This window comes from Virgisporangium aurantiacum (assembly GCF_016863635.1).
Classification (GTDB): domain Bacteria; phylum Actinomycetota; class Actinomycetes; order Mycobacteriales; family Micromonosporaceae; genus Virgisporangium; species Virgisporangium aurantiacum.
Genome location: NZ_BOPG01000046.1, coordinates 1 through 57,134 on the forward strand (window position 1 = coordinate 1; position 57,134 = coordinate 57,134).

Here is a 57,134-nt window from a genome sequence, read left to right on the forward strand (position 1 = left end):
CCGTACACAACTGCAAGATCGACGCACGCCAGGGGTGGGCCAGGGGTGGGCCGGGGGTGGTTCAGCGGGTGCCGAGGATCGCCATCTCGGCGACCTCCGCGCCGCGGGGGATCGCCACGCGGACGTAGCGGGCCAGAGCGGTGAAGAGGGTCTGCGAGGGGATTGGTCCACTGTGGACCTTGGTCCAGTGGTGACCGTCCATTGAGGACTCGACGACCACCCGGCCATGGGGTGCGCGGCCGGCCCAGTCGATCTGGATGCCGGTCAGTTCGCGGACGGCGCCCAGGTCGACCTTCCAGTGCGGGTCGCGGTCGAAGCGGGACGGCTCCCACGTCGTCCACGCCCTGCCGTCGTTGGCGGCCGACGCCGGGTGCCGGTGCGTCGCGGAGGACGCCCACGCGCATCGCGCCCGGGCGTGGTCGGCCGGCTTCTCCTCGGCGGTGTAGCGGCTGTAGTTGTAGAGGCGCTTGGCCTGCGGCAGCGGCCGGCCGGTCACCTTGGCGTTCAGGTCGCACGGGCCGGTCGAGTAGACGTACGCGCGGTCGCCCATCACGTAGTCGACCACCTCGCCGCGGTCGTCGCCGCACAGGTCGCCGCGCACCATCCGGCCGTCGACGGGGAACGTCGCGACGCGCGCGCCGGTGCCGTCGAAGATGCCGGCGATCTCGCCGCAGCCCCGGTTCCAGACGAGCATGTGGTCGGCGTGGCGGCCGTCCCAGTTGTGCAGGGGCTCCATGACCGTGCCCCAGCAACCCAACGTCGTCCGGTGTTCCTGCCACAACGTGGTGCCGTCGGAACCCACCAGATACAACGCGTCCTTGCCGGTGGTCGCCGTGCGGTCGACGCGGTCGAGGCCGGCCAGTTCCAGGCCGGGCAGGTCGGGCCGGAAGTCGCCGAGCGCGACCTGTTGCGCCTCCACGGCGTCGGGGTTGCTGTACAGCAGCGCGCCGTCGGACCGGTACACGTTCGTGCTGCCGCCACCGAGGCCGGCACCGCCGAACGCGATGTCCTCGACGCCGTCACCGTCGACGTCGGCCACCCCGATGGAGTCGGCGTGGTCGGCCATGTCGGCGGTCCAGATCACCTGCCCGTCGGGCGTGAGGACGTCGTAGCCGGCGATCAGTTCCTGCCGGCCGTCGCCGGTGAAGTCGTGCGGATACGGGCGGTGGCCGGTGTTTCCGGCGTGCGTCCACAGTAGACGGCCCTCGTTGTCGAGCGCCCAGACGTTGTTGTAGCGGTCCTTCAGCACGATGTCCTGCGGCGTCGGCGTGCCGCGGAAGTTCGCGATGACGATCGTGTCGTGCGCCTCCGGGTGCGGCAGCGGGAACGCCTTCTGCAGCGCGCCGGTGGCGCCGTCGAAGATGCGGAACTCGTCGGACATCACGGCGAGCACGTCGTTGTCGCCGTCGGCGTCGATGTCGTAGATCTCGGCCGGGATGTCGGTGCCGTTGTTGGTGACGCGCGGGTCGGGCGTGCCGATCTGCCACAACTGCGCGCCGCTCAGGTCGTACGCGGTCAGCGCCTGCACCTGGCGTCCGATGTACCGGTCGTCGGCGGAGTACGTCGGCTGCATCGTCACCAGATCGAGGCGGCCGTCGCCGGACACGTCGCCGAGCAGGAACCGCGCGCCGGTGCCCCCGGAACTGACGTCGACGCTCGTCACCAGTTGCGGTTCCACGCTCGGGGCGGGCGGCGCGGCGCCCGCGGTGGTCGGGGCCGCGAGCGCGCTCACGCTCGCGACCAACCCGATACATGACGCCGTGAGCGTCCGCCGGGTACGGAAAGTGGGCATGCCTGTCTCCTCTGCGGGTGTGCAGCGGATGACGGACTTTGTTGGGCGGCCAGCCAAACTTTGCCATCAGCGGCCACTGCCGCGCAACCGCAACCCGGGCTCCTTGACAGGGCCTCCGGGGCGGGTCTAGCTTCCCTCCAAGCGGATGACTTGAAATGTTTCAATTCCCATGTGATCTTTAGGAAAGCGCTTACCTCAGGGTGAGCGCCCGTCGAACACCCGCCCCACCGCCGATCGCACGTTCGTGGGAGGAATGCCATGCGGCACGCCGCACGCTGGGCGTCCAGATTTGCAGCTGTCATTGCGTTGACGCTCGTCGCGAGCACCGCGGTCGCCTGCGGTGACGACGACGAGGGGAGCGGCGGCGGCAACGTCACGCTCCGCTTCACCTGGTGGGGCAACGCCGACCGGGCCGATCTCACCGAGAAGGCCATCGACCTGTTCGAGGCCAAACACACCAACATCAAGGTGGAGACCTCCTTCGCGGAGTTCAACGCCTACTTCCAGAAGATGGCCACCGAGATCGCCGGCGGTAGCGCGCCCGACGTGCTGCAGATGGACTACCGCTACGTGCGCGAGTACGCCGACCGCAACGTGCTGCGCGAGTTCGGCACCAAGGGCGCGAAGGTCGACACGTCGAAGATGGCGAAGAGCCTGCTGAACGGCGGCACCGTCAACGGCAAGCTGTACTCCATCCCGATGGGCCAGAACACGCAGGAGTTCATGTACGACCCGGCCGCCTGGCAGACCGCCGGCGCCACCGCACCCAAGGACGGCTGGACGTGGGCCGACCTGGAGGCGGCGGCCACGAAGGTGAGCCAGTCCACTGGAAACAAGGTGCGCGGGATCTCCGACTTCGGGCCGATCGAGGACTGGTTCGAGGTGTGGCTGCGGCAGCAGGGCAAGACCCTGTACACCAACGAGGGGAAGATCGGCTACACCGCGGCCGACGTCCAGAAGTACTGGGAGATGGCCGACAGGTTGCGTCGCAGCGGCGCCGCCACGCAGGCCGACGTCACCTCGAAGCTCGACGGTTCGCAGGCGAACGACCCGGTGACGCAGAAGACCGCGTCGTCCGGCTTCGGCTACGACTCCGGTCTCACGCCGAAGACGTGGGAGATCATGGGACGCGAGATGAAGATCTCGCCGTTCCCCAGCGACAGCGACAACCTCGGCCAGTACGCCAAGCCGTCGATGCTGATCTCGATCTCGGCCAAGTCGGAGCACCCGAAGGAGGCCGCGCAGCTCATCGACTTCCTGCTCAACGACGCGGAGGCCGGCAAGGTGCTCGGAACGTCCCGCGGCATGCCGGTCAACAGCGACATCCGGGCGAGCGTCGGTGGCGGGCTCACCGGTCCGCCGAAGGTCGCCTTCGAGTTCGAGACGGCCGTGCTGCCCAAGCTGAAGGACGCCCCGCCGCCCCCGCCGAAGGGTGCCGGTGCGGTGAAGACGGCCTTCCAGCGCACGTACGACGACGTGATGTTCCAGCGGTCGGCGATACCGGCCGCCGCGGAGAAGTTCATGAACGAGGCCAAGCAGGCGCTGTCCTCGTGATGTCAGAGTGACGATCACGGAAACCCGACCGGCCGGGTCGAAAGGCCCGGCCGGGCCGCAACGGACGAAGAAGCACCACCGCTACGGCGAGCGGCCGGGGATCGCCTACCTGTTCCTCTCGCCGTGGGTGGCCGGCGCGCTGCTGCTCACCCTCGGGCCGATGCTCGCGTCGCTGTACCTCTCCTTCACCGACTACGACCTGTTCACCTCGCCCGAGTGGGTGGGACTGGACAACTACAAGCGGATGTTCACCGAGGATCCGCGGTTCTGGTCGTCGGTGTGGGTCACCACGAAGTACGTGCTCATCTCGGTCCCCTTGAAACTGACCGCGGCCCTGGCGGTCGCGTTGCTGCTGAACCGCGGCGGACGCATGCAGGGCTTCTACCGCTCCGCGTTCTACGCGCCGTCGCTGCTCGGCGCGAGCGTCGCCGTCGCGCTGGTGTGGCGCGTCGTGTTCGACAACGGCGGCCCGATCGACCGCGCGCTCAACACGGTCGGCCTGACCACCGGTGGCTGGACGTCGAACCCGACGTACGCGCTCTACTCGATCGTGCTGCTGGCGGTGTGGCAGTTCGGCGCGCCGATGGTCATCTTCCTGGCCGGCCTCAAGCAGATCCCGCCGGAGCTGTACGACGCGGCCGCGATCGACGGCGCCGGGTGGTGGCAGTCGTTCCGGTCGATCACCATTCCGATGCTGTCGCCGGTGATCCTGTTCAACCTGGTGCTGGAGACGATCCACGCGTTCCAGGCGTTCACGCCGGCGTTCATCGTGAGCGGCGGCCGCGGCGGGCCGAGCGACTCGACGTTGTTCTACACGCTGTACCTGTACCAGCGCGGCTTCACCGACTTCCGGATGGGCTACGCGTCGGCGATGGCGTGGATGCTGCTGATCGTGATCGCCGCGGTGACGGCGCTGCTGTTCCGCACGTCGCGGTCGTGGGTGTTCTACGCGGGGGGCGACAAGTGAGGCGGGTCGGTTGGCACATCGTGTGCCTCACGCTGCTGGCGGTGCTGCTGTACCCGATCGTGTGGCTCGTGTCGATGTCGTTCAAGCCGACCGAGGAGATCCTGTCGAGCCTCTCGCTGCTGCCGAAGCGGTTCGTGTTCGGCAACTACACCGACGCGCTGGCCGGCTCCGGCGGCGTCTCGGCGTGGCAGTTCTTCGCCAACTCGGTGATCGTCTCGGTGCTGGCGGTCGTCGGCAACCTGGTGGCGTGCACGCTGGCCGCGTACGCCTTCGCGCGGCTGCAGTTCCGGCTGCGTAAGGTGCTGTTCGCGGTGATGCTGGCGACGATCATGCTGCCCGCGCACGTGGTGCTCATCCCGCAGTACACGATCTTCAACGAGCTCGGGATGGTCGACACGTTCTGGCCGTTGGCGTTGCCGAAGTTCCTCGCCACCGACGCGTTCTTCATCTTCCTGATCGTGCAGTTCATGCGCGGCCTGCCCGACGAACTGGCCGACGCCGCCCGCATCGACGGCTGCGGCCCGATCCGCACGTTCGGGTACGTGGTGCTGCCGCTGTCGCGCCCCGCGCTCGTCACCACCGGGATCTTCACGTTCATCTGGACCTGGAACGATTTCCTGTCCCAGCTGATCTACCTGAGCACGCCGGCGAAGTACACGCTGCCGCTGGCGCTGCGGCTCTACATCGACCAGACCAGCGAGACGTCGTACGGCGCGATGTTCGCGATGTCGGTGCTCACGCTGCTGCCGATCGGGCTGTTCTTCCTCGTGTTCCAACGGATGCTGGTGCAGGGCGTAACCACGTCGGGCATGGGCGGCGCCTGAGGCATAGTGGGCGGGTGAAATACCTGTTCTTCTGGGGTCACCAGCCGTCGCGCGACGGGAGCATCACCGCCAGCTGCCTGAGCCAGTGGTGGCCGGCGCCGTTCACCGTCGACGGCCGCGTCTTCCCGACGGCCGAGCACTACATGATGTGGTCGAAGGCGATGCTGTTCGGCGACGATTCCGTGGCTTCGCGCGTGCTTGAGGCCGGCCACCCGAACCAGGCGAAGACGCTGGGCCGCCAGGTGAGCGGCTTCGACGAGGACCGGTGGGTGGCCGCCCGCTACGACATCGTGGTGGCCGGCAGCGTGGCGAAGTTCGGCCAGCACGACGACCTTCGGGCGTACCTGCTGGGCACCGGCGATCGCGTGCTGGTCGAGGCGAGCCCGCTCGACCGCGTCTGGGGCATCGGCCTCACCGCCGACGACGAGCGGGCCCGGTCGCCCGAGCGCTGGGAGGGCCTCAACCTGTTGGGCTACGCCCTGATGGACGCCCGCACGAAACTCCGCGAGGACGCCGAATGATCATCATCGCCGGACACATCACCGTCGACCCCACCGACCGCGGCCGCTACCTGGAAGCGGTCGCGGATGTCGCGCCCCAGGCCCGCGCGTTCGCCGGCTGCCTCGACTTCGTGCAGGCGGCCGACCCGATCGAGCCCGGCCGCATCAACATCTACGAACGCTGGACCGACGACGAGGCCCTCCACCGCTTCCGTGAATCGGGCGGCGCCGGCCCGGACGCCCCGCCAATCCGCGCAGCGGACGTCAAGAAGTACCGCATCGCCGCGGTGGAGTCCCCCTGACCGAGTCGATCTTGCAGTTGTGCTCGCTGTTTTGGGGGGTTTCATCCCGCTTTCAAGCGGACACAACTGCAAGATCGCCTGCGCCGCGCGCCGCGCCGCGTCGCGTCGCCGGGTAGTTCTGGCGGCGGATCTTGGACTCCCAAGGGTGCTATAACACCCACGAGAGTCCAAGATCTACAACTGGTCACGCTGTGATGCGACAAAGCGCACAAATCGACCCGATAGTGGCCGCATCGCGGCGGCAATAGGCCCTGACCCCGTCGATCTTGCAGTTGTGGTGCCGGAATCACCCGATATCGACCCGGTTTGCGAGGCACCACAACTGCAAGATCGACTTTGCGGGGCGGAGCGTGAGGGATGTGCGCTGGGGGTATATACGCGGGGTATACCCTCGGGGTAGGGTGCTGGCATGAGCGTTCCTCTCACTCTGCTTGGCCTGCTTGAACGGGAGCCCAGCCATGGGTACGACCTCAAGCGCGACTACGACATGTTCTTCGGGCGGGGCAGGCCGCTGCCGTTCGGGCAGGTCTACGCGACGCTCGGGCGGCTGGCCCGCGACGGCAAGGTGGTCATCGGCGAGGTCGAGCCCGGGGTGGGTCCCGACCGTAAGCGTTACGTGATCACGGAGGTCGGCGCCACCGAGGTCGGCACGTGGCTGGCCGAGCCGGTCGAGCCGGAGCCGCACCTGCAGACGGTGCTGTTCTCCAAGGTCGTCCTGGCTCTGATGCTCGGCCGCCCGGCCGAGGAGTACCTCGACGCCCAGCGGAACGCCCACATCGTGCGCATGCGCGACCTCACCGAGCTCAAGCGCACCGGTGAACTCGTCGACGCCCTGCTCGCCGACCACGGCCTGTTCCACCTGGAAGCCGACCTGCGCTGGATCGACATGACCGTCGCCCGGCTCGACGCCCTGCGCGAGGCGGTGGTGCGCCGATGATCGAGGCGATGATCGAGGCCAAGGGCGTCAAGCTCAGCTTCGGGCAGACCCCGGCCCTGCGCGGCGCCGATCTCGCGGTCGAACAGGGGGAGATCGTCGCGGTCATGGGGCCCAGCGGGTCGGGCAAGTCGACGCTGCTGCACTGCCTGGCCGGCATCCTCGTGCCCGACGAGGGGGAGATCCACTTCGGCGGGCAGCGGATCGACACGCTCGGCGAGACCGAGCGCAGCGCGCTGCGTCGCGACCGCTGCGGGTTCGTGTTCCAGTTCGGCCAGCTCGTGCCGGAGCTCACCGCCGAGGAGAACGTGGCGCTGCCGTTGCTGCTCGCCGGCGTCCGCCGGGCGAAGGCCGTCGCGGCGACCGCGCCGTGGTTCGCCAAGCTCGGTCTGGACGGCCTCGAGCGCCGCCGGTCGGGCGAACTGTCCGGTGGGCAGGCGCAGCGGGTGGCGCTCGCCCGGGGCCTGGTGGCCGAGCCGTCGGTGCTGTTCGCCGACGAGCCCACCGGCGCGCTCGACTCGCTCACCGGCGAACAGGTGATGGACCTGCTGGTCGCGTCCGCGCGGGAGCAGGGCACCACGGTCGTGCTGGTCACCCACGAGGCCCGGGTGGCGGCGTACGCCGACCGGCACGTGATGGTCCGCGATGGCAAGGTCGCGTCCCTGGCAGCGGCCTCATGATCCGGTTCGGCCTGCGGCTCGCCGTCGCCAGCGGGCGGGAGGCCGTCGCGCGGCTGGTCGTCATCGCCGCGGCGGTGGCGGTCGGCGTGGGCATGCTGCTCGCCGTGGTGGCCGGAACGAACGCCGTCGACGCGCAGAACGCCCGCTACGCGTGGCTGAACACCAGCCTGGAGCCGACCACCGTCGACGGGAACGGTCCGCTGTGGTGGTTGATCCGCATGGACCGCTACGACGGAAGAGCGATCGTGCAGATCGACGTCGCCACCATCGACGGCGCCGCCGCGCCGCTGCCGCCCGGAATGTCGCGGCTGCCCGGTCCGGGGGAGTACTACGTGTCCCCGGCGCTGGCCGACCTGATCGCGAAGACCCCGGCCGACCAGCTCGGCGACCGCTACGTTGGCCGGCCGGCGGGCACGCTCGGCGACGCGGCGCTGCCCGGCCCCGAGGCGCTGATCGCGGTGGTCGGGCACGCGCCCGACGAGCTGGCCGGCCAGCCCGGCGCCCGGCGGGTCGGCTCGATCATGGCCGTCGACCCGAAGGACTGCGAGAGGTGCTACGTCGGCAACGGCGAGGACGCGATCAAGATGCTGCTGGCGATCGTCGGCGCGGCGATCCTGTTCCCGCTGCTGATCCTCGTCGCCGGCGCCACCCGGCTCACCGCGGCCCGGCGCGAACAGCGGTTCGCCGCGATGCGGCTGGTCGGGGCCACGCCCCGGCAGGTGTCGGTGATCTCGGCGGTGGAGTCGACCACGTCGGCCGTGATCGGCACCGTCGCCGGCTTCGGGCTGTACCTGGCGATCCGGCCGGCCATGCTGTCGATCGCGTTCACGCTCGAACCGTTCCACTCCGCCGACCTGGCACTGACCCCGCTCGACGTGCTCGTGGTCGCGCTCGGCGTCCCCGTGCTCGCCGCGCTGTCGGCGCGGGTCGCGATGCGCCGGGTCCGCATCTCGCCGCTGGGGGTGGTGCGCCGGGTCACGCCGCGTCCGCCGACGGCGTGGCGGCTGATTCCGCTGCTGCTGGGCGTCCTCGAGCTCGTGTATTTCGTCGGACGCCGACCGCCAACGTCCGACCAGCAGATCATGGCCTACATCTCCGGAATTCTGCTGATGATGATCGGTCTGGTGATCGCCGGGCCGTGGCTGACCATGACCGGGTCGCGGCTGCTCGCGCTGCGGTCGGGTCGGCCGGCGACGCTGATCGCCGGCCGGCGTCTCGCCGACGACCCGCGGGCCGGGTTCCGCGCGGTCAGCGGGCTCATGCTGGCGCTGTTCGTCACCAGCGTGGCCACCGGCGTGATCACCACGATCGTCGCCGAGCGCGGACCGGGCGCCGGCGGCGCGGCCTTCTCGAACGCGGTGGCGGTGACGTTCCACGAGGGGCCGATCCAGGCCGACCGGGCACGGCTCGACGGGCTCTCCGCCGACCTGCGCGCCATCCCGGGCACCCGCAGTGTCACGGTGGTGCGGGAGAACGCCGACTTCCCGTCGCCGGCCGCGGAACTGCCCGGCTTCGTGTCGTGCGCCGTCCTCGCCGCCGATCCGGCGTTGGGCCACTGCGCGCCGGGCGCGCAGGTCGCGCAGGTCGCCGACGGTCTGGTCGACTGGCGCGACAACGAGGACAACGCCCTGCCCTGGCCGACCGCCGACATCGCGCCGGCCGACCTGGACGCGCTGCCGGTGGCGTCGATCGTGGTGAACACCGACGGCTCGACGGCCGCGCTGGAACGGGCCCGCACCGAGTTGAGCGCCGCGTTCCCGTTCGTCCGGTTCGCCGGCACCGCGGGCGAGTGGGAGAGCGACTTCACCAACACGCTGGTGCAGTGGCAGCGGCTGGCCAACGTCGTGATCCTCACCAGCCTGGCCATCGCCGGGTGCAGCCTCGCGGTGAGCGTCGCGGGCGGGATCAGCGAACGGAAGCGCCCGTTCAGCCTGCTCCGGCTCACCGGCGTGCCGCTGTCGGTGCTGCGGCGGGTCCTCATCCTGGAAAGCGCCGTGCCGCTGCTGGTGGTGGCGGTCCTGGCGATCGGCGGCGGTTTCCTGGCGGCGCAACTGTTCCTGCGGTCGCAGTTCAGGTACGACCTGGTGACGCCGCATCCGGCCTACTACCTGATCGTGGGCGCCGGCCTGATCGCGTCGCTGGCGATCATCGCGTCGACCCTGCCGCTGCTGGGCCGCATCACCGGCCCGCAGACCGCCCGCAACGGCTGACCGTCCTATGCCTCCGGGTGGGGGTGGGAACCCTGCCGGAGCACGACGACCGTGGATGGTCGCGGCCATACCGTGAGTCGCATGAAGAAGTGGGTGACAGCAATCGCCGTGCTGGTGGGCCTTTCCGCGGTCGGCTCGCTCGTCTACTGGCAGTGGGACCCGATCTGGGCGTTCGTTTTCTCGCCGGTCGGTGGCTTCGTCACGAAGATCCTGTTCACGACGAAGGCGGTGAAGGTGGTCGTGGGCGCGGGGGTCGCGGTGGCGGCGGGCGTGGTCGCGGTGCGGAGGAAACTGTGTCGGGGGACGCCGGAGCCGGAACTCGCACCACCGGTGTACGGCCCACCGGAAGAGAGCCTCACGCCAGCGGGAACGGCGACTGCCACCACCACGGAGTCGGCGAAAGCTCCAGCGTCTCAACCCATTTGACCCACCAGAAGCCGCGCCGCCCCGGCGCCACCAACCGCGCCGGATACCCGTGGCCGGGCGACAACGGCCGCCCGCCGACGGCGATCGCGAGCAGCAACGAGTCGACGTCGTCGACCGGGAACCGCACCTGGTACCCGGTCGACGATCGCACGAGGAGACTGCGGGCGTCGCCGACCGGCCCGATCAGGTCCCGCACCGGCACGCCCGACCAGTCCTGCTCGGCGTACCAGCCCGACGTGCAGTCCAGCAGTGCCCGCCGGGTCACCGACCGTCCACTGAGGTCGGACAGGGAATACGACGCATCCCCCACGGTGAGGCGCCAGGCGTCGATGGTGGGCACGGTGTCGTTGAGCCAGATCGTGTTGGGCATCGCGGAAGGCTCGAACGAGCCGCGTTCGTACGAGCCGGTGAACCGCCGCCGGGCGCCGGGCGCGCCGGCCAGTTCGACCACGCCGGCGGTCGCCGCGTAGACGCCGGCGGCGCCGCCGAGCAGAAGACCCGTCCGCAGCGCGGTCCGCCGGGACAGGTCGGTTCTTCTGGGACGCACGAAGCGCGCGACGAGATGCCACAGCAGCACGGGCACGAGGGCCAGCGCCAGCGCGATGTGCAGCCACAGCCCGTCGATCCCCGACACCGTACGCAGAAAACCCGTGCTGTACCCGAATCCCAGCACCAGCACGGCGACCGCAAAGGCCGCGAGCACCAGCGACAGCCACCGGGTGCGGCGCGCCTGCCGCAGGCCGGCCCGGATCACCCGCAGCTTCGCCGGAACGAGCAGCACCAGGAGGATTCCGGCGCCGCCATGCCCGATCACCACCCACCGGCCCGCGGCCGTGCCGCTGGCGACCGCGCCCGCACCGGTGGCGAACACGATCAGCAACGCGGCGAGCAGCGTCAGGTTGGTCACCCGGGCCGACGGTAATCGTTTCATGCCGGTACCAAGGTACGCCGCGACGACGACGTCCAGACCGTGGCGGACAACCAGATCAGCGACGCCGCGGCCAGCAGGTGCACGGCGCTCGTCAGCGGGGTGTCGTCGAGCGGCGCCAGCAGTGCCAGCAGCGGCAGCGTCACCGTGTAGCCCCACGCCGGAACGGCCGGGAACACGCGGTCGCGGATCATCGTGGCGCCGAACAGCACCGTGCCGGCCACGAACACCAGCCCGCAGATCCGCACCACCGCACCGGTCGGACCGTCGAGCACGTCCTCGACCACGGCGTCGGAGAGGAAGAACAGCACCAGGTTCAGCGCGAACGCGACGCCCGCGAACAGCCCCAGGCCGATCGCGTTCAGCCCGTACGCCACCGCGCGGAACGTGCCGGATCCGTTGCCCCGCAACAGAAAGAACGCGGTGAGCGCGGGCGGACCGAACGCGACGCCGAGCCCGATCACCAGGCTGGTCGCGGTGGTCTCACCGGTGAACGCCTCCACCGCGCCGGGCACGCCGATCGACAGGCCGAGCACCACCCCGCAGGCGGCGCCGAAACGTAGCAGCATCATGCGGTGACCGTAGGAGCCGGCGGCGGCACCGGAACAGTGACGAATGGCCAACCCGTTGGCCATTCGTCACAGGAAGCCGTGCTCGCGCGCGTACAGCGCGGCCTGCGTCCGGTCGCGCAGCCCGAGCCGGGTGAGGAGCCGCGAGATGTGGTTCTTCACGGTGCCCTCGCTGAGGTGCAGCTGCGTCGCGATCTCGCGGTTGGTGGCACCCCGGGCAATGAACCGGAGCACGTCGAGCTCGCGCGACGTCAGTGGCTGCCCGATGGTCGGTGGTTCCTTTTGTGACGGAGTGAGCGCCGCCGCCACGCGGGCGGCCGCCGCCGGGTCCAGTTGGGCCACGCCCGCGTGCGCCATCCGCACCGCGCCCGCGAGTTCCCGCGCCGGCAGGTCCTTCAACAGGTAACCGGTGGCGCCGGCGCGCATTGCCGGCACGACGTACTCCTCGTCGTCGAACGTCGTCAGCATCACCACGCGGCAGCCGGGTGCCTGCCGCCGGATCGTCTCCAGGGCGGTGATCCCGTCGACGTCGGGCATCCGGACGTCCATCAGCACCACGTCCGGTCGCAGCGTCACGGCCTGTTCCACCGCCTCGCGGCCGTTGGCCGCGGTGCCGACCACGGTGACGCCGGGCTGCAGCCCGAGCAGCGACGCGATGCCGTCGCGGATCAGCCGCTGGTCGTCGACCACGAGCACCCGCACGTCGTCGTCGGACGCGGTCACGCCGGCACGCTCACCGTCAGCCGGGTACCGGCGCCGGGACGGCTGTCGACGTCGACGTTGCCGCCGACCTCCGCGATGCGTTCGCGCATCCCGGTCAACCCGAACCCGGACCGGTCGGGCACGAACCCGCAGCCGTCGTCGGCGACCACCAACGTCACCGCGGACGGTTCGAACGCGAGCCGCACGGTGATCCGTTCGGCGCCGGCGTGCCGGCGGGCGTTGGTGACGCCCTCCTGCGCGGCCCGGTAGACCGCGGTCAGCACGGGCAGCGGGTGCCCGTCCTCGTCTCCCGATACGTCGATCGACACCGGGCCGCCCCCGAGTCCCGCGACGGCGGTGGACAACCGGAACGCTTCGGGATGCAGCGCGCGCACGGACTGCCGCACGTCGTCCAGCGCCTGCCGCACCGCCCGGTGCGCCTCGACGAGCGCCCGGTCGGCGGCGGCCGGGTCGCTGCTCCGGAACGCCGACGCCTGCTCGATGAGGATCGCCGACTCGGTGAGATGGTGGCCGAGCCCGTCGTGGATGTCGCGGGCGAGGCGGTTGCGTTCGGCGACCGTGGACAGCTCCGCCACCTCGGCGGCGTACGCGCGCAACCGGTCGTTGCCCGCCTCCAGCCGCACCCGGAGCCGCCGCTCCTCGACCGCCATCGCCGCCATCGTGATCGCGAGCAGCAGCCCCAGCCCGACCATCAACAGGTCGGTCACCCGCTCCAGGTCGGTCCACCATCGCGGGGTCGAAACCGCGTTCGCGACGACCAGCGCCGCCAGGCAGGCGACCGCGCTCGCGATGCTGGCAACGCGCCCGAACGAGAAGTACGCGATCACCGGGACGAGCACGAACAGCGCCTTCGCGACCCCGGACCCGTCGGCGGCGACCACGAGCAGGTACAACGCCACCCGCACGGCGAACAACAGCACCCGGGACCCGCGACCCCGACGCTCGACCAGGTCGACGGCCACGAGCAGCGCGAGCCCGGCGATCAGCGCCACCGGCCGGGTGTCGCCCAGCCCGGCCGCCCCGGCGTACAACCCGGCCGTGAGCACCGCGGCATACAGAACCGGCGGCACCCACGGCACGTACACGGGTCCAGAGTACGGCGGCGCTTTCAGCTGACGGCCCGCCTGAGGACCGCGGCGAGCGCGGCCTTGGCGTCGGCGGTCAGCTCGGTCACGGCGTACGCGACCGGCCACGCGGTGCCGTCGTCGAGGTTGGCCTCGTCGCTGAAGCCCAGCGTGGCGTACCGGGTCTTGAACTTCGACGCGGGCTGGAAGTGACAGACGATCTTGCCGGCGCGGGCGTAGGCGGGCATGCCGTACCACAGCCGGGGCGTGAGGCCCGGGGCGGTTGCCCTGATCAACGCGTGCACCCGCTCGGCCAGCCGCCGGTCGGCGTCCGCCATCTCGGCGATCTTCGCGAGCACCTCGGCCTCGGGGTCGACGGCTGCCTTGGTGCCCCGGCGGGCACCCTTGATCTCCTTGGCGCGCTCCTTCAGGGCGGCGCGCTCGTCCTCGGTCATGTGGGTCTCGGCGTCGGTGGTGTTCTTCGCGGACATGTCGGTATTCCTCTCGGTCGGGTCGGGGTTCACGGGTTGCCGGCCTGCTGGCGGGTCGGCACGTCGAGGCGGTTGACGGCGTTGGTGACGGCGATGCTGAGCAGCAGCACGGCCAGTTCCTTCTGGTCGAAGTGCTTGGCGGCCACGTCCCACACCGCGTCGGGCACGGGGTCCGGCCGGTCGGCGAGCCGGGTCGCGGCCTCGGTGAGCGCCAGCGCGGCGCGTTCCTCGTCGCTGAACCAGGGCGTCTCCCGCCAGGCCGCGACCGCGTCCACCTGGTTGGTGGTGGCGCCGTGGTGGCGGGCCCGCGCGGCGCCGTCGGCCACGCCCGGGCCGCATCCGTTGATCTGGCTGGCGCGCAGGTGGCTGAGCGCGAGCAGCCTGCCGTCCAGCCCGGCGCCGGCGACGGCCGCGGTGAGGGCCGTGAGGGCCGACCCGGCCGCGGGGATCACCATGGCCGGGTCGGGTACGCGCTCGGTCGGCATCGTTCCCCTCCTTCGTCGTGCGGTTCCGTCGTTTCCGTCGGGAGCAATCCGACCATCGCGGCGCCGCGCAGCGCGTGCCCCGTGGGACACCGTGGGACACGAGCAGGCCCGTGAACAGGGAAAACGTCCTCTAGATCCACCCGCCGGGGCCGGGACAGTACGGTGTTTCGGGTGACCACCCCCCAGGAGCGTCTCGTTGCTCAACTCGCCTCGATCAAGGAGTTGAGCGGGCTCAGCCTGCGTGCCCTCGCGGGCGAGGCCGGCCTGAGCAGCTCCTCGCTGTCGCGGTACCTCACGGGCCGGCTCGTGCCGCCGTGGGAGGCCGTCGTTGCGCTCTGCCGGGCCGTCCGCCGTGACCCCCGGCCGCTGCGCGCGATCTGGGTCGAGGCGTCCCGGGCAGGTCCCGCGCCCGCGCCGCGCCGGAACGACCTGCCGGCCGATCTGTTCGACTTCACCGGCCGCGAGGCGGCGGCCGCCCGGGTGGAGGAGCTGCTCCGCGCGGGCGGCGTGGTCGCGATCGACGGCATGGCGGGTGTGGGCAAGACCAGCCTGGCCGTCCACGTGGCCCACCGGCTCGCCGCGGCGTATCCGGACGGCGGCCTCTACCTCGACCTGCACGGCTTCACCCCGGGCCAGGAACCGCTGGAGCCGCACGCCGCGCTGCGCAACCTGCTGGACGCGCTGGACGTCGCGCAGTCGCCGGCCGGCACCGCCGAACGCGCGTCGCTCTGGCGCTCTGAGCTGTCCCGCCGCCGGGTGCTGGTGGTGCTCGACAACGCCGTCGACGAAGAGCAGGTACGCCCGCTGCTGCCGGGCGCCGGCAGGTCCGCGGCGCTGATCACCAGCCGCCATCGGCTGGTCGAGCTCGACGGGGTGCCGCCGGTCTCGCTCGAACCGCTGACCGACGACGACGCGGCGCACCTGTTCGGCCGCGCGGCCGGGTTCCGGTTCGACGCGCCCGGGTCGGGTGAGGGCGACGCGCCCGGTTCCGGCGAGGGCGACGCGGTCGGCCGGGTGCTGCGGCAGTGCGGCGGCCTGCCACTGGCGCTGCGGATGGCGGGAGCACGGCTGCGCCACCGTCCGGGGTGGACGGTGGCGGTGCTGGCCGAGCGGTTGCGCGACGGCGCCAACCGCTTCGACGCCGTGTTCGGCATGTCGCTGCGGCAGCTCGACGCGGCCCAGCGCCGCATGTTCCGCCTGCTCGGTGTCCTGCCGGGCGCCGACGTCGACACCGCGGCGGCGGCCGCGCTCGCCGACGTGCCGCCCGCGGAGTGCGAGGCGGCGCTGGAGGAACTGCTCGACGCCCACCTGATCGAGGAGACCTCGCCCGGCCGGTACCGCATGCACGACCTGATCCGGCAGTACGCGGCCGACCTCGCCGCCGCGGAGGAGCCGCGCGCCGGGGACGCCCTGCGCCGGGTTCTCGGCCACTACCGGGAGCAGGCGGTCGCCCGGGAACGTGCCGCGGACGCCGCCTGGTTCGACGTCGAGCACGGGAATCTCGTGGCCGCCGTCGACGCCGCGGCGCGGCTGGGCCTGGACGACGTGGTGGCCGACCTGCCGCAGGCCATGCGCGTGTGGTTCTTCCGGCACCGCGGCACCGACGACCAGGGCCGCCTGCTCGAGTCGGCCGCGGCGGCCGCGGGGCGGCTCGGCCGCGACCAGCAGCGGGCCGCGCTGCTCGCCGACCTCGGCTTCGCCCGCGCCGCGGCCGGACGCCTCACCGAGGCGCTCGCGGCGTACGAGGCCGCCGAGCGGGCCGGGCCGTTGGCCGACGACCTCGCCGCGGGGCTGGCGCTGCGCACCGGCTTCGTGCGCCGCGATCTCGGCGACTTCGCGGCGGCCCGGGTGTGCTTCCGGCGGGCCCGGGACCTGTTCGAGCGGCTCGGCCAGCGCGGCGGCCAGTCCCAGGCGCTGGCCTTCGACGGCTGGTCGGCGCTGCGGCTCGGGGAACGCGACGAGGCCGTCGAACTCGCCCGGGCATCCGTCGCGATGGCCACCGGGCCGGCCCGCATCACCGGGCTGGTCACCCTCGGCGTCGCCCTGGCACCGGACGATCCCGCCGAGTCGCTGCACGTACTGCACGAGGCGCTGCGGCTGGCGCAGGACAACGCCCTGCAGCACCAGCAGGCGTGGTGCCACAACTATCTCGGCGTGGCGTTGCGGATCACCGGCTCGTACGACGAGGCGATCGAGCACCACCGGCGGGCCATGGAGCTGCTGGAACCGCTCGCCGAGACGCAACTGGAGCTGGAGGTCCTGCAGACGTACGCCGAGACGTGCCGCGCGGCGGGCCACCCCGACCGGGCGCTGGCGCTGTCGCGGGAACGATCAGAACTGAGCGTGGGTCATCGTGTACCAGGTCGGGACGAACGTCGTCAGGACCAGTAGGCCGAGGACGGCGAGCGACGTGAGCACACGTGCGGTGGTGAGCGGCGCGGGCGCGATGCGCCGGAGCTTCCACCGTCCGACCGCGATGAACGCGGCGACCGCTCCCAGCACGAGGTTGGCCGGCACCAGCGCGTACTCGCCGCGCGTGAGGTGGAAACCGGCCGCCAGGATCATGGTCACCGTCAGGCCGGCGGCGGCGAGCGGCGTCAGTTTCGGCTTCACCCGGGTGATGGCGGGCAGGATCAGACCGATGCCGCCGAGCACCTCGCAAACCCCGATGAAGACGATCAGGGGCTGTGATACCGCGCCGTACCACGCGACGGCCCGGGGCGCTTCCGCATACAGCGTGCCGTCGTACAACAACACCTTGCCGAAACCGCTACCGGCGAAGAAGAAGCCCCACAGGACCTGCAGGGCCCACAGCCCGCCGTTGAGCGTCAGCCACCGTGTGCGTCCGGTGGACCGGGTCACTCCGACATGTGCGCTCATGATCTGACTCCCTCGATCTGCGTGTCTCTGACGGGAGTCATCCGACCATCGCGGCACCCGGCGACGCACCGCGCGTGGGACACCGTGGGACAGCCACGACGCGGTTGAGCTGCGCAAACAGGGCGGGAACCGGCCACCGTGGGCCGGGACGGGCTCAGGATCTGTTGAAGGGGTAGTGCACCGTCGGGTCGGGGACGGGTATGTCCTCGGGACGGCTGCCGGCGCCCTCGATCATCGGCCACGGCTCGACGCGCAGGGTGTGGCTGTGTCCGGCGCCGTCCATCAGGATGACCCGGCCGTCGGTGTAGAGGCGGAACGTCACGTCGCGGTGGCCGAACTTCACCGGCAACTTTTCCAGGACGTCCTGGACCTTGCCCTCCCGGTCGAACCGCTCGATGTTCACCGCCGGACCGGTCGCCGAGTGCACCCGCAGCTCGCCCTGCCGGTGCTGCGGCACGCCCTGCCGCTGGCCGGCGCTGATCACGTAGCTCGGCTCGTTCATCGTGGCCAGTTGGTACGTCTCGAACAGCGGCGTGTACGCCTCGTACAGCGGGAACCGGCCACCGTCCCACGACAGGGTGAAGTCGAAGCCGGGGCGGTAGAGGTTGATCGGGTCGGCGTCGCCGGTGTCGGCCAGGCCGGCGACCACGGTCTCGTCGGGGGAGACGCCGACGGAGTCGTGCAGCGTCGCGTGGGGGAGCAGTTCGGCCAGCCGCCGCCGCACCGCGGGAATCCGGCTCATGCCGCCGGCGAGCAGCACGTGGTCGACGTCGGCGGCCAGGTCGTCCAGCGGCGTGTGCAGGATCGTGCGCACGGAACTGTTCCGCACGTGGGTGAGGCGGGCCAGGCGCAGCGCGTCCCATAGCTTTTGTTCGGCCTGTTCGAGCTGCGGCCGGAACACCTCCTCGAGCCGCTCGCGCCCGTACGCGACCGGTGGCACCTGCGTGCCGAAGATGACCCGGCGGAACACCACCCGGGCCTGCTCCTCGGTCGACAGCAGCATCTTCGCCTGGCGGGCCTGCTCCAGGATGTTGTCGCGGGCGGCCTCGGGCCGCTTGAGCGCCAGCAGGTCGATGCCGTTCTTGCCGATCTCGGCGGTGAGGTCCTCGGCGATCGCCTCGTCGAGCGCGTCGCCGGCCACCGGCAGGCCGGTCGAGGTCAGCACGCTGACCACCGGCGGGTCGCCCGGCGCGATGTCGAGCACCGCGATGTCGAGCGTGCCGCCGCCCATGTCGAAGACGAGCAGCCGGCCGCCGACCCGCCGCGCGTCGATGGCGCCGCTGCCGATCCAGGCCAGGCCCGCCGCCACCGGCTCCTCGACCAGCGAGGCGGCGCCGACGTCGATGCCGGCCCGCCGCACCAGGTCGAGCAGCAGGTGCCGCTGCTCGCGCCGCCACATCGCCGGGCAGCCGATCCGCAGGTCACGCTGGCGGTCGAGGGGCACGCCGCGCGCCGCGGACCGCTCGCCGACCGCGCGCAGCAGGGCCACGATCACCTCGTCGCGGTCGAGCTGCTCGCCGTTGCCGAGCGTCACCGTCGGCTGGTCGAACGTGATCGCCCGCTTGATCGACCGGATCACCTGCGTCGACGACAGGTCGGCGGCGTCCTCGCCGACCAGCAGGTGACCGTCCTGGCGGCCGGCGAGCGAGGGCAGCCAGCGTTGAGCGGCGCCGATCGGCAGCAGCTCCAGCGGTTCGGACCCGTTGCGGCGGGCCACGAGCGAGGTGGTGGTCCCGAAGTCGACCCCGACCGCCGGCGGACGGTGTCTGGCCATGCGGTGCCTCCTAGTCCGCGACCACCAGGGCCTTGCGCAGCACGAGTTCGGCCGACGCATACCCGGGTCGTACGACCGTGACGGCGGCGCCGTCGGCCGGCCGCCTGCCCTGCACCTCGTGCCGGGCGGGGTCGAATTTGGCCTCCTCGCCGGGGCGGCCGAGCTGGTCGAGGGCGCTCGCGCGGACCCGGGCCCGCAGCCGCTCGACGATCAGCTCGGGGTCGCCGCTGTCGTACGCGAGCTCCTCGACCTCACCGGCCAGCTCGGCGACGGCGTGCAGCGCGTCCAGTTTGAACTGCCGCTCGCGCGCCGCGCGGACCTTGGCGTCGTCGTCGGTCCCGGCTCTCGCAGGAGAAGAAGATCGGATGACCGCGACCAGCGCGTCGCGCAGCCCCACCTTGACCTTGTTCGAGGTGGCGAGGAGGTCGAGCAGCCGGCCCAGCGCGGCCTCCGCGGAGACCTGCTCGTCGCGCCACTCGTAGAGGCCACGGCCGGGCAGGTGGATGTTCGGGTGGAACTTCACCACGGTCTTCTGGAACGTCGCCCACTTCGCGCTCACCGTGGGCCGGGCGACACCGCGCTCGGCCACCGCGTCGATGACCTTCCGCGCGGTCAGCGGTTCACGTGCGTCACGAAGAATCTTCACGAACGCCGCGTTCGGATCACGGCCGAAGTCCGCCGGTGCCAGCCCCATTGCCATCGGTAGCACTGTAGAGCGGCGCGGAACCCGGCCGACCAGCGGCTCCAGGTCTCGTGCGGAAGAGTGGAGACCATGGCTGACGCGGTGGTGGTGGGCGCGGGACACAACGGGCTGGTGGCAGCGAACGTCCTCGCCGACGCGGGCTGGGACGTCGTGGTGCTGGAGGGCACCGCGCACGTCGGCGGGGCGGTGCGGTCGGCCGAGGTCGCCGCGCCCGGGTACCTGAGCGACCTGTGCAGCGCGTTCTACCCGTTGACGCCGTTGTCGCCGGCCATGCGTCCGCTTGCCCTGGAGGACCACGGCCTGGCCTGGACGCACGCGCCGGCCGTGCTGGCCCACCTCCTGGCGGACGGCCGGGCGGCGCTGCTCAGCCGCGACCTCGACACCACCCGCGCGTCGCTCGACACGTTCGCGAAGGGCGACGGCGACCGCTGGGCGGCGCTGTACCGGGAGTGGACCGCGGTCGCCGACGCCCTCGTGCCGGCGCTGCTCACGCCGTTTCCGCCGGTGCGCGCGGCGACCCGCCTGCTCACCCGCAACAGCGTCGCCGACACGATCCGCCTCGCCCGCCGGTTCGTGCAGCCGACCCGCCTGTTCGGCGACCGCGCGTTCGGCGGCGAGGGGGCGCGGGTGCTGCTCGCCGGCCTGGCCCTGCACACCGACCTGTCGCCCGACAGCACGGCCAGCGCCGGGTTCGGCTGGCTGCTGGGCATGCTCGGCCAGCAGGTCGGGTTCCCGGTGCCGGTCGGCGGCGCCCAGCGGATCACCGACGCCCTCGTGAGTCGCCTCGAAAAACGCGGCGGCGTGATCGAGACGGACGCGATGGTGACCCGGGTGGTCGTCGGCAACGGGACGGCGCTGGGCGTGCGCTGTGCCGACGGGCGGGCCGTGCGGGCGCGCAAGGCCGTGCTCGCCGACGTGCCCGCGCCCACCCTGTACCGCAGCCTGGTCGGCGCCGGCCACCTGCCCGAGCGGCTGCTCGACGACCTCGGCATGTTCGAGTGGGACGACGCCACGATGAAGATCGACTGGGCGCTTTCCGCGCGCGTCCCCTGGATCAACCCGGACGTGGCGGCGGCCGGAACCGTCCATCTCGGCGCCGACCTCGACGGCCTCACCCGCTACTCCACCGACCTCACGCTCGGCCGGGCGCCGCGCGAACCGTTCCTGCTGGTCGGCCAGATGACCACGAGCGATCCGGGCCGGTCGCCGGCCGGTACGGAGTCGCTGTGGGCGTACACGCACCTGCCGCACAAGGATCTATGGGACGAGGGTGAGCTCGCCGCCCACGCCGAGCTGATCGAGGACGTGCTGGAGCGGCACGCGCCCGGGTTCCGGTCGCTGATCGTCGGGCGGCACGTGGCCGGGCCGCCGCGGTTGGCGGAGAAGAACCCCAGCCTGGTGGGTGGCGCGATCAACGCCGGCACGGCCGGGGTGCACCAGCAATTGTTCCTGCGTCCGGTGCCCGGCCTCGGCCGCGCCGACACGCCCGTCGACCGGCTGTACCTGGCCGGTGCCGGCGCCCACCCGGGCGGCGGGGTGCACGGCGCGCCCGGTGCGAACGCCGCCCGCGCGGCGCTGGCCCGGCACCGTTTCCTGCTCGGCGGCGCCTACGGCGCGTCGATGCGCGCGCTGAACCGGTCGATATACGGATGAAGCCTTGGCCGTTGATCGGTAGCGTGGGCGGGTGCCCGAGTACCGCCGTCGATCGGCCCGCGTCCTGCTCGTCGACGGGAAGGACCGGTTGCTGCTGCTGAAGGCGCTGCCCGATATCGCGTTCCCCGACAAGGCGTGGTCGTGGATCACGCCCGGTGGCGGGGTCAACGCCGGTGAGCCGCTCGCCGCGGCCGCCGTGCGGGAGGCCCGCGAGGAGGTCGGCCTGGCGATCACCGAGGCCGACCTCGTCGGGCCGGTCGCGTACGGCGCGGGGCACGTCGTCACCACGTGGGCCAGCGGCATCTTCCGCGACGACTACTTCCTCGTGCGGGTCGACGCGCACGAGGTCGACACCAGCGCGATGGAGGAGTTCGAGGCCGGCAACCACCTCGGCCACCGGTGGTGGACGGTCGAGGAGCTGGAGTCGACCACCGACGCGATCGTCCCCTTCGGCCTCGCCGGCCTGCTCACCGACATCCTCGCCGGGCGCGTGCCGGTCGAACCCGTCGAACTGCCGTGGCATCACTGACCGCTGTGCCGTTGCGGCGCAACCGCGACTTCATGCTGCTGCAGTTCGGCCAGCTGATGTCCACGATGGGCAGCCAGTCGACGGTGATCGCGTACCCGCTGCTGGTGCTCGCGGTCACCGGTTCGCCGGCGCTGGCCGGCGTGGTCGGGTTCGCGAAGGTGCTGGCCATCAGCGTGTTCGCGCTGCCGGCGGGCCTCGTCGCCGACCGGTGGAACCGGAAGACGGTGATGATCACGGCAGACGTGCTGGGCATGGCCGCCGTGGGCGCTCTCGCCGTCTCGATCGTGCTCCACGAGACCGTGTTCTGGCTGATCCCGGTCGTGGCGTTCGTCGAGGGCGGCACCGCGGCGCTGTTCAACGCGGCGCTCGCGGGCGCGCTCCGGTCGGTGGTGCCCGGCCCGCAGTTGCCGGCGGCGGCCGCGGTGCAGACCGGCCGGAAGGCGGCGGTGATGCTGGCCGGGCCGCCGCTGGGCGGGTTCCTGTTCGGGCTCGGGCGCGTGGTGCCGTTCGCCTTCGACGTGGTGTCGTACCTGGCCTCGGTGGTGTCGCTGCGGCTGATGCGCACGCCGTTCCAGGACGCCGACCGGGAGGTCGACCGGGCGCCCCTGCGGGTGCGGCTCGCCGAGGGGTTCCGGTTCCTGTGGGGCCAGAAGTTCCTGCGGACCTGTTCGATCATGTTCGGCCTGGGCAACTTCATCGGACCCGGCGTGACGCTCGCGCTGGTGGTGCTCGGCGACCGGCAGGGCCTGTCCGGCGGCGTGGTCGGCCTGCTGGTGGCCATGTTCGGCGCCGGTGTGCTCGTCGGCTCGATGATCTCGTCGTTCGTGCGCCGTTTGCTGCCGCCGCGGGTCGTGCTGCTGCTCGAGTTCTGGATGTGGACCGGCTGCGGGGCGTACCTGATCTGGCCGAACGTCTACGTGCTGGCCGTGTCGATGCTGCCGGCGGCGCTGGTGATCCCGTCGAGCGACTCGGTGGTGCACGGCTCCCGGTACGCGCTGACGCCCGACCGGCTGATGGGACGGGTGGAGTCGGTGCACAGCAGCATCGCCCTGCTGATCGCCCCGTTCGGGCCGCTGGTCACCGGGATCCTGCTCGATACCGTCCCCAACCGGGTGACCATCGGCGTGCTCGCGGCCACCGGGCTGGTGCTGGCGGTGTCGTCGACGCTGAGCCCGTCGCTGCGGCTCGCGCCCGACCTGGCGACGCTGACCAAGGCCGAATGAAACGAACTGGTCCGTACATGCGCGGAATCGCCCATTCTTGTTCCGTGTGTTAATGATCACCGCGTCCGTCGATGATCGCCGACGGCATGTATTGATCCGTTAAAGAATGTGCCGATCGCGACTGCGCCGGTGCCCGGTCATCGGGCGGACCCGCGCAGGTCAATGCCCCTGCGGACGGGTTCGCGGGCAGCCACTTGCCGGCATGCATTTTGGCGGGATTTGTTTCGAGGGTTGACGGGCTCTCCGTTGTCCATTAATGGAGAGTGGCTTTCTTTGTGAAAGCTTGTCGCCTCAATGTCCGCATGATAGCTTTCCTGCGTTCTGACCCCTGACTACCGGCGCAAATATCTTGCGTCTCGTCGCAGTTAGCTGCTCCCTTCCCCGGCGAGCGAAAGAAGAGCGTTGGCGAGAACCCTCGCGCGCGCACCGCGTTGGCGTCGCCTGATCGGGCGATGGTGCGCGCGATACCTGCCTGCCGAAGTTGTCGGCACGATCAGCGCTGTCGCAAGCGCCTATTTCGCGTACCTGGCCACGGGCGACCGGGCGACGGCCGCGATCGCCGGCACCATCGGCGAGAACGTGGGCTTCTACGGCGTCATGGCGGTCATCGAGTGGCGCCGCCAGGGCGAGATGGGTCCGATGGGGCGGCAGGCCAAAGCGCTGCGCACCATCCGCGTGCTGTCGGCCGAGTTCGGCCCGGCGGAGCTCATCGACTCGCTGCTGGTTCGCCCGGGAGCCATGTACGTGGGGCCGTTCGTCACCGGTGGTATCACCAGCGGTTCACTTCTCGGAAAGATCATGGCCGATGCCGTGTTCTACGCCGTCGCGATCGCGAGTTTCGAGATCGTCCAGCGCCGCGGGGGCGGCGGGCGCGGGCTGGCCGGTGCGGGGGCGCCGGCCAAGAAGGCAATGAACGGAGGGCGGCTTGCATTCGCCGGTTCTGGAGATGGACCTCGACGTGGTGGCCGCGGCGTACCGCCGCATGACCGGGGCGTTGCCCGGGGTCGCACTGCACTACGCCATGAAGTGCAACGGGTTCCGGCCCGTGCTAAGGCGGTTGAGGGAGCTGGGGTGCGGGTTCGAGATCGCGTCGGCCAGCGAGCTGGACGACCTGTTGGAAATCGGGGTCGCCGCCGCTGACGTGCTGTTCAGCAACCCCGTCAAGGCGCCGGCGCAGATCGCGCACACCTTCGCGGCGGGGGTGCGGCAGTACGCGTTCGACTCCACCACCGAGCTCGACAAGCTGGCCTCGCTGGCGCCCGGCGCCCAGGTGGTGGTGCGGCTCGCCGCGCCCGACATCGACAGCGACGTGCCCAGCGAGGGCAAGTTCGGGGTCGAGCCGGAGGTCGCGGTCGACCTGCTGGTGGCCGCCCGCGACCGGGGGCTGCGGCCGCACGGGGTGGCGTTCCACGTCGGTTCGCAGATGATGCGGCCGACGGCGTGGAAGGCCCCGCTCGACGAGGTCGGCGAGATGATGACGGCGCTCGACGACCAGGGCGTGCGGCTGGAGATCGTCGACGTCGGCGGTGGCTTCCCCGCGCCGTACGACCTGCCGCCGCCGCCGATGGCCGACTACGGCGCGGTGATCCAGGCCGGCATCGACCGGCTGCCGTACCCGGTGCGGGCGGTCGCGGAGCCCGGCCGGGCGCTGGTCGCCGAGGCGGGCACGCTGGTGGCCACCGTGATCGGCACCGCGGTACGGGGTGGTCGCAAGTGGGTGCATCTCGACGTGGGCGCGTTCAACGGGCTGATGGAGAGCCTCGAGACGGGTAATCGGCTGCGCTTTCCCGTGCGCGACTCGATCGGGGCGATCGACCGGGAACCGTGTCACCTCACCGGGCCGACGTGCGACAGTCAGGACACGATTCTGTTCGATGTGCCGCTCTCGCCTGATCTCACAACCGGTGATCGGGTGTTCATCGAGAGTGCCGGTGCATACACAACAGTGTATGCGTCGACGTTCAACGGCTTCACGGTTCCCGATGTCCGGGTTGTCGGAAGTGTCACTGCGAATCTGAGCCATGGGTAGACCGCACAAAGCTCATCGCGTGGGCTAGGATCAATCGCTGTCGCAGATTGATCACGCTGCGTAATGAGTGGGCAAATCAGCGCAGGAATCCATTGACGTCATTCTCATCTTTTAAGAGAGGCGAATTCCGTGACGCCGACCACCGCGTCTACGCTGAGCGACCGCGATGACCAGGTACTCGCTTCGCCCACGTACCGGCTCGCGAAGGGGATCATCGCGGGTCTCGGTATCAGCTACGCGCTGAGCACCCTGATCCCCTTTTCCGATCGCCCGGCGATCCTCGACACCGCCTTCTACACGCTGGTGCTCGTGGCGGTCTGCCTGCTGGCGCTCGCCCGCCCGCTGCTGGTCAAGCGCAACCGCGCGGCCTGGCTGCTCGTGGGGCTCGCGGTCACGTCCTGGTCGATCGGTGACATCTACTGGTCGATCGCGTTCTCCGACGCCGACGAGATCCCGGTGCCGTCACCGGCCGACGTGTTCTACGTCGGGCTGTACCCGTTGGCGTACGTCGGCCTGATCCTGCTCGCCCGGGCCGGCACGCGGAGGTTGCCGGCCTCGGTGTGGCTCGACGGCATCGTCAGCTCGCTCGCCGCGGGCGCGGTCTTCACCGCGCTGACGCTGAAGGACGTGCTGGCGCAGGCCGACACCGACAAGGCCGCCTCGACGCTGACCAACCTGTCGTACCCGATCGGCGACCTGGTGCTGCTCGTGGTCAGCGTCGCCGCCCTGGCGATGGTCCGGTGGCGGCCCGACCCGGCCTGGTGGCTGCTCGGCCTCGGCGCCGGGTTCTTCGCCGTCGCCGACACGGCGTACCTGTTCACGCTGGCCAACAACACCTACACCGACGGTAACTGGGTCGACGGCATGTGGATGATCGGCCTCGTCTTCATGGCGCTGGCCGGTTCGGCGCCGCGCCGCGGGCCGGCCGAGGAGATCCGCGGGTTCGCCGCGCTGCTGGTGCCGATCCTGTTCTCGCTGGCCGCCCTGCTGGTGCTGATCGTCGGGACGTTCGTCGAACTGCACCCGGTGTCGATCGTGCTCGCCGCCGGCTGTCTGGTGGCCGCCGGTGTCCGTACCGCGCTCACGTTCGAGCAGACCCGCGAGCTCGCCCGAACCCAGATCGCCGCGAACACCGACGCGCTGAGCGGCCTCGGCAACCGGCGGGTCCTCGACGCCGAACTGCCGGCCCAGCTGGAGAACCTGCCCGCGGGCAGCTACCTGGTGCTCGCGATCCTCAGCGTCGACCACATGCCCGACATCAACAGCATCCTCGGGTACGGCGCGGGCGACGCGATCCTCAACACCGTCGGCGCCCGCCTGCGCGAGAACCTGCCCTCCGAAACGGTGGCGGCCCGGCTGGGCGGAACCGAGATGGCCGTGCTCCGGGTGGTCAACGCCGGTGGGCTGAACAACGTCGACCGCGACACCAGGACGCTGGTGCGGGCGATGGCCAGCCCGGTGATGGCCGGCGAGGCATCGGTCCACATCGAGTTGAGCGCCGGCATCGCGATGGCGCCGCTGCACGCCACCCGGCCGGCCGACCTCATCCGCTGCGCGGTCGACGCGTTGCGCGCGGCGAAGCAGAACAGCACCGAGGTCGAGGTGTACGACCCGGCCGGCGACATCGGCAACGAGTTCGGGTCGAACATGTTCGCCGACCTGCTGCGGGCCTTCGACCGCGGTGAGTTCGTCACCTACTACCAGCCGAAGATCGACGTGGGCACCGGCCGGCCGGCCGCGCTGGAGGCGGTGCTGCGCTGGCACCACCCGCAGCTGGGCGTCATCGACGCCGACCGGGTCCGCCCGTTCGCGGCCCGCGTGGGTCTCACCCGCCAGCTCACCCGGGTGCTGCTCGAAGCGGCCCTGAACAGCTGCGCGGCGTGGCGCCGGCAGGGCGTGGAACTGGGCGTGGCGATCGACGTCACGGCCGCCGACGTGCTCGACGCGCAACTGCCCTACGACCTGGCCCGTCTGATCAACAAGCTGGGCCTGCCGCCGCCCGCGGTGACGCTGGAGATCTCCGAGGAGGTCCTCCTCATCGACGCCCGGCGCACGTCCACCGCCCTCGGACAGTTCCGCCACTTCGGGGTGCGCCTGGCCCTCGACCACTACGGCAAGTCGGCCCCGTCGCTGACCCGCCTGCGCACCACCCCGGTCGACGAGCTGAAGCTCGACCCGTCGTTCGTCGCCCCGATGCTCGACAGCCCGCAGGACGCGGCGATCGTGCGCTCGACGATCGAGCTGGCCAAGTCGCTGAACATCGTCACGGTGGTCGAGGGCGTCGACTCCAACGAGCTGTTCAAGGCCGTCATCGAGATCGGCACCGCCGGCGTCCAGGGCGCCGCGCTGGCCCCCGCGATGACCGCCGACGCCCTGCGCAACTGGCTAGGCCAGATGTCCCCACGACCGTCCTCCGTCGGCCGCACCTGGACGCGCGACACCCCCCAACCGGTATCCCCCCGCCACTAGATCGACGGGGTCAGGTGGCGGCGGCCTCCCTCGCGTTCGCCAATGCGTCGGCGGGGAGGAGGTGGCCGGACAGGATGTTGTGGACGTCGGCGGCCACCACCTTGGCCACGTACCGCAGTTTCGAGGGATAGAGGCGGTCGAGCGTGGCCTGGTCGAAGGGTTGGTGGGAGCCGAACAGGCGGCAGAAGGACTCGCCGCTGTTGTCGCCGTCGTTCACGGCGCGGGGCACGCTCACCTGCGACAGGCGGATTCCGCCCAGCGCCAGCCCCAGGGCGTCGCGGGCCTTGGTGCCGTCGGCGTTGAACCGGAGCGGTTCGGCCGTCGGGGGCGGAGTGCCGCGGCGCACCCAGCGTTCCAGGTGCTGGTAGGCGGCGGCCGTCACGTGGTGCATCGGCACCCGGCTGAACGGCGGGCGGTCGCACGTGTACTCGGGCGCGCCACCCAGATCACGTTCCTGGATGGGACGGCGGTACACCTGCCCGGCGTACCCGGAGTGGGCGCCGCCGGCCACCTCCCAGCGGCGGAACCGGTCGGTGTCGGCGGGGCGCACGGGGGTGCGCACGTCGGTCTCCGACAGCACCTGGAACACCGGCTCGGGCCCCACCCGCGTCGGCGCCGAACCGACGATGAAGCCGTAGCCCTCGAACACCGGCGTGACCTGCGGCAGCACCGAGTCGTAGTAGACGGTCATCCGGGCGGCCGACTGTGACGCGCCGATCGCCAGCAGCGTGCGCACCCGCAGCCGGCCCACCAGGCCGCCGGCCCGGACGGCCGCGCCGGCCTGGGCGAAGATGTCGTACGACAACTGGTCGGTGGTGTACGCGCCGCCACCGGTGACGTCGAGCGAACCGTACCGGGTGGGGCTCCAGCCGCGGAGCTGGTCGACGCCCACCCGCTGGGCCGACACGCCGATCCAGGCGTAGCCGGCGCGCATCAGGGTCTCGGCGTTCCACAGGGCGTCGAGGTCGTAGCCGGCGGTGACGTTCTGCCACTCCACCAGCGCGGTGCCGTTGAAGCGCAGCGGCGACGCGGGCCGCCGCACGACGACCCGCGTCGTGTACGGAACCGCGGTGGCGACGCGTTCGCCGGTGGTGCTCCAGCCGTCGGCCGTGCCGGAGAGGTAGAACTCCTCCTCGACGTAGCCGTTGGCGCGGAGGTCGGCGGGCGTCGAGAAGAACGGGTAGGTGTCCTCGATCCGGTCGGCGAGGCGGTCGCCCGGCACGGCGCCGGGAATGGGGCCGCGGACGGTCGCGGCCGCCGGGTGGTCGCGGCGCGGCGGGGTCGAGGCCATCGCGGACGCGGGCGCGGCGGCCACGGCGAGGCCGAGGATCAGGGACGCGGTGAGGATTCTCATGGCAGGCGCCTCCCAAGTGGGTTACGCCGGACCATAGATATCCGACGATCGGCAGCGCCAGCCTCGGTGCCCGGTGTGCGACCGCTATCTCAGGCCGTCGTACGGCGTCAGCAGCGAGCGGATCGTGCGCTCGGCGAGCGGCAGGTCGGGCTGCTGGCCGGTCAGCAGCTCCGCGTAGAGGCTCGACTCGATGATCCGCACGTACAGGTACGCCAGGTGGGCCGGGTCGCCGGGGAGGGTGAGGCCGTCGCGGCGGGCGGCGTCGAGCAGGATCTCCTGCTGCGCGGCGACCGCGCGGGTGTGCACACCGCCGGCGGGGGTGAACAGCACCCGGGTCGCCGTCTTCGGTTCGGTGCGCAGGAAGCACCGGAACGGTTCGGCCCGCAGCAGCATGGTGCAGAACCGGCGGGTCACGTCGAGCACGCCGTCGACGCCGGTGGCGGTGCCGGCGGCGCTGCTAGCCGCTCTGGCCCGGGTGAGCACCTGCTCGCCGAGGTCCCAGAGGACGTCGCCCAGCAGGCGGTCGCGGCTGTGCACCACGCGGTAGAGCGTGGCCCGGCTGATCGCGAGGCTGGTGGCCAGCGCGTCCATCTCGACGGTGCCGTGGCGGAGGAAGAACCGGCAGGCGCCGCGCACGACGTCACGTTCGCTGATCACCCGGCGGGGCTGGGTCTTGGTGACGATGGCAAGCCTCCTGGGCGGCCGGTGCTGGGGGTGGGGCCGCCATATATTTGCACTCTAGGTGCTGGAATCGCACTGTGGAAGTTGCCGGTGCCGGCAACTTCCACAGTGGATGTCCGGTGGATCAGAGGTCGAGCAGGCGGTCGAAGAAGGTGCGGTACCGCTGCACCGCGACCCGGTACTGCTCGGTGTCCTCGCCCGCGGCCGCGTCGAGGTCGTCCCGCTGCGCCGACAGCGCCGCCGTGAACTGGTCGACGGCCTCGCTGACCAGCGCCTTCACGTCTTCGACGGCCTTGCGCGGGTCGTCGACGAACCCGAACTGCGCCTCCCGCCAGCGGTCGCGCAGGCCCTGCGCGGCGTCGGCGGTGAGGAAACCGGCGACCGGGGCCACCGGCACGTCGCCCGGCTTGAGATCACCCGCGGGCTCCTCGTCGGCGGGCTCCTCGGCGTTCTCGTGGAAGCCCTCGGTGGCGTTCTCGTGGTAGCCGTCGTCGGCGTGCTCGACCGGCACCGCGGTCAGATCCCCGGGCCGATCGGTGACCGGCTCGACCACCGCGACCGTCGCGGCCGGCGGCAGGGCCACGGTCTCGACCTCCGGCTCGTGGTCCCACCCGACCTCGTCGTCCGGGTGGTTCTCGGCAGGCTCGTGCGCGTCTGCCTCGTCGGTGGCGTCCGCGTGGGCCTCGGCCTTTGCCTCCTCGGCGGTCTCCCGCGCGTCGTCGGCCTTGGCCTCGGCCTCGTCGGCCTTGGCGTCGGCGTCCTTGTCGGCAGCGTCCGTGTCGGCAGCGTCCGTGTCGGCAGCGTCCGTGTCGGCATCGTCCTTGTCGACGTGCGCGACACCGACCGCGGTCGGCTCGGCGGCGTTGTCGTGGAAGCCGTCCTTGGCGTGCTCCTGGCCCGTGAGGACCTCCGTCTCCGGCTCGGCGTACGTGTCGCTCGCGTACAGGTGCCCGTCGTGGCCGGAATCGTGGTCCGCGTCGCGCTGCTCGGGTACGTAGCGTTCGGTCGGCTCGTCCTGCGTCAGGTGGCCGGGGCCGCTGGCCCACGGGTCACTGCGGACGGGTTCGGCGTCGTAGGGGTCGCGGTCCTCGGTGTCGTCACGGGCATCGCTGGTGGGGCGCATCACGGCTGCCTTTCTCGGTCGGGGCCGTCCGAGCGGTTGTTGGCGGGGTTGGTGGCTGTGCTGGCGAGGTGCTCCGGTTCGGTGCCGAGCAGGTCGGCGAAGAGCGCGCGGTAGTGCACCAGGGCCTGCCGGAGCTGTTCGGTGGTGGCTTCGCCACGCGCGTTGCGCTCGTTGATGTCGTGGGCCTGGCGGTAGTGGTCGAGCGTGCGCGCGTGCTCGACGGAGAGGTGGGCGAGCTGGTCGTCGTAGTCGCCGGTGGGGTAGCCGCGCTCGGCGACGAGCCGGGTCACCAGGTCGTCGGCCTCACCGACGGCCTGGTCCGGAGCGTCGACGAAGCGGACCTGGATCTCCTCCCAGGAAGCCGAGTAACGCTCGCGGGACGCCGGGTCGAGCGGACGCAGTTCGAGCTCCGCGTGCCGGCGTTCCCGGTCGCGGAGTTCACGTTCGGCGGTCCGGCGGTCTTCGGTGGACTCGACGACGCGGTCGTACTCCGGCCCGAACCGTTGGCGCAGCGCACGCCGCCGGTTGGCGACGACGCCGAGCACGACGAGGACCGCACCGACGACGAGAAGGACCACTAAGACGGTGATCAACGTGGAAGACATGAGGGATACCTCCTTCGCCAGGGGTATTCCCAGAAGTCCATCAGATCATCCGCCCTGCCCGCCCACTCGCCGGCTCAGTACCGGTCGAGCACCGCCCGTGGAGCCAGCACCATTCTCGGTGCGGAGCCCGGGTCGAGCCAACGGAGCACGGCCAACAAATCCGTCTCGGCCAGCGACACGCAGCCCGCGGTCGCCTTGCCCGGGTTCGCGACGTGCAGGAAGATCCCGCTGCCGCGCGGCGGATCTGCCGGTACGACCGGAATGTTGTAGTTGATCACCGCGAAGTAGCGGTACTGCGGCGAGATCTGCCACAGCGCCTCGCTCGCGCCGCCGGGGTTCGGGCCGTGGAAGAACGTGTTGTAGCCGGGGGTGGCCGGGTTCTCGTTCCACCAGTCGTCGGGCACCAGCCGGTGGTAGGCGTACCGCACGCCCGGGTCGGCGGCGATGCCGTACATCGTGCCGTCGAGCGGGTACACGCCGGTGGGGGTCTTGAGGTCACCCTCGGCCTTACGGTCGGCGAAGCCGGCCTGCCCGATGCGCGCGTGCATCGGCGGGAACGCCACCTGCCACCGGTCGCCGACCTTCGTGAACGCCTCCAGCGTCGCGACGTTGCTGCCGAAACTCTCCGTGGAGACGATCACCACCTGCCGGGTCGCCGACGGCAGCTTACGCAGCCGTTGCGCGGCCACGGGCGTCGCGACGGGGCCGGGGGCCGTGGCGCGGGCCGTGGCCGATCCGCTGGCCGGCGCCGAAGAGGCCGGTACGCTCGCGGTGGTCGCTCCGGGAGTGCCGCTGTCGGCCGCGCCGGGTCGGGTCTGCTCCGTCGCGGTTGCGGCGGTGTCGGCGGCGTCGGCGGGACGCCCACCGTGCGGGCCGGCCGTGAACCAGGCCGCCGCCGCGATCACGACCACCAGAACAACCGACACGGCGGCGGCGGCGAGCGTGTGGCGGCTCCGCGAACCCACATCGCCCTCCGTACCGTATGTGTGCATGGGGCGCCCGGTACGTTACTCGAACCGTCGAGCCCGTGGTGTGGCTGGCATGCTCATGGCGTCATCGATATTGCTGACCGTGGCCTGTACCGACGGTGCCAGGCCGCCCACGATGGCCGGAACCACGTCGGCGCCGGCAGCGACGGCGCCGACCTCGACCGCGCCGAGCCCGAGCCCGAGCGAGACCGCGCCGCCGTTCGCCGCGACCGTCACCGACGCCACGGCGGCCGACCTGCCGCGCAGCTGGCGGGCCGGCTGCCCGGTCGGGCCCGACAAGCTCGCCGTGCTGCGGCTGGGCTACTGGGACTTCGACGGCCGGCCGCGCACCGGCACGCTGATCGCGCACCGCGACGTGGCGGCCGGGCTGGTGACGGTGTTCGGGACGCTGTACCGCGAGCGGTTCCCGATCCGCCGCCTGGAACCCGTCGACGCGTACGACGGCAGCGACGACGCCTCGATGGCGGCCGACAACACGTCGGCGTTCAACTGCCGGCGGGCCGTTGCCGGCGGGGCGCCGTCGTGGTCGGAGCACGCCTACGGCCGCGCGATCGACGTGAACCCGGTCGAGAATCCGTACCTGTTCGATCGGCGGGTGTTACCACCTGCCGGTTCGGCCTACCTCGATCGGGCGAATCGGCGCCCCGGCATGGCCGTTCCGGACGGGATACTCGTCACGGCGTTCGCCGCCGCGGGCTGGTCGTGGGGCGGGGCGAGGCGGTCGAACCCCGATTACCAGCACTTCAGCACGAGCGGCAAGTAGTTGACTGCGCATTGACACCTCCACGGGGGTCATGCAAGTTGCGGTTCGAGCGGGCAAGCTCGCAGGCGGAAACAATGTGATCACGCACGGCACACATCAGGAACGGAGTGCGGATGCGGGCGGGGCAGGGCTTCGGTCGATGGGGCTTCATCGTCGGAAACGTCCTCATCGCGTTCGGGGCGCCGGTGTTCGTCACCAGCCTCATCGCCACCGTCGGGGCCGGCCGGGCCGGCACGCCGACGCGCGGCGAGGACATCGGCGCGATCGCCGCCGGGGCGCTGTTCATGATCGCCGGCCTCATCGTGACGGTGACGATCGGACAGGTCCGGCCGGCGCCGGTGGTCGTCGAGCCCGCCGAGCCGGTTTCGCCGCCGGTGCGCGCGGCCGACTGGCCGGCGGCGAGCGCGCTGGAGCCGCTGCCGCTGACGTTCAACACGCTCGACGACTACTACACCGCCCCCGGCGGGGTGGCGGTCGCCGACGACGAGCCGTACTTCCCGTCGGCCCCGCAGGTGCCGCGGCCGCGGAACGCGCGGGCCTATTGCGAGCCGTCGGTCACTGTGACGCGCTCGACCGGTAGCCGCCGACGTCCTCCGGCCGGATGAGTCCGTCTTCGATCGCCCGCGCGAGCAGCGCGAACCGCGACGCGACCTGACGCCCGGCGCGGGCGTACTTCACGCGGGCCCGGTCGATGTACTGCTTCACCGTGTCCTTCGTGATCGCCTCGCCGCTGCCGTCGGTCTTGGTCATCCGGCGGGCCACCGCGGCCATGTCCATCCCCTGGAACCAGAGCAGCAGCGCCTCGCGTTCGCGGCCGCTCAGGCGCGGATCGGCGAGCATCCCGCCGGCCAGCGACCTCGTGACGTACGGCCGGTCGGTGGCGACGGCCACCAGCGTGTCGATGCAGTGCTCGCGGGCCTCGTCCTTGGTGAGGTAGGCGCACGCGCCGTTCTCCAGCGCCTGCGACACCACCGCCGGGCCGCCGTGCGCCGAGAACACCACCACCCGGTGACCGGCGTCGCTGAGCGCGGCGACCTCGCTGAGCACCAGTTCACCGTTCAGTTCCAGGTCGAGCAGCACCACGTCGACGCCCGGCGGGCGGGGCAGGAGCGGCTCGGTGGTACCGGCGCTCAGGACGACGTCGACCCGTCTCGCGGGGTCGGCGGCCGCCCAGGCCCGGACCCCGTCGATGACGACCTGGTGGTCGTCGATGACGGCGACTCCAACAGGGACTCCGACGGGGCGTTGCTCCATCGGGTCTCCACCCATATCTGTCCTCCTTCCCCCTCTGTGGTGACCACTACGCCGTCGTGGTGGTTGGACGACGGCGGGTCCCATCGGGGCTGGTCGATGCTACCGTCACCAACCACCGCGATTGTCACGCTACGGGCATTCGATACCACAGTGATGCGGGCCCTCGTGGCGGCGGCGGCCACCGCCCAGGCGGGTGCGTCGGTGAGCGCCCGCCGCACCTGAAGCGGCACGTCGGGAACGGTGCCGACCTGGTCGACCGTGACGGCGACGCCGCGCCGCTCGGCGATGTCGGCGGCCGCCCGCAGGGCGTGCACCAGGGGATCGGGGACGTCGTCGGTCTCGGTGACGAGTCGTCGCAGGCGCGCGGCGGCGCCGGCGGCGCGGCCGCGCACCTGTGCATCGCCCGGATCGAGGGTGCCGTCGGCGATTTTCTTGAGGACCTCGCCGGCGGCGGCGCGGGCACTGGCGTACCGGTCCTGCCGGGCCTCGTGCGCCTGTTCGGCGGCGAGTCGCGCGGTGAGCAGCGCCTCGGCGGCGGCCCGGTCGCGGGCCGAGCGCAGGGCGATCGTCTCCAGGCCGCGCTTGCCGACGTCGAGTGCCAACTGCAGGGCGGCGACGCCGTACAGCACCATCAGCATCATCGCGAGATCCTGGCGGTCGCTGTCGCCGCGGGTCAGCAGTGCCGCCGTGCTGAGGGCCGCGTTGGCGACGACGAACACCAGGAAACCGGGGAACGCGCGGTTCCAGAACAGCAGCAGCGCCATCCAGCCGGCCGCCTGCCAGGCCCAGTTCGGGAACACGAACAACGACCCGGGCTGGGTGGCGTGCATCGCGGCCGATCCGGCGAGCAGCACCACGCAGCCGACGCCGGTGAGCACCGGCCCGGCCGACCGCCCGCGCAGCACGAGCGGCGCACCGATCGCCGCGACCACCGCGTACGCCACCCACGTGGCGACCGCGACCGGGTGCAGGCCACCGGCGATCGTGGCCGGCAGGTCGTTGCCGACGTGCCAGCCCAGGGCGATGAACACGAACGTACGGGCGACCCCGGCCGTGTACCGATCGGTGAAGATCCGTTCGGCGTCGGTCATGCTCATGCTCATGCCGGCCATTCGAGGGTGATCGTCGTTCCCTTGCCTCTGGCGCTGATGATCCGGGCCTTGCCGTCGACGCGTTCGAGTTCGCCGGTGATCGACTCGCGGAGGCCGAACCGGTTGGCCGGCACCACGGCCGGGTCGAACCCCCGGCCGGTATCGGTGATCGTGACGGTCACCCTTTCCTCGTCGGCATCGAGACGGACGGACGCGGCACCGACGCCGGCATGCCGGGCGACGTTCTCCAGCGCCTCGGCGGTGGCGCCGGCGAACGCCTGCGCCACGGCGGCCGGGACCGTGCACTGTGTCGTGGTGAGGTCGACGTCGACGCGGTGGCGGAGAATGGCGGCGGTCCGGTCGAGCAGGTCGGCCAGCTTCACCGACTCGATGGTGTCCGCTCCCTGGCCCGGCCGCTCCGCTCTCTCCGCGGCCAGGACCGCGAGGTCGATGGCGGCCTGTGCGCGCACGGCGGCGACCGTCTGTTCGCTCAGCCCGCCCTGCGCCACCAGGGTGAGCGTGGTGAGCGGCCCGTTGTGCAGCACCGTCAACGCGGTACGTTCGGCGTCGCGCCGCAGGCGGGCGGCCTCCTGCTCGCGGGCGGCGTCGTGGTGCTCGCGGGCCGCGGCCTGCGCCTGCCGCCCGGCCGCCCGCAGGATGGCGACCAGCCCGGCGGCGATCGCGAGTTGCAGCACCAGCGTGAACGCCGACGTGACGCCCCGATCCGGCGCGTCGGCATGCTGCGCCCCCACCACGAACGCGGCGATGGCCAGCGCGCCGAGCGGCACCGTCCACCGGAACGCCCCGACGAACTGGGCAATGATCACCACGAGGCTGACGGCGTTGAACACCCACCCGGCCGCGCTGGTGGCCGAGGCCGCGGGCACCAGCGACCGCATCATCAGCGCGATGCCGGTGACCATGAACATGTCGGTGACCACCAGCGGCGTGGGAAGGGCTTTCGTTCTGCTGACCGTGAGCAGGTAGGCGGCGGCCATGCCGTCGTAGAGGGCGAGCGCCACCACCGTGGCGGCGACATGCTCGGCTGTGACACTGAGTAGAGCCGCCGCGGTGACGAAGACCGCCGAACTGACCCGCAGGGCGAGCGCCACCCTGGTCAACAGCGCGACGAGCGGATCGCTCACCCCACTCGCCACGCGCATGATGAATGACCGTACGTGCCTCAAAAGATCAATGGAACCGGTGCACCGGGTCGCGCGGGCTTCCGGACCGGTCAGAAGCGGCGGGGGTCGCCCAGCGTGCGGAGTTCGAGGTCGGTCGGGTTGAGGGTGGCCCAGCGGACCACGCCCCGGTTGACCACCGTCACCATCGAGGCGCTGATGCGCGACATCCAGCTCTCCGACTCCGCCGCACCCACGCCCGCCGCCGCCACCGTGGCCTCGGCCTCGGTGAGGGGTTGCAGCACGACCACGTCGGCGCCCACGAGGAGGTCGCGGTCGGCCTGGGTCAGCTCGTGCCGGACGATCATCACGGCTCGGCCGTTGCCGCCGCGGTCGACCTGCTGCCAGCTCACCGGGCCGACGTCGACCACGAGCACCTCCGGGCGGGCCGCCCGGCCGGGCGGGCCGGGGCGGTCGCCGGGCGGGACGAACGCGAACTGACCCGGGCCGACCCCGGTCTGCTGCACGAAGCGGGCCCAGTCGGCCGGGCGGGCGGTCTGGATCATCACCTGGGCGCCGACCGCGATCATCCGCAGCACCAGCATCTGCGCGGCCGCCAGGCTGCCGGTGAAGGCGAACCGGGTGGGTTCGGGACGGAACATGCGCACGACCACCGGGGCCTGGTGGCGGTCGCGCCCGACCATGAGGCCGCCGCCACCCGCGGTGGCCACCAGTGCGGCCGGCGGCACCGGGTGGGCGGGCTGTCGATCGTCGCCGGGTTGCGGGACCCAGCCGAGGGGCAGGGTGGCGGCCAGCCCGGCGCGGTGCCGCCCGTTGACCTGTTCGATGACGCCGCCGGCGGCCTTCGCCTGTGCGATCAGCCGGTGCCCGGCCTCGCGGGCGACGTCGGGCGTGGCGGCGGTGACGCGCACGACGGCGACCACGCCGACCTCGCCCGGCCGGACGCGGGCCGCGTCGCGCACCACGGCGAGGCTCGCCGTGACGGCGGAGGCGGGCAGCCCGAGCACCGCGTCGTCGATCGACCACGGCCCCGACGGCCAGCGGGCGACCCGGTACGACCGGTGCACGAGACCGCCGCTGAGCCAACCGTCCCAGTCCTCGCGGCCGAGTTCCGGGCCCCGCGCCGAACTCCCGTACACCCCGCCGTCGCCCGACGGCAGCATCGGCAGGCGGGCGGTCAGCGCGGCTATCTCGAGCACGTCGGGCGGGCCGAGCACCTCGGCCGTAAGGTCCTCCTTGCGCAGCCGGCGCCGTACCCGGCGGACGGCGTTGAGCAGCACCGGTTCCAGGTCGGCGTCGTCGAAGAACTCGGGCGTGCGCGGCACCTGCACGGCCAGCCAGCACCGGCGCATCGCCGGCACGCGCCCGGCGGTGAGCGCCCGGTACGACTCGCCGGCCACGCCGGGAACCACCGCCGACGGCTCGGCGTGCACGAGGACCTGCATCGTCGTGGGCAACGGATCGGCGTCGCCGGCGGGCAGCAGCGACAGGAGCGCGGGCAGCGTCGTGTGCCGGGTCGCGTAGAGCGTCCGATCGTCGGCCTGGATCTCGAGGACGGCCGTGAGCCCGGCCGGGTGCGCCAGCAACCCGGCGGACTCGTCGTCGATCGCCGCCTCGGTGACCACGGTGCCCGGCGCGACGAAGTCGAGCAGCGCGCGCCGCGGATCGCCCGCGGGCCGGCCCGCCTCGGGAACTGGTGCGGTGAACAGGCGCCGGCGGCACGCGTACGCCACCCGCCGCGCCATCCACTGGTAGAGCCAGTGCCCGCGCCACGGCAGCACGGTGGGGATCAGCAGCGCCACGGCGGCCGCGAGAGCCAGACCGAGGAGCACCGGCCCGGCGCCGAGCCCGAGCACGACGAGCGCGGCCGCGACCTGCCAGCAGATCACCTGTGCCAGCCGCACGCGGCGAGTACCGGGGCCGAGCAGGGTGGGCGTCGCGGTGGAGTGCGCCGGGGCGGCGGGCGGCGCGGGTACACCGGGCGGCGGCACGGAAGCACGGGCCCGCACCGGCCCCGCGCCATGCCCCGCGCCAGGGCTTGCGCCGAGGCCGGGACCATGGCCCGCGCCGGGACCCGGACCATGCCCCGCGCCGGGACCCGGACCATGCCCCGCGCCGGGACCCGCACCAAGGCCCGCGCCGGGACCCGGACCAAGGCCCGCGCCGGGACCCGCACCATGCCCCGCGCCGGGACCCGCACCATGCCCCGCACCATGCCCCGCGCCGGGACCCGGACCAAGGCCCGCACCAGGCCCTGCACCAGGGCCTGCACCAGGGCCCGCGCCGGGATTCGGCCCCGGACCGGGGCCTGCGCCGGGACCCGGACCAGGCGCGATCATCGATCGCTGTGCACCCGTCATGCCCGCGAGATTAGCGCAGCCCACCGCCGGCAACGCCCCGCCTTTGCACAGCTTTAGGACAGCCTCTGCCGCTGAGGTTGCCGCTCAATCGATCTTGCAGTTGTGGTGCCAGGTTGCGACGTCTTTGTCCCGCCTTGGTAGGCACCACAACTGCAAGATCGACTTTGTGACGCCGGGAGGGGCTTCAAGATCATGGGGCGTTGCGACGTTGTCGCTGTTTTATGTCTGATTTGTCCGCGGGAACGTCGCAGGATCATGGGCCCGGGTCGGCTCCGCGGCGCACCCACATCACGCCAACGGCGAACCGGCGCCGACCATCCACACAAGCGACCGGAGAACTGCGCCGACAGCCAGCCAAGATCGCTGTCCCTGGAAGAAACCCGCAGTGAGACTTTAGGTTTGTTCCGCAAGCGGCGATCTTGAGCCACCGAACAGCGACTCCGCGGCCGTCCATTCCCGCCCGTCGCCGTGGGGCTCGTACCGCACCACCCGCTGCGTCGCCCGCAACAGCGTCCGCATCGCCGCGAGATCACCGCCTACCACGCCCGCGGTCCGCGCCTGCACCAGCACGTTGCCCAGTGCCGTCGCCTCCACCGGACCGGCCAGCACCGGCAGCCCGCACGCGTCGGCGGTCAACTGGCACAGCAACTCGTTGCGCGCGCCGCCACCCACGACGTGCACCACGTCGACATGCGTCTGCGACAGTTCCTGCGCCGCGCGCACGGCCCGCCGGTGGGCCAGGGCCAGACTGTCCACAATGGACCGCGTGAATGCGGCGGGCGTCGCGGGCACCGGCTGCCCGGTGCGCCGGCACGCGGCAGCGATCCGCGCCGGCATGTCGCCCGGCGGAAGGAAAACCGGATCGTCGGGGTCGAACACCGCGGCCAGCGCGGGCTCCCGCGCCGCCGCGCTCACCAGCGAGGTGACGTCGTGAGCGTCCCACACCCGCATCGACTCCTGCAGCAGCCACAGCCCCATCACGTTGCGCAGGTACCGGACGGTGCCGTCGACCCCGCCCTCGTTGGTGAAGTTTGCCAGCCGGCTCGCCTCGGTGAGCACCGGCCGGTCGAGCTCCACGCCGACCAGCGACCACGTCCCGCACGACACGTACGCGAAGCGCGGTGACGAGGCCGGCACCCCCACCACCGCCGACGCCGTGTCGTGCGAGCCGACCGCCACGATACTGTCCACATCGGACAGTCCGGTCTCCGGCAGCGGCGGGCCGACGACCGTGCCGGGTTCGCGCAACGGCGGGAGGATCGCCGGGTCGAGGCCGGTCGCGGTGATCACGTCGGTCGCCCACCGACGCCGGTTCAGATCGAACAACTGCGTGGTGGACGCGTTGGTGAGCTCCGCGCCGACTTCACCGGTGAGCCAGTAGGTGACGAGATCGGGGACGAGGAGCAGGTGCCGCGCGGCCGCGAGTTGCGGGGTACCGAGTGCCGCGGCGAGCTGGAACAGCGTGTTGAACGGCTGCCGCTGCAGACCGGTGGTGGCGTAGAGGCGGTCGGCGCCGATCGACGCCTCGACCCGGTCGGGCACGCCGTCGGTGCGGGAGTCGCGGTAGTGCACCGGGTTCCCCAGCAGCGCGCCCGACGAGTCGAGCAGCCCGTAGTCGACGGCCCACGAGTCCACACCGGCGCTGGCCACGGGGCCGGCCGCGCGGAGGCCGGTGAGGATCTCCCGGTACAGCGACAACACGTCCCAGTGCAGGGTGCCGCCGACGAGCACGGGCTCGTTCGGGAACCGGTGCACCTCCGTCAGCTCAAGGCTTTCCGGCCCGACGACGGCGCGCACGACGCGTCCGCTCGACGCCCCCAGGTCGACGGCGGCGAAACTCTTCATCGGAGGAACGCGGCCGCGACGCCGGCGTCGACCGGGATGTGTAACCCGGTGGTGTGCGACAGGTCGCCGGCGGTCAACGCGAACACGGCGTTGGCCACGTGCTCCGGCAGCACCTCCCGCTTGAGGATCGTGCGCTGCGCGTAGTAGGCGCCGAGTTCGGACTCCGGAACGCCGTACACCGCCGCGCGTTGCGCCCCCCACCCGCCGGAGAAGATCCCGGACCCGCGGACCACGCCGTCGGGGTTGATGCCGTTGACGCGAACGCCGTGCGCGCCCAGTTCCACCGCGAGCAACCGCACCTGGTGCGCCTGATCGGCCTTCGCGGCGCCGTAGGCGACGTTGTTCGGGCCGGCGAACACGGCGTTCTTGCTGGCGATGTAGACGATGTCGCCGCCCATGCCCTGCGCGATCAGCACCCGCGCGGCTTCCCGCGATACGAGGAACGAGCCGCGGGCCATCACGCCGTGCTGCTTGTCCCAGTCGCCGGAACTGGTCTCCAGCAACGGTTTCGACACCGACAGCCCGGCGTTGTTGACGACGAGGTCGACACCGCCGAAGGCGAGCACCGCCGCGTGGAGGGACGCGACGACGGCCGCCTCGTCGGTCACGTCGACGGTGACGGGCACCGCTGTGTCCGTCCCCCCGAGTTCTTTCGCGACGGTCTCGGCCGCCGAAGCGTCGCGATCGGCGACGACCACGACGGCGCCCTCCGCCGCGAGCCGGTGCGCGATCGCGCGGCCGATCCCCGAGCCGCCACCGGTGACGAACGCGATCCGCGTGGCGAGCGGCTTCGGCTTCGGCATCCGTTGCAGCTTCGCCTCTTCCAGCGCCCAGTACTCGATGCGGAACTTCTCCGACTCGTCGATCGGCGCGTAGCGGGAGAGCGCCTCGGCGCCGCGCATCACGTTGATCGCGTTGACGTAGAACTCGCCCGCGACGCGCGCGGTCTGCTTGTTGGCGCCGAAGCTGAACATGCCGACGCCGGGAACGAGCACGATCGCCGGGTCGGCGCCGCGGATCGGCGGGCTGTCGGCGACGGCGTTCCGCTCGTAGTAGGCGCGGTAGTCGGCGCGGTACTCCTCGTGGAGTTCCTTCAGACGTGCGATCACGTCGTCGAGCGGCGCGGTCGGCGGGAGGTCGAGCACGAGCGGGCGGACCTTGGTGCGCAGGAAGTGGTCGGGGCAACTGGTGCCGCGCGCCGCGAGTTCGGCGAGGCGTTCGCGGGACACGAAGTCGAGGACGACGTCGGTGGCGGTGTAGTGGCCGACCTGCGGGCGGTCGGTGGACGCCAGGCCGCGGAGCACCGGGAACAGCGCCGCGGCGCGCGCCGCACGGTCCTCGGTGGACAGTGCACTGTGGACGATCGCGCCGAACGGTTCGGGCCGGCCGTGCTCCGCGATGTACCGGGCGGCGGTCTCGATGATCTCGAGCGAGTTGGCCTCGCACTCCTCGCTCGTGGCGCCCCAGGCGGTGATGCCGTGGCCGCCGAGGATCACGCCGATCGCGTCGGAGTGCTCCCGCCGGACGGCCGCGATGTCGAGACCGAGCTGGAAACCGGGCCGGCGCCACGGCACCCACAGCACGCGGTCCCCGAAGATCTTTTTCGTGAGGGCGGGACCGTCGGCGGCGGTGGCGATCGCGATACCCGAGTCGGGGTGCAGGTGGTCGACGTGCGGCGCGTCGACCAGGCCGTGCATGGCGGTGTCGATCGAGGGGGCGGCGCCACCCTTGCCGAACAGGCAGTGGTCGAACGCGGCGACCATCTCGTCCTCGCGGTCTTCGCCCGGGTAGACGTCCGCCAGGCTGCGGAGGCGGTCGAGCCGCAGCACGGCGAGGCCGGCCGGGGTGAGGGTACCGAGGTCACCGCCGGATCCCTTGACCCACACCAGTTCGGCGGCCGCACCGGTGACCGGGTCGGTGGCCGCCCCCTTGGCCGACGTGTTGCCGCCGGCGTAATTGGTGTTCCGGGGGTCGGCGCCGAGGCGGTTGCTGCGGGCGATCAGGGCATCGACCGGATTTGCGTGAAACGTTTCACCAGGCACATCCGGAACCTATCCGCCGCGCTGCGACGGGTCAACCCTCTGATACGTTTCAGCCGTGGCGGCCAGTATCAAGGAGGTGGCCCGGCGGGCGGGGGTCTCGCTGGGCACCGTCAGCAACGTGCTCAACCGCCCCGAGACGGTCACCGAGTCCACCCGTCGTCGGGTGCTCGATGCGATCGCCGAACTCGGGTACGTACGCAACGACTCGGCGCGGCAACTCCGGGCCGGGCGCAGCCGCACGGTCGCGATCGTCGTGCTCGACGTCTCCAACCCGTTCTTCACCGACGTGGTGCGCGGCGCCGAGGGCGTGGTCGAGTCCGCCGGCGGCATGCTGATCGTCTGCAACAGCGGTGAGGACCCGGCGCGCGAGCAGCGCCACCTCGACATGCTCGAGGAGCAGCGGGTGCAGGGGCTGCTGATCACGCCGGTCGCCGACGGCGCCCACCCCCGGCTCGACCGGTTCGTCGAGCGGGGCATCCCGGTGGTGCTGGTCGACCGCGGTGCCGGGATGACCAGCCGCTGCTCGGTCGCCGTCGACGATGTGCTCGGCGGCCGGCTCGCCGCCGTCCACCTGCTCGAACGGGGTCATCGACGGATCGCGTTCGTCGGCGGCCCGCTGGCGATCCGGCAGGTCGCCGAGCGGCACCGCGGAACCGAGGACGCCCTGGCGGGCACCGGCGCCACGCTGGACCTGCTGCCCACCGCCAGCCTGTCGATCAACGCCGGTCGCAAGGCCGCCGCCGACCTGGCCGCGCTGCCTCGTGGAGCCCGCCCGACGGCGGTCTTCTGCGCCAACGACCTGCTCGCGCTCGGCGTGCTGCAGGAGGTGATCGCCCAGGGCCTGCGGGTCCCGGACGACGTGGCGATCGTCGGCTACGACGACATCGAGTTCGCGGCGGCGGCCGCCGTGCCGCTGTCGTCGGTGCGCCAGCCCCGCGAACTGCTCGGCCGCACGGCCGCCCAGTTGCTGGAGGAGGAGGTGGCGGCGCCGGAGAAGCACGAGCACCGCCACGCGGTGTTCCAGCCCGAACTGGTCGTCCGCACGTCCAGCGCCCTGTTCCGCTCCTGACGCTCCACGCCTCCATCCGTATGCGGGGGCTTGACTTCGTCTGTTAGGTTGTTCTCGTAGTTAGAACTACTCGTACCGAGAAGATCTCGCTGTGAGGGCAACCGCCGATGACCGAAGACGAGTTCCTTGCCACCTACGATCCGCGGGCGTTCCCGCCCGTCGCGGTCACCGTCGACGTGGTTGCCCTGACCATTCGCGACGGCGCGCTGAACGTGCTGCTTGTGCGGCGGGGCGCCCCGCCGTTCGAAGGGGCCTGGGCGCTGCCGGGCGGCTTCGTGCAGCCGACGGAGGACCTGTACGGCGGCGCCGCCCGCGAACTCGCCGAGGAGACCGGGCTCACGAAGTTGCGCCGCGTGCACCTCGAACAGCTTGCCAGCTACGGCACGCCGGGCCGGGACCCGCGGATGCGGGTGGTCTCGGTGGCGTACATGGCGATGGCGCCCGACCTCCCCGATCCGTCGAGCGGTGGCGACGCCCGCGAAGCGGCCTGGGTGCCGGTCGGCCTGCTCGGGCTACCCGAGGCGACGCCGGGGGAGCCCGACCGCGCCCGGCCGGCGCGGCAGCGGCCGGGCACCACGCGTCGCCTCGCCTTCGACCACACGCAGATCATCTCCGACGGCCTGGAGCGCGCCCGCGCCAAGCTCGAGTACTCGCCGCTCGCCACCAGCTTCGTCGGCGAGGAGTTCACGATCGCCGAGTTGCGCGCCGTCTACGAGACGGTGTGGGGCGGCACCCTGCACGCCGGCAACTTCCACCGCAAGGTGCTCTCGGTCCCGGGCTTCGTCGAGAGCACCGGCACCTCCACCGAGCGCGGCGGCCCGCGCGGCGGTCCCCGGGCCCGCCTCTACCGGGCCGGCGACGCGCGCGTGCTGCACCCGCCGCTGCTGCGGCCCGCACACGAGGAGTCGATCCGGTGAACACGACCGAGGCCGTCGTGGCGGTGCTCTCCGCGTCGTCCGCTCAGGATCTTTTCGGGACCGACCACCCGGCCCGTCGGTACCGCGAACTCGCCCGCGCCCTGCATCCGGACCTGGCGGCGGGGGCCGACGCCACGGCGGCGTTCATCCGCCTGGCGCGGCTGTGGCAGGACCGGCACGGGACGGTCATCCGCACGAGGATCGGCGAATACCGGCTCAACGACCGCGCTTTCCAGGGCGATCTCGCCGATCTGTACGACGTCGGCGAGGGGGAGTTCCTGAAGCTGCCACGCAGTCCGGTCAACAACGACCTGATGGAGCGCGAGGCGTTGGCGCTGCGCGCGATGGCGGACCTCGGCGACCCGCGGTTCCTGCCGTACGTGCCGCGCGTCGTCGAGTCGTTCCTGCACCGCGACGCGACCACCGGTGCCGACCGGCGGGTCACCGTGATCGGCACGGTGCCGGGGCTGCGCAGCCTCGCGGACGTGGGTGCGGCGTACCCCGGTGGCGTCGATCCGCGCGACGTGGCGTGGATGTGGCGCCGGTTGCTGGTCGCGATCGGGTTCGCCCACCGCGCCGGGTTGGTGCACGGTGCGGTGCTGCCGACACACGTCCTGATCGAACCGGACGAGCACGGGCTGGTGCTCGTCGACTGGTGCTATTCGGCGACGTCGGGGGAGCGGATCCCCGCGCTGGTACCGGATTTCACCGACCGGTACCCGGCGGAGGTCCTCAAGCGACAGTCGCCGGGGCCGGGCACCGACATCTTCATGGCCACGCGCTGCATGACCGACCTGATGGGCCCGAAGGCACCGGGTCCGCTGCGGTCGTTCGCCGCCGGCTGCGCACTGTCCTCATTGGACGCGCGGCCGGACGACGCGTGGCGCCTGCTGGACGAGCTCGACGGCGTGCTCGCCAGGTTGTACGGGCCGCGACGGTTCCGACCGTTCCGGCTCGATCCCGTCTCCTGAAGGGGGAGAGACCATGGGAAGTGGAAGCTGGTCGACCGACGTCTACGACGCGGCGAAGCGGTACCGCCGGGCCACCGGCACGAGTGCCTTCGCCTACCACGACAGCGGCGCACGCCGCGTTCACGACACGCTCAACCCGTTCGGCGTCGCGATGCGGGAGAGCCGCGACTCCGACGAACACCCGCAGTCGGTGGCGATCTCGGTGCTGTTCGACGTCACCGGATCGATGGGTTCGGTGCCGCGCGCCCTGCAGCAGAAGCTGCCGCAGCTGTTCGGTCTGTTGCTCCGCAACGGATACGCGACCGACCCGCAGATCATGTTCGGCGCGATCGGTGACGCCACGTGCGACCGGGTGCCGTTGCAGGTCAGCCAGTTCGAGTCGGACAACCGGATGGACGAGCACCTCGGCAACATCGTGCTCGAAGGCGGCGGCGGTGGCCAGATGACCGAGTCGTACGAGCTGGCGATGCACTTCATGGCCCGGCACACGTCGATCGACTGCTTCGAGAAGCGCGGCCGGCGCGGGTACCTGTTCATCATCGGCGACGAGATGGCCTATCCGAAGGTGTTCGGCCGGCACCGTCGCGACATCCTCGGCGAACCGTCCACAGAGGACGTTCCACTGCGGACGGTCGTGAAAGAGGTGACGCGGATGTACGACACCTACTTCCTGCTGCCGTCGGGCACCGCGTACGCGGGCAACGACACGGTGCTGGCGTTCTGGCGCAAGCTGCTCGGCCAGAACGCGCTGGAACTCGACGACCTCGACGCCGCCTGCGAGACGATCGGGCTCACCGTCGGCCTGGGCGAGGGCGCGATCGACCTGGAGGAGGGCCTGCGCGACCTGGCCGACTCCGACGCGGTCGGCACGGTGTCGAAGGCGCTCGCCCGGGTTCCCGCCCGGCGCGGGGCCACGACGTCGACGCTGCCGCCGGTGGCGACCGGCACCGATCGGATCCAGCGGCTGTGACTCACTACGTTGTCGTCGATCTGGGGTTCGGCGATGCGGGCAAGGGGACCGTCGTGGACTGGCTGTGCGCGAGCCGGCCGGTTCACGCGGTCGTCCGGTTCAACGGGGGCGGGCAGGCCGCGCACACGGTGGTGCTGCCCGACGGCCGTCGCCACACGTTCGCCCAGTTCGGCTCGGGAACGCTGCGGCCGGGCGTGCGTACGCACCTCAGCCGCTTCATGGTGGTCGACCCGCTCGCGCTGGTGGTCGAGGCCGATCACCTGACGATGCTCGGTGTCGGCGACGCGCTGGCGCGCCTCACGGTCGACGCCGGCGCGCCGCTCGCGACCCCGTACCACCGGGCCGCCAACCGGGCCAGGGAACTGGCCCGCGGCGCGGCCCGGCACGGGTCGTGCGGCATGGGTGTGGGCGAGACCATGTCGTACCTGCTCGCGTGGCCCGATGACGCGCCGCACGTCGGCGACTGTCGAAACCCGCACGTGTTGCGGCACAAGTTGTCGAGACTGCGCGACCGCCTCGCCGACGAGGTCGGATCCCTGGACGCGCCGCCGGTCGACGACTGCGTCGACGCGTTCACCGCGTTCGCGGCGGCGGTGTCCATCGTGGACGGTGCGCACACGGAGCGCCTCCTCGACGCCGGAACCGTGGTGTTCGAGGGTGCCCAGGGCGTGCTGCTCGACGAGTGGCACGGCTTCCACCCGTACACCACCTGGAGCACCACCACGTTCGCCAACGCCGAGACGCTGCTGGCCGGACGCGCGGCGGTGCGGCTCGGCGTGCTGCGGACGTTCACCACCCGGCACGGCCCGGGCCCGCTGGTGACCGAGGACCCCGCGCTCGACCTGCCAGACCCGCACAATCCCACGAACCCGTGGCAGGGCGCCTTCCGGGTCGGGCACTTCGACGCCGTCGCCCACCGGTACGCGCTCGACGCGTGCGGCGGCGTCGACGCGCTGGCGCTGACCCACCTCGACGTCGCAGATCGTGGCGTGCGGATGTGCCGCGCCTACGACTGGACCGACCGGCTGGTACCGGGACCGCCCGGCGACCTCGACCGGCAGGAGACGTTGACCCGCCGGCTGGAGACGACCGTGCCGCTCTACGATCCGGCGTCGCCGCGGAACTGGGTCGCGGCCGTGGAAGAGGAACTCGCGACGCCGGTCGCGGTGACGTCGCACGGACCCACCGCCGCCGACAAACGACAGAGAAAAGCGTTGCGTGGGTTGACGGGGGGACGTACCGTATCTGTAGCAGTCAGGGCATGAGCTACCGGGAGGAGGGCACCATGAACGCGAAGCGCATCGATAAAGAACGAGCCGAGCGGCGAATGCCCGCCCGGGGCGCGAGCATGCCAGGGCAGGGAAGGCGTACGGGGTAACGCATCCAGCGTTCCACGCCGACGCCGCCCCCGGATTCTCCGGCAGGGCGGCTTTCTTTTGCTCGATTCAGAGACCCCCGGGGCGAGGGAGCTGGTTGACCCGCCTGCTTTGGGAGCAGGACACACCGAGTTCGATTCTCGGGTCCCGGACTGTGGGTTTTGCAATAGTGCACGGCCGATTGGGCTATGGGTAGGCCTTCTGACTCTCGATCAGACAGAGCGGGTTCGAGTCCCGCATTGGCTGCTGTGCGGATCTGGTGAGGCTGGGTGCTCACGTCGGTCTTCCAAACCGAAGACGCGGGTTCGATTCCCGCGATCCGCTCTGCGTTACAACCCGGGCTGGGTGCTGGTGCACAGTCTCGCCTTGCAAGCCTGACGTGCGGGGTTCGATACCCCGCCGGTCCACAAGTGAATACATGCCTCCGTAGCTCAGGGGAGTAGAGCGCGACGTTCCGAGTGTCGAGGTCGCTGGTTCGATTCCAGCCGGGGGTACGTAAGAGAAACGGTGACGCAGGCGGGCGCTGGCTGCCCAGCCGCCTTTCATACGGGTGGACGGTCCGGTTCGACACCGGGGCCTGCGACTGTGCTTTCCGGTGCGTAGGCGCGCGGATACTTCGAGGTTCGACTCCTTGCGCCCCGACCAACGGGGCGTGGCCTTCCTCATGGCGAGGGCACCCCGCATGCCGCCCAGATCTCGGAAAGCACAGAGCTTGGAAAGAGCAAAAGCACCGGTGCCCGGTGCGACAGGCAACGGTTACTTCCACTTTAATGGGTGAGTTGCAGGTTCGAGTCCTGCCGGCCGCACTCCTGCGGCCGTAGCTCAACTGGCAGAGCGACAACGTACCGGGGCCGACCCCTTGATCTCGGGCACCACCTACCTCACGAAGAAGCCGGAAGGAGTGGCCGTACATGAGCAAGTTCAACCGCATGAAGGCGCGGGCGCGCAGCCCGATCGTCGCCGAGGCGACCCCGTCCGGCGTCACCCACGAGGGCGGCGCGGGATACGCGCACGACGCGAAGAGCGAGCTGTTCCTGCTCGCCGTCGCCAACGTCGTCGGCGAGGACACGTTCTACGAGAAGGCGTCCGACCGCGACCGGCGGTTCAGCGGCCTCGTCAAGGCCGTGGCCGTCGCCGATCCCGACTGGACCGCGCGCTTCCTCGGTTGGCTGCGCACGGGCGCGAACATGCGGTCGGCGTCGCTCGTCGGCGCGCTCGACGCGGCGCACGCGCTGCTCGGCGCGGGCCTGCCGGGCGGGCGGCAGCTGGTGTCGTCGGTGCTGCAGCGGGCCGACGAGCCCGGCGAGGCGCTGGCGTACTGGACGGCCACCTACGGCCGGGCCGTGCCGAAGCCGGTCAAGCGCGGCGTCGCCGATGCCGTTTCCCGGCTGTACAACGAGCGCAGCCTGCTCAAGTACGACACCGCCGCGCGCGGGTTCCGGTTCGGTGACGTCATCGACCTCGTGCACCCGACCCCGGCGGCCGACAAGCCGTGGCAGGGTGACCTGTTCAAGCACGCGATCGACCGCCGGCACGGCCGCGACGAGCCACCGGCCGCGTCCCTTCGTGTGCTCGCCGCGAACGCGTCGCTGCGCACCGCGGCCCGGGACGACCGGGCCCGGCTCGCCGACGCCGGCGCGCTGAAGCAGGCCGGAATGACGTGGGAGGACGTGCTGTCGGCGGCCGGTCCGGCGGTCGAGAAGGCACGCCTGTGGGAGGCCGCGATCCCGCGATGGGGTACATGGCGTTGCTGCGTAACCTCAAGGGCTTCGACGAGGCGGGTGTGCCCGACCACGTCGCCGAGCGGGTGGCGGCGAAGCTGGCCGACCCCGACGAGGTGGCCCGGTCGCGGCAGTTCCCGTACCGGTTCCTCGCCGCGTACGAGCAGGCGCCGTCGCTGCGGTGGGGGCACGCGCTCGACGCCGCGCTGCGGCACTCGCTGGCGAACCTGCCGGCGCTGCCGGGTCGCTCGCTCATCCTCGTCGACACGTCGGCGTCGATGTCGTCGGGCGGGTTCTCGAAGCGGTCGACGATGTCGCCGGTGAAGGCGGCGGCGGTGTTCGGCGTCGCGCTGGCGGCGAAGACGGGGAAGGTCGACCTGCACGGCTTCGCCGACGGGGTGTTCCGGCACACGGTCGCGCGGGGCGGGTCGGTGATCCGCGAGGTCGACGCGTTCGTCAAGCGGGTCGGAGAGGTCGGGCACGGCACCCGGATCGCCGACTCGATCCGTGCGACGCTGCGCAAGGACCACGTCCGCGTGTTCGTGTTCTCCGACATGCAGACGTTCGCACCGGCGTACGGCACGGGCGACGTCACGAACGCGGTGCCGCGCGACGTTCCGCTGTACGGCTTCAACCTCGGCGGCTACGTGCGCACGGCGTTCGACGCCGGCACCCGTAACCGGTACGAGTTCGGCGGCCTCACCGACGCGACGTTCCGCATGGTCCCGCTCCTGGAAGCGGGCCAGCGGGCGGAGTGGCCGTTCTGACGTAGGCGATCGTGCCGGGTCGGCCGTTACCGGCCGACCCGGCCGAAACCTTCATTCCCCGGCGGCCGGGCCGATAGGGCCTGGTGGGGGAGCGGGGTGTGACGCGCTGGATCATGGTCGGGTACTGCCTGGCACTTCTCGTCATCGGCATGCTCTACTTCGCCGTTCCCAGCGGTCACATGGTTTTCTCCGTCGCCGAGTGCGCGGTCGCCGTCGCCGCCATCCTCGTGGGCGTGGCGCGGAACCGGCCCCGGCGGCGGGCGCCGTGGATCCTGATCGCGACCGCGGTGGCCATGTTCGGCTGCGGGGACCTGATCAACACCTACCTCACCGACGTGGCCGGGGTGGCCGACCCGTTCCCGTCGCCCGCCGACGTGTTCTTCCTGGCCCTCTGCCCGGTTCTGGCCGCGGGCATGGCCAGCATGGTGCGGTCCGGCGCCACCGGGCGCGACCGGGCCGCGCTGCTGGACGCGTTCACCGTGACCAGCAGCCTCGGCCTGCTCGCGTGGATCTTCCTGATCGGCCCGCTGCTGTCGGCACCGGACACGCCCGCGGTGGAGAAGGCCATCGCCATCGCGTACCCGCTCAGCGACATCCTGATGATCACCGTGCTGATCCGGATGGCCACGAGCCAGCGCCGCAGCCCCAGCCTGACGCTCATCGTCACGGGCATCGGCATGCTGTTCGTGAGCGACGTGCTCTACGGGGTGGCGCAGCTCAACGACGCCTACCAGATGGGCGGCGTGGTCGACCTGATGTACCAGTACTGCTACTACGCGATCGGGCTGGCCGCCCTGCACCCCTCGATGGCCGACCTGACCGAGCCGCGGGTCCTGCGTCCCGACCAGGTCGGCGGGCGGCGGGTGGCGATGCTCGGCCTCGCGTCGCTGTTCCCGCCGGCGGTGCTGATCGTCGAGGAACTCACCGGCGAGGTGCACGACGGCGCCGTCATCGGCGTGCTGTGCGCGGTGCTGTTCGGGCTCGTCGTGGCCCGGCTGTCCGGGGTGGTCGCGGTGCAGCGCCGGTCGGTCGCCCGGGAACGCGGCATGCGCCGGGCCGGCGCCGCGCTGCTCGCCGCCGGCGGTGCCGACGAGGTGGTCGCGGCCGTCCGGGCCGCCGTCGCCGACCTGCTGCCGCCGGACACCCCGCACCGCGTCGAGGTGGAGACCGGCACGCCGGTTCCCGAGGACGGGCTGCGGATGCTGCGTACCGGCGACGGGTACGTGCTGCGCTGCGCGCTCGCCGGCCGCCGGGTCACCGGCCGGATCGACATCGGCGCCGCCGACACCGCGCTGATCAGCCTTCAGGAGGCCGCCCAGGTGCTGGCCGGCCAGGCGGCACTGGCCCTCGACGGGCTGGCCGCCAACGCCGAGATCGTGCAGCGGGAGAGCGAGACCTACTTCCGGACGCTGGTGCTCAACGCCTCCGACGTGATCGTGATCGTCGGCGACGACAACCGGATCCGGTACGCGAGCCCGTCGGCGACGGCGGTGTTCGGCGACCGTGACCCGGTCGGCGCGGCGCTGCCCGAGCTGGTCGACCCGCCGTCCCGGGACGCGGCGTCGGCCCTCCTCGACGCCGTGCGCGCCGGTACCGAGGTCCCCGAGTTGACCGACTGGACCATGACCGGAACCGGGGAGCCGGCACAGGTCGAGGTCGCCTGCCGCGACCTGCGGCACGAGCCGACCGTCGCCGGCGTGGTGGTGACGCTGCGCGACGTCACCGAGCACCGGCGGCTGGAGCGGGAACTCCTGCACCGGGCGTACTTCGACGACCTCACCGGGCTGCCGAACCGGGCCCTGTTCACTTCTCGCCTGGAGAAGACGGTGGAGACCGGTCGACCGGTCGGCGTCGTCCTGGTCGGCCTGGACGGCTTCAAGGTCATCAACGACACGATGGGGCACGACGCCGGCGACGAACTGCTCGTGTCCGTGGCCCGCCGGCTGGTCGCCGCCGTGTCGCCCCGGCATGCGGTGGCCCAGCACGCGGTCGCCCGGATCGGCGGCGACGAGTTCGCCGTCCTGGTGGAACTCGAATCCGGTGACGACGGGGTCGAGGGACCGGCCGAGCGGGCGCTGGCCGCGTTCGGGCCGCCGTTCCGGCTGCCGACGGCGGGAGTGGTCACCTGTCACGCCAGCGTCGGGACGGCCACCACCGCCGAGGCCGGCGACAGCGCGCAACTGCTCGGCCGGGCCGACATCGCGCTGGCCATGGCGAAGACCAGTGGCAAGGGCCGCGTCTGCCGGTACGAGGCCACGCTGCACACCCGGATCCTGGAACGCCTGCAACTGCACGCGGCCCTCGACCAGGCCATCACGAACGGCGAGTTCCGGCTGGTCTTCCAGCCGGTGGTCGCGCTCGACACGGGACGCACGTGCGGGTTCGAGGCGCTGGTGCGCTGGCTCCACCCGAGCCGGGGCACGGTGCCGCCGCTGGACTTCATCGGCATCGCCGAGGAGAGCGGCCTGATCGTGCAACTCGGCGAGTGGGTGCTGCGCTCGGCCGTCGCGGCGGCGGCACAGTGGCCCGGTCCGACGTATGTGGCGGTGAACGTCTCGCCCCGGCAGTTCCGCGCGCCCGGCTTCGTCGGCCTCGTCCAGCGGGCGCTGGCCGACGCCGGCCTGGCGGCCGACCGGCTGGTCCTGGAGATCACCGAGAGCCTGTTGCTGGGCGACCGCGACCAGGACCGGATCCGGTCCGAACTGGACGCGTTGCACCGCTCGGGGGTGCGCATCGCGATCGACGACTTCGGCACCGGCTACTCGTCGTTGAGCTACCTGCACCAGATGCCGGTCGACCTGGTGAAGCTGGACAAGTCGTTCGTGGACACGATCACCACGTCGCCGTCGCAGTACGACCTGGTGAAGGGGATCATCGGGCTGGCGCACACGTTGCGGCTGGCGGTGGTCGCGGAGGGCATCGAGACCGAGGACGACCGGAAGCTGCTGATCGGCGCCGCCTGCGAGTTCGGGCAGGGCTTCCTGTTCGCGCGGCCGATGGCCGCCGCCGACGCGCTGACCTGGGTCACCGCGGCCGGGTCACTGCGGCGCTGATTGCTGTGGGCCGGACAGGCCCAGGGCCGAGATGACGACCGCCGAGATCGCGTCGGCGGTGGCGTCCGGGACGTCCCGGAACCGGACCCCGATCTCGACGCCGAGTTCGTCGGCGCGGTAGTGGACGACGTCGCCGCAGACGGCGACCGTCCGGCCGGCGCCGAGCGGCACGTGGACGTCGAGCGAGTCGCCGTCGCGCATCGGCGCGTCGGTCGCGACCGAGCACCGCAGGCCGGTCTCGCTGAGGTCGATGAGCTGGGCGATGTGGTCCTGGTTGCGGAGGGTGAGCCGCACCGGCCCGGTCAGCGGTGCCCGGGGCAGGCCGCGCCGCTCCAACTGCTCGGTCAGGTTGACCATCGTCTCGATCCGGCTGATCGCGGCGGTCACGCTCTTCGCGAGCCGGTCGATGCTGGCGTTCTGGTCGGTGGTCACCGAGCCGACCTGCGCGGTGGCCGACTCGATGTCGCCGATGCCGGCGGTCATCGCGGCCATCGTCCCGGCCATCGCGGCGGCGTTCTCCTCGACGGCCCGGACGGTCAGCTCGATCTCGCCGGTGGACTTCGCGGTGGTGTCGGCCAGGTTCTTCACCTCGCCGGCCACGACGCTGAACCCGAGGCCGGCGTCGCCGGCGCGGGCCGCCTCGATCGAGGCGTTGAGCGCGAGCAGGTTCGTCTGCCGGGCCACGGCGGCGATCATCTGGGCGATGCCGCTCACCCGGCGCAGGCTCTCGGACATCTCGGCGGCGACCCGGTCGGCCTGGCCGGCGCTGGCCACCACCTGGAGGGTGATCGCGTTCGCGCCGCCGACGCGCTCGTCGATCGTGTCGGCCGCCGAGCGCACGGTGGCCGTCTGGTCGACCACCTCGCGCAGTTCGGTCACCACCGTGCCGATCGTGTCGTCGATGAGCGACTGCGCCCGCTTGCGCTCCCGCTGCTCCGACTGCCGCCGCTCCGCGTACGCGGCCCGGATCTGCTCCTCGCGGTCGGCGTTCGCCTTGTCGAGTTCGGCCTCGCGGGCGGCGATCGTGTCGAGCATGGTGTCGATGGCCCGGCCGAGCGCACCGATCTCGCCGGACCCGTTGCCGCCCACCCGCGACCCGCGGTCGCCGGCGGCGATCACGTCCTCGACGACCCGGCGCAGCGGCGCCAGCCGTTGCCGGACCGTCCGCCGGACCACCAGCACGACGCCGGCCACCAGCACCACACCGGCGACCAGCGTCAGCAGGAGGAGCATCTGCTCACCGGCCCCTGCACACGCGTCACACGGAAACGATCGGACGCGCGGGCGCCCTCTTGAGGAAAGCGGTCAACTGTTTTCCTGCCACTCCCGACGCGCCTCCACCACCGAGCACAAAGCCCGCAGCACGGGCAGCGCCCGCTCGGTGGCCTCCCGGCCGGCCAGCTCGAACTCCGGGATGCGCGACAGCTCCCAGAACGCGAACTCGTCGACCTCCGGCGCGAGCACCAGGTCGGCGTCGACGGCCAACTGCTCCGCGACCCCCGTCTGGAGGTGCGTGGCGGCAACCAGGATCTGCAGCATGGAGGTCGGCGCCCGCCGGGGCAGCGGCCCGGACACGTCGACGGCGACCACCACCTCGGCACCCATGGCCCGGGCGAGCCCCGCCGGCACCAGGTCGACCAGGCCGCCGTCGACGAGCACCTGGTCGCCGCGGGCCACCGGCGGGAACACGCCGGGGATGGCGGCGCTGGCGAGCACCGCGTCGACGACCGGCCCCTCGGTCATCACCACCCGCGCGCCCGTGGTGAGCTCGGTCGCCACCGCGGCGAAGGGGATGTCGAGATCGGCGAACGTGCGACCGCCGAGGGTCTGGTCGAGGAAGCGGCCCAGCCGGGTGGTGTCGAGCAGCGCCCGCCGGTTCATCGCGGGCAGCACCAGCCGCGTCCACCGCAGTTTGCGGGTGAGGCCGGTGATCTCGACCGGCTTCAGCCCGCCGGCGTACAGGGCGCCGACGAGCGCGCCGGCACTGGTTCCGGTGATGACGGCGGGCGGCAGGCCGGCCTCCTCCAGCGCGGCGAGCACGCCGATGTGGGCGGCCCCCCGCACGGCGCCGCCACCCAACGCGAGCCCGATCCGGGGCATGTCGTTAGCCTCCATGAGGTGATCCTGGTATTAAACAGCGGCTCGTCGACGATCAAGTACCGGCTGGTCGATCCGGACGACCCCGGCGCGGGCGACAAGGGCGTCGTGGAACGGATCGGTGAGCCGGGCGGTCCGGCCGACCACACCGAGGCACTGCGGACCGTGTTCGACGACCTGCGCGGCGACCGGCCCGACGGGGTCGGCCACCGCGTCGTGCACGGCGGTGACCGGTTCGTGCGGCCGACGCTGCTCGACGACGCGGCCGTCGACGCGATCCGGGACCTCACCCCGCTGGCGCCGCTGCACAACCCCGGCGCGGTGGCCGGGATCGAGGCGGCCCGCCGCACGTTCGGCGACGTGCCGCACGTCGCCGTCTTCGACACGGCCTTCCACGCCGACCTGCCACCGGCCGCCGCGACGTACGCGATCGACCGCGAGGTGGCCGCCCGGTACGGCATCCGCCGGTACGGGTTCCACGGCATCTCGGTGGGTTACGTGGCCGCCCGCACCGCCGTCCTGCTCGACCGGCCACCGGGCGAGCTGAACCTGGTCGTGCTGCACCTCGGCAACGGCGCGAGCGCGACCGCCGTCCACGGTGGACGGAGCGTGGAGACGTCGATGGGCTTCACGCCGTTGGAGGGCCTGGTGATGGGCACCCGGTCGGGCGACCTGGATCCGGCGCTGCCCGGTTTTCTGCAGCGGGCCGGGATGTCACCGTCCGAAGTGGACGGACTGCTGCAGCACCGCAGCGGGATGGCCGGCCTGTGCGGGGCCGGCGACATGCGGACGGTCGACGAACGGCGCGTGGCCGGTGACGCCGCCGCGAACCTGGCCTTCGACGTCTACTGCCACCGGATCCGCAAGTACGTCGGCGCCTACCACGCCACGCTCGGCCGCCTCGACGCCGTGGTGTTCACCGCCGGCATCGGCGAGAACTCGCCCGCGGTGCGGGCGGCGAGCCTCGCCGGTCTCGACGGCTGGGGGATCACGGTGGACCCGGACCGCAACAACGGCAAGGGAATGCGCGTCATCTCACCGCCGGACGCCCGGGTGGCCGTCTGCGTGGTGCCGACCGACGAGGAGCACGCGATCGCCGAAGCTGTCACGACGTTCCTGCCCTGAAAGACAGCGGGGCCGGAAAAGACAGATGGCCGGCGCAGAAGCGCCGGCCGTTTCCTTACCGTGTATCAGTGTGCGGTGACGTGTCTCTGCTGCGCACGCAACTGCGCGAT

At 71.8% G+C, this 57,134-nt stretch carries 51 protein-coding genes and 5 tRNA genes (1 of these 56 running past the window's edge); 31 read left to right on the forward strand and 25 right to left on the reverse strand.

Translation table 11 applies throughout. The features are described from left to right. Nucleotides 1-61: 61 nt before the first annotated feature. Entirely contained in the window at nt 62-1,792 is a 1,731-nt protein-coding gene (locus Vau01_RS34360) for a discoidin domain-containing protein (RefSeq protein ID WP_204001571.1), read from the reverse strand. A gap of 258 nt (nt 1,793-2,050) precedes the next feature. Here Vau01_RS34360 and Vau01_RS34365 point away from each other — a divergent pair, with 258 nt between their 5' ends. The 9 genes from Vau01_RS34365 to Vau01_RS34405 all read left to right on the forward strand — a co-directional run bounded on the left by Vau01_RS34365 (nt 2,051) and on the right by Vau01_RS34405 (nt 10,189). Beyond that, nucleotides 2,051-3,346: an ABC transporter substrate-binding protein gene (locus tag Vau01_RS34365; protein ID WP_204001573.1), complete on the forward strand. Its 1,296-nt coding sequence runs from the start codon at nt 2,051-2,053 to the stop codon at nt 3,344-3,346. 7 nt (nt 3,347-3,353) lie between these two features. Then, entirely contained in the window at nt 3,354-4,313 is a 960-nt protein-coding gene (locus Vau01_RS34370) for a carbohydrate ABC transporter permease (protein ID WP_239152079.1), read from the forward strand. Next, nucleotides 4,310-5,137 (forward strand): carbohydrate ABC transporter permease, encoded by an 828-nt coding sequence (locus Vau01_RS34375; RefSeq protein ID WP_239152080.1) that lies wholly within the window; start codon nt 4,310-4,312, stop codon nt 5,135-5,137. The genes Vau01_RS34370 and Vau01_RS34375 overlap by 4 nt, the downstream gene beginning before the upstream one ends. A 14-nt stretch (nt 5,138-5,151) precedes the next feature. After that, nucleotides 5,152-5,658, forward strand: coding sequence for a riboflavin biosynthesis intermediates N-glycosidase (gene ybiA / locus Vau01_RS34380; protein ID WP_373320341.1), 507 nt, complete (start codon nt 5,152-5,154; stop codon nt 5,656-5,658). Then, entirely contained in the window at nt 5,655-5,939 is a 285-nt protein-coding gene (locus Vau01_RS34385) for a putative quinol monooxygenase (RefSeq protein ID WP_204001577.1), read from the forward strand. The genes ybiA and Vau01_RS34385 overlap by 4 nt, the downstream gene beginning before the upstream one ends. Nucleotides 5,940-6,348: 409 nt before the next feature. Further along, nucleotides 6,349-6,876 (forward strand): PadR family transcriptional regulator, encoded by a 528-nt coding sequence (locus tag Vau01_RS34390; protein ID WP_204001580.1) that lies wholly within the window; start codon nt 6,349-6,351, stop codon nt 6,874-6,876. Then, on the forward strand, nt 6,876-7,553 hold the full coding sequence (locus Vau01_RS34395) for an ABC transporter ATP-binding protein (RefSeq protein WP_204001703.1): 678 nt from the start codon (nt 6,876-6,878) through the stop codon (nt 7,551-7,553). Before Vau01_RS34390 ends, Vau01_RS34395 begins: the two co-directional genes overlap by 1 nt. Continuing rightward, nucleotides 7,550-9,763, forward strand: a complete 2,214-nt coding sequence (locus Vau01_RS34400) for an FtsX-like permease family protein (protein WP_204001583.1) — start codon at nt 7,550-7,552, stop codon at nt 9,761-9,763. The genes Vau01_RS34395 and Vau01_RS34400 overlap by 4 nt, the downstream gene beginning before the upstream one ends. 81 nt (nt 9,764-9,844) lie before the next feature. Then, a complete protein-coding gene (locus Vau01_RS34405) occupies nt 9,845-10,189 on the forward strand; it encodes a hypothetical protein (protein ID WP_204001586.1) in 345 nt (114 codons plus the stop codon). Here the strand turns inward: Vau01_RS34405 and Vau01_RS34410 are convergent. The 6 genes from Vau01_RS34410 to Vau01_RS34435 all read right to left on the reverse strand — a co-directional run bounded on the left by Vau01_RS34410 (nt 10,119) and on the right by Vau01_RS34435 (nt 14,449). Next, complete coding sequence (locus Vau01_RS34410) at nt 10,119-11,096, reverse strand: molybdopterin-dependent oxidoreductase (protein WP_204001589.1); 978 nt, start codon at nt 11,094-11,096, stop codon at nt 10,119-10,121. The two genes, Vau01_RS34405 and Vau01_RS34410, sit on opposite strands and share 71 nt — an antisense overlap. A gap of 20 nt (nt 11,097-11,116) precedes the next feature. Further along, a complete protein-coding gene (locus Vau01_RS34415) occupies nt 11,117-11,689 on the reverse strand; it encodes a hypothetical protein (RefSeq protein ID WP_204001592.1) in 573 nt (190 codons plus the stop codon). A gap of 66 nt (nt 11,690-11,755) precedes the next feature. Next, complete coding sequence (locus tag Vau01_RS34420) at nt 11,756-12,409, reverse strand: response regulator (protein WP_239152081.1); 654 nt, start codon at nt 12,407-12,409, stop codon at nt 11,756-11,758. After that, on the reverse strand, nt 12,406-13,494 hold the full coding sequence (locus Vau01_RS34425; RefSeq protein WP_204001595.1) for a sensor histidine kinase: 1,089 nt from the start codon (nt 13,492-13,494) through the stop codon (nt 12,406-12,408). The genes Vau01_RS34420 and Vau01_RS34425 overlap by 4 nt, the downstream gene beginning before the upstream one ends. A 23-nt stretch (nt 13,495-13,517) precedes the next feature. Further along, the gene (locus tag Vau01_RS34430) at nt 13,518-13,964 is read right to left on the reverse strand and encodes an iron chaperone (protein WP_204001597.1); all 447 of its coding nucleotides are present in this window, start codon (nt 13,962-13,964) and stop codon (nt 13,518-13,520) included. 29 nt (nt 13,965-13,993) lie between these two features. Next, nucleotides 13,994-14,449 (reverse strand): carboxymuconolactone decarboxylase family protein, encoded by a 456-nt coding sequence (locus Vau01_RS34435; RefSeq protein WP_204001600.1) that lies wholly within the window; start codon nt 14,447-14,449, stop codon nt 13,994-13,996. A gap of 171 nt (nt 14,450-14,620) precedes the next feature. On the opposite strand from Vau01_RS34435, the gene Vau01_RS34440 reads away from it, so the two are divergent. Beyond that, the gene (locus Vau01_RS34440; RefSeq protein WP_239152082.1) at nt 14,621-16,840 is read left to right on the forward strand and encodes an ATP-binding protein; all 2,220 of its coding nucleotides are present in this window, start codon (nt 14,621-14,623) and stop codon (nt 16,838-16,840) included. Here the strand turns inward: Vau01_RS34440 and Vau01_RS34445 are convergent. The 3 genes from Vau01_RS34445 to Vau01_RS34455 form a co-directional block, all read right to left on the reverse strand. Beyond that, entirely contained in the window at nt 16,781-17,329 is a 549-nt protein-coding gene (locus tag Vau01_RS34445) for a DoxX family protein (protein ID WP_204001607.1), read from the reverse strand. The two genes, Vau01_RS34440 and Vau01_RS34445, sit on opposite strands and share 60 nt — an antisense overlap. 154 nt (nt 17,330-17,483) lie before the next feature. Next, a complete protein-coding gene (locus tag Vau01_RS34450) occupies nt 17,484-19,103 on the reverse strand; it encodes an Hsp70 family protein (protein ID WP_204001609.1) in 1,620 nt (539 codons plus the stop codon). A gap of 10 nt (nt 19,104-19,113) precedes the next feature. Next, nucleotides 19,114-19,803, reverse strand: a complete 690-nt coding sequence (locus tag Vau01_RS34455) for a nucleotide exchange factor GrpE (protein ID WP_204001612.1) — start codon at nt 19,801-19,803, stop codon at nt 19,114-19,116. A gap of 72 nt (nt 19,804-19,875) precedes the next feature. Here Vau01_RS34455 and Vau01_RS34460 point away from each other — a divergent pair, with 72 nt between their 5' ends. From Vau01_RS34460 to Vau01_RS34480, 6 genes are all read left to right on the forward strand, one after another. Beyond that, nucleotides 19,876-21,459, forward strand: coding sequence for a phytoene desaturase family protein (locus Vau01_RS34460; protein WP_204001622.1), 1,584 nt, complete (start codon nt 19,876-19,878; stop codon nt 21,457-21,459). Between the two features lie 31 nt (nt 21,460-21,490). Further along, entirely contained in the window at nt 21,491-21,988 is a 498-nt protein-coding gene (locus Vau01_RS34465; RefSeq protein ID WP_204001624.1) for an NUDIX domain-containing protein, read from the forward strand. Then, nucleotides 21,976-23,211, forward strand: coding sequence for an MFS transporter (locus tag Vau01_RS34470; RefSeq protein ID WP_204001627.1), 1,236 nt, complete (start codon nt 21,976-21,978; stop codon nt 23,209-23,211). The genes Vau01_RS34465 and Vau01_RS34470 overlap by 13 nt, the downstream gene beginning before the upstream one ends. A gap of 402 nt (nt 23,212-23,613) precedes the next feature. Beyond that, nucleotides 23,614-24,351, forward strand: coding sequence for a hypothetical protein (locus tag Vau01_RS63735; protein WP_239152083.1), 738 nt, complete (start codon nt 23,614-23,616; stop codon nt 24,349-24,351). Further along, complete coding sequence (locus Vau01_RS34475; RefSeq protein WP_239152087.1) at nt 24,233-25,240, forward strand: type III PLP-dependent enzyme domain-containing protein; 1,008 nt, start codon at nt 24,233-24,235, stop codon at nt 25,238-25,240. The genes Vau01_RS63735 and Vau01_RS34475 overlap by 119 nt, the downstream gene beginning before the upstream one ends. Nucleotides 25,241-25,369: 129 nt before the next feature. Further along, nucleotides 25,370-27,709 (forward strand): putative bifunctional diguanylate cyclase/phosphodiesterase, encoded by a 2,340-nt coding sequence (locus Vau01_RS34480; RefSeq protein ID WP_204001636.1) that lies wholly within the window; start codon nt 25,370-25,372, stop codon nt 27,707-27,709. A gap of 10 nt (nt 27,710-27,719) precedes the next feature. Here Vau01_RS34480 and Vau01_RS34485 read toward each other — a convergent pair whose 3' ends face one another. The 5 genes from Vau01_RS34485 to Vau01_RS34505 all read right to left on the reverse strand — a co-directional run bounded on the left by Vau01_RS34485 (nt 27,720) and on the right by Vau01_RS34505 (nt 32,437). Then, nucleotides 27,720-29,063, reverse strand: coding sequence for an alpha/beta hydrolase domain-containing protein (locus Vau01_RS34485; protein ID WP_204001639.1), 1,344 nt, complete (start codon nt 29,061-29,063; stop codon nt 27,720-27,722). Between the two features lie 84 nt (nt 29,064-29,147). Beyond that, nucleotides 29,148-29,720 (reverse strand): QsdR family transcriptional regulator, encoded by a 573-nt coding sequence (locus tag Vau01_RS34490; protein WP_239152084.1) that lies wholly within the window; start codon nt 29,718-29,720, stop codon nt 29,148-29,150. A gap of 148 nt (nt 29,721-29,868) precedes the next feature. Continuing rightward, nucleotides 29,869-30,867, reverse strand: coding sequence for a hypothetical protein (locus tag Vau01_RS34495; protein ID WP_204001642.1), 999 nt, complete (start codon nt 30,865-30,867; stop codon nt 29,869-29,871). Then, nucleotides 30,867-31,472: a hypothetical protein gene (locus Vau01_RS34500; protein WP_204001645.1), complete on the reverse strand. Its 606-nt coding sequence runs from the start codon at nt 31,470-31,472 to the stop codon at nt 30,867-30,869. Before Vau01_RS34500 ends, Vau01_RS34495 begins: the two co-directional genes overlap by 1 nt. A 74-nt stretch (nt 31,473-31,546) precedes the next feature. Further along, nucleotides 31,547-32,437, reverse strand: a complete 891-nt coding sequence (locus Vau01_RS34505) for a L,D-transpeptidase family protein (protein ID WP_204001648.1) — start codon at nt 32,435-32,437, stop codon at nt 31,547-31,549. Nucleotides 32,438-32,543: 106 nt separating this feature from the next. Here Vau01_RS34505 and Vau01_RS34510 point away from each other — a divergent pair, with 106 nt between their 5' ends. Together Vau01_RS34510 and Vau01_RS34515 are read left to right on the forward strand one after the other, a co-directional pair. Further along, nucleotides 32,544-33,224, forward strand: a complete 681-nt coding sequence (locus Vau01_RS34510) for a M15 family metallopeptidase (protein WP_204001650.1) — start codon at nt 32,544-32,546, stop codon at nt 33,222-33,224. A gap of 113 nt (nt 33,225-33,337) precedes the next feature. After that, entirely contained in the window at nt 33,338-33,829 is a 492-nt protein-coding gene (locus tag Vau01_RS34515) for a hypothetical protein (protein WP_204001653.1), read from the forward strand. On the opposite strand, the gene Vau01_RS34520 is transcribed toward Vau01_RS34515, so the two are convergent. The 6 genes from Vau01_RS34520 to Vau01_RS34540 form a co-directional block, all read right to left on the reverse strand. Next, complete coding sequence (locus Vau01_RS34520; protein ID WP_239152088.1) at nt 33,780-34,436, reverse strand: response regulator transcription factor; 657 nt, start codon at nt 34,434-34,436, stop codon at nt 33,780-33,782. The genes Vau01_RS34515 and Vau01_RS34520 overlap by 50 nt on opposite strands. Beyond that, nucleotides 34,355-35,581 carry a hypothetical protein gene (locus tag Vau01_RS63740; protein WP_239152085.1) on the reverse strand — a complete coding sequence of 409 codons (1,227 nt, stop codon included), beginning with the start codon at nt 35,579-35,581 and terminating at the stop codon, nt 34,355-34,357. Before Vau01_RS63740 ends, Vau01_RS34520 begins: the two co-directional genes overlap by 82 nt. After that, on the reverse strand, nt 35,578-36,732 hold the full coding sequence (locus tag Vau01_RS34525) for a sensor histidine kinase (protein WP_204001656.1): 1,155 nt from the start codon (nt 36,730-36,732) through the stop codon (nt 35,578-35,580). Before Vau01_RS34525 ends, Vau01_RS63740 begins: the two co-directional genes overlap by 4 nt. Before the next feature lie 71 nt (nt 36,733-36,803). Then, complete coding sequence (locus tag Vau01_RS34530; protein WP_204001658.1) at nt 36,804-38,702, reverse strand: type VII secretion protein EccE; 1,899 nt, start codon at nt 38,700-38,702, stop codon at nt 36,804-36,806. 762 nt (nt 38,703-39,464) lie between these two features. Beyond that, on the reverse strand, nt 39,465-40,916 hold the full coding sequence (locus Vau01_RS34535) for a rhamnulokinase (protein WP_204001659.1): 1,452 nt from the start codon (nt 40,914-40,916) through the stop codon (nt 39,465-39,467). After that, nucleotides 40,913-42,958: a bifunctional aldolase/short-chain dehydrogenase gene (locus Vau01_RS34540; RefSeq protein ID WP_204001661.1), complete on the reverse strand. Its 2,046-nt coding sequence runs from the start codon at nt 42,956-42,958 to the stop codon at nt 40,913-40,915. The genes Vau01_RS34535 and Vau01_RS34540 overlap by 4 nt, the downstream gene beginning before the upstream one ends. A 55-nt stretch (nt 42,959-43,013) precedes the next feature. Here Vau01_RS34540 and Vau01_RS34545 point away from each other — a divergent pair, with 55 nt between their 5' ends. The 10 genes from Vau01_RS34545 to Vau01_RS34590 all read left to right on the forward strand — a co-directional run bounded on the left by Vau01_RS34545 (nt 43,014) and on the right by Vau01_RS34590 (nt 48,755). Then, the gene (locus Vau01_RS34545; protein WP_204001663.1) at nt 43,014-44,027 is read left to right on the forward strand and encodes a LacI family DNA-binding transcriptional regulator; all 1,014 of its coding nucleotides are present in this window, start codon (nt 43,014-43,016) and stop codon (nt 44,025-44,027) included. A 107-nt stretch (nt 44,028-44,134) separates the two neighbouring features. Next, complete coding sequence (locus Vau01_RS34550; RefSeq protein WP_204001665.1) at nt 44,135-44,944, forward strand: NUDIX hydrolase; 810 nt, start codon at nt 44,135-44,137, stop codon at nt 44,942-44,944. Beyond that, complete coding sequence (locus Vau01_RS34555) at nt 44,941-45,915, forward strand: protein kinase family protein (RefSeq protein WP_204001667.1); 975 nt, start codon at nt 44,941-44,943, stop codon at nt 45,913-45,915. Before Vau01_RS34550 ends, Vau01_RS34555 begins: the two co-directional genes overlap by 4 nt. Nucleotides 45,916-45,928: 13 nt before the next feature. After that, entirely contained in the window at nt 45,929-46,885 is a 957-nt protein-coding gene (locus Vau01_RS34560; protein WP_204001670.1) for a hypothetical protein, read from the forward strand. Next, nucleotides 46,882-48,150 (forward strand): adenylosuccinate synthetase, encoded by a 1,269-nt coding sequence (locus Vau01_RS34565; protein WP_204001673.1) that lies wholly within the window; start codon nt 46,882-46,884, stop codon nt 48,148-48,150. The genes Vau01_RS34560 and Vau01_RS34565 overlap by 4 nt, the downstream gene beginning before the upstream one ends. Nucleotides 48,151-48,340: 190 nt before the next feature. After that, nucleotides 48,341-48,413: transfer RNA gene (locus Vau01_RS34570), tRNA-Pro, on the forward strand. 23 nt (nt 48,414-48,436) lie between these two features. Continuing rightward, a tRNA-Glu gene (locus tag Vau01_RS34575) sits at nt 48,437-48,507 on the forward strand. 4 nt (nt 48,508-48,511) lie between these two features. Next, nucleotides 48,512-48,585, forward strand: a tRNA-Gly gene (locus Vau01_RS34580). A 14-nt stretch (nt 48,586-48,599) separates the two neighbouring features. After that, nucleotides 48,600-48,668 (forward strand) — tRNA-OTHER (locus Vau01_RS34585). A gap of 13 nt (nt 48,669-48,681) precedes the next feature. Beyond that, nucleotides 48,682-48,755, forward strand: a tRNA-Arg gene (locus tag Vau01_RS34590). 387 nt (nt 48,756-49,142) lie between these two features. Here the strand turns inward: Vau01_RS34590 and Vau01_RS63745 are convergent. Then, nucleotides 49,143-49,778 carry a hypothetical protein gene (locus Vau01_RS63745; protein ID WP_239152086.1) on the reverse strand — a complete coding sequence of 212 codons (636 nt, stop codon included), beginning with the start codon at nt 49,776-49,778 and terminating at the stop codon, nt 49,143-49,145. Nucleotides 49,779-50,002: 224 nt separating this feature from the next. Between Vau01_RS63745 and Vau01_RS65775 the strand changes: the two genes are divergently transcribed. Next, nucleotides 50,003-50,749, forward strand: coding sequence for a TROVE domain-containing protein (locus Vau01_RS65775; protein WP_506019430.1), 747 nt, complete (start codon nt 50,003-50,005; stop codon nt 50,747-50,749). Nucleotides 50,750-50,847: 98 nt separating this feature from the next. Then, nucleotides 50,848-53,802: a putative bifunctional diguanylate cyclase/phosphodiesterase gene (locus Vau01_RS34600; protein ID WP_204001676.1), complete on the forward strand. Its 2,955-nt coding sequence runs from the start codon at nt 50,848-50,850 to the stop codon at nt 53,800-53,802. Here the strand turns inward: Vau01_RS34600 and Vau01_RS34605 are convergent. Then, the gene (locus Vau01_RS34605) at nt 53,788-55,035 is read right to left on the reverse strand and encodes a methyl-accepting chemotaxis protein (RefSeq protein WP_204001679.1); all 1,248 of its coding nucleotides are present in this window, start codon (nt 55,033-55,035) and stop codon (nt 53,788-53,790) included. The two genes, Vau01_RS34600 and Vau01_RS34605, sit on opposite strands and share 15 nt — an antisense overlap. Nucleotides 55,036-55,107: 72 nt before the next feature. Beyond that, nucleotides 55,108-55,917: a patatin-like phospholipase family protein gene (locus Vau01_RS34610; protein ID WP_204001682.1), complete on the reverse strand. Its 810-nt coding sequence runs from the start codon at nt 55,915-55,917 to the stop codon at nt 55,108-55,110. Between the two features lie 3 nt (nt 55,918-55,920). Here Vau01_RS34610 and Vau01_RS34615 point away from each other — a divergent pair, with 3 nt between their 5' ends. After that, entirely contained in the window at nt 55,921-57,024 is a 1,104-nt protein-coding gene (locus Vau01_RS34615) for an acetate/propionate family kinase (RefSeq protein WP_204001684.1), read from the forward strand. A gap of 65 nt (nt 57,025-57,089) precedes the next feature. Here Vau01_RS34615 and Vau01_RS34620 read toward each other — a convergent pair whose 3' ends face one another. Further along, a protein-coding gene (locus Vau01_RS34620) for a GTP-binding protein (protein ID WP_204001686.1) crosses the window boundary here: on the reverse strand, nt 57,090-57,134 show its 3' portion. 561 nt of this gene lie beyond the right edge of the window; the window shows 45 of its 606 coding nt (coding positions 562-606); its start codon lies off the right edge, out of view — the gene reads right to left on this strand; its stop codon occupies nt 57,090-57,092.

What these genes read in the sequence shown, in the direction of transcription:
- Vau01_RS34360 (WP_204001571.1), bottom strand. Translation starts at nt 1,792, where the DNA reads ATGCCCACTTTCCGTACCCGGCGGACGCTCACGGCGTCATGTATCGGG.
- Vau01_RS34365 (WP_204001573.1), top strand. Translation starts at nt 2,051, where the DNA reads ATGCGGCACGCCGCACGCTGGGCGTCCAGATTTGCAGCTGTCATTGCG.
- Vau01_RS34385 (WP_204001577.1), top strand. Translation starts at nt 5,655, where the DNA reads ATGATCATCATCGCCGGACACATCACCGTCGACCCCACCGACCGCGGC.
- Vau01_RS34390 (WP_204001580.1), top strand. Translation starts at nt 6,349, where the DNA reads ATGAGCGTTCCTCTCACTCTGCTTGGCCTGCTTGAACGGGAGCCCAGC.
- Vau01_RS34400 (WP_204001583.1), top strand. Translation starts at nt 7,550, where the DNA reads ATGATCCGGTTCGGCCTGCGGCTCGCCGTCGCCAGCGGGCGGGAGGCC.
- Vau01_RS34405 (WP_204001586.1), top strand. Translation starts at nt 9,845, where the DNA reads ATGAAGAAGTGGGTGACAGCAATCGCCGTGCTGGTGGGCCTTTCCGCG.
- Vau01_RS34415 (WP_204001592.1), bottom strand. Translation starts at nt 11,689, where the DNA reads ATGATGCTGCTACGTTTCGGCGCCGCCTGCGGGGTGGTGCTCGGCCTG.
- Vau01_RS34430 (WP_204001597.1), bottom strand. Translation starts at nt 13,964, where the DNA reads ATGTCCGCGAAGAACACCACCGACGCCGAGACCCACATGACCGAGGAC.
- Vau01_RS34435 (WP_204001600.1), bottom strand. Translation starts at nt 14,449, where the DNA reads ATGCCGACCGAGCGCGTACCCGACCCGGCCATGGTGATCCCCGCGGCC.
- Vau01_RS34445 (WP_204001607.1), bottom strand. Translation starts at nt 17,329, where the DNA reads ATGAGCGCACATGTCGGAGTGACCCGGTCCACCGGACGCACACGGTGG.
- Vau01_RS34450 (WP_204001609.1), bottom strand. Translation starts at nt 19,103, where the DNA reads ATGGCCAGACACCGTCCGCCGGCGGTCGGGGTCGACTTCGGGACCACC.
- Vau01_RS34455 (WP_204001612.1), bottom strand. Translation starts at nt 19,803, where the DNA reads ATGGCAATGGGGCTGGCACCGGCGGACTTCGGCCGTGATCCGAACGCG.
- Vau01_RS34460 (WP_204001622.1), top strand. Translation starts at nt 19,876, where the DNA reads ATGGCTGACGCGGTGGTGGTGGGCGCGGGACACAACGGGCTGGTGGCA.
- Vau01_RS34475 (WP_239152087.1), top strand. Translation starts at nt 24,233, where the DNA reads ATGAAGTGCAACGGGTTCCGGCCCGTGCTAAGGCGGTTGAGGGAGCTG.
- Vau01_RS34485 (WP_204001639.1), bottom strand. Translation starts at nt 29,063, where the DNA reads ATGAGAATCCTCACCGCGTCCCTGATCCTCGGCCTCGCCGTGGCCGCC.
- Vau01_RS34495 (WP_204001642.1), bottom strand. Translation starts at nt 30,867, where the DNA reads ATGCGCCCCACCAGCGATGCCCGTGACGACACCGAGGACCGCGACCCC.
- Vau01_RS34500 (WP_204001645.1), bottom strand. Translation starts at nt 31,472, where the DNA reads ATGTCTTCCACGTTGATCACCGTCTTAGTGGTCCTTCTCGTCGTCGGT.
- Vau01_RS34515 (WP_204001653.1), top strand. Translation starts at nt 33,338, where the DNA reads ATGCGGGCGGGGCAGGGCTTCGGTCGATGGGGCTTCATCGTCGGAAAC.
- Vau01_RS63740 (WP_239152085.1), bottom strand. Translation starts at nt 35,581, where the DNA reads ATGAGCATGAGCATGACCGACGCCGAACGGATCTTCACCGATCGGTAC.
- Vau01_RS34525 (WP_204001656.1), bottom strand. Translation starts at nt 36,732, where the DNA reads ATGCGCGTGGCGAGTGGGGTGAGCGATCCGCTCGTCGCGCTGTTGACC.
- Vau01_RS34535 (WP_204001659.1), bottom strand. Translation starts at nt 40,916, where the DNA reads ATGAAGAGTTTCGCCGCCGTCGACCTGGGGGCGTCGAGCGGACGCGTC.
- Vau01_RS34550 (WP_204001665.1), top strand. Translation starts at nt 44,135, where the DNA reads ATGACCGAAGACGAGTTCCTTGCCACCTACGATCCGCGGGCGTTCCCG.
- Vau01_RS34560 (WP_204001670.1), top strand. Translation starts at nt 45,929, where the DNA reads ATGGGAAGTGGAAGCTGGTCGACCGACGTCTACGACGCGGCGAAGCGG.
- Vau01_RS65775 (WP_506019430.1), top strand. Translation starts at nt 50,003, where the DNA reads ATGGCGTTGCTGCGTAACCTCAAGGGCTTCGACGAGGCGGGTGTGCCC.
- Vau01_RS34605 (WP_204001679.1), bottom strand. Translation starts at nt 55,035, where the DNA reads ATGCTCCTCCTGCTGACGCTGGTCGCCGGTGTGGTGCTGGTGGCCGGC.
- Vau01_RS34610 (WP_204001682.1), bottom strand. Translation starts at nt 55,917, where the DNA reads ATGGAGGCTAACGACATGCCCCGGATCGGGCTCGCGTTGGGTGGCGGC.